38 protein-coding genes are annotated in these 42,925 nt (G+C 67.7%); 19 read left to right on the top strand and 19 right to left on the bottom strand.

Features of this window, described 5'->3' with window-relative positions; genetic code table 11:
• Positions 1-550 precede the first annotated feature (550 nt).
• Positions 551-1,000, top strand: coding sequence for a hypothetical protein (locus Q1X76_RS04415; RefSeq protein WP_300718317.1), 450 nt, complete (start codon positions 551-553; stop codon positions 998-1,000).
• Between the two features lie 181 nt (positions 1,001-1,181).
• Here the strand turns inward: Q1X76_RS04415 and Q1X76_RS04410 are convergent, their stop codons facing one another.
• The 6 genes from Q1X76_RS04410 to Q1X76_RS04385 form a co-directional block, all read right to left on the bottom strand.
• Entirely contained in the window at positions 1,182-2,495 is a 1,314-nt protein-coding gene (locus tag Q1X76_RS04410) for a tRNA methyl transferase PRC-barrel domain-containing protein (protein WP_300718316.1), read from the bottom strand.
• 95 nt (positions 2,496-2,590) lie between these two features.
• Positions 2,591-3,340 (bottom strand): amino acid ABC transporter ATP-binding protein, encoded by a 750-nt coding sequence (locus tag Q1X76_RS04405; protein WP_300718315.1) that lies wholly within the window; start codon positions 3,338-3,340, stop codon positions 2,591-2,593.
• Positions 3,324-4,124, bottom strand: coding sequence for an amino acid ABC transporter permease (locus Q1X76_RS04400; protein ID WP_300718314.1), 801 nt, complete (start codon positions 4,122-4,124; stop codon positions 3,324-3,326). Before Q1X76_RS04400 ends, Q1X76_RS04405 begins: the two co-directional genes overlap by 17 nt.
• 103 nt (positions 4,125-4,227) lie before the next feature.
• Entirely contained in the window at positions 4,228-4,968 is a 741-nt protein-coding gene (locus tag Q1X76_RS04395; protein ID WP_300718313.1) for a basic amino acid ABC transporter substrate-binding protein, read from the bottom strand.
• Between the two features lie 239 nt (positions 4,969-5,207).
• On the bottom strand, positions 5,208-5,948 hold the full coding sequence (locus Q1X76_RS04390; protein WP_300718312.1) for a basic amino acid ABC transporter substrate-binding protein: 741 nt from the start codon (positions 5,946-5,948) through the stop codon (positions 5,208-5,210).
• A gap of 110 nt (positions 5,949-6,058) precedes the next feature.
• Positions 6,059-6,748 (bottom strand): NYN domain-containing protein, encoded by a 690-nt coding sequence (locus Q1X76_RS04385; RefSeq protein ID WP_300718311.1) that lies wholly within the window; start codon positions 6,746-6,748, stop codon positions 6,059-6,061.
• 135 nt (positions 6,749-6,883) lie between these two features.
• Between Q1X76_RS04385 and Q1X76_RS04380 the strand changes: the two genes are divergently transcribed.
• Entirely contained in the window at positions 6,884-8,212 is a 1,329-nt protein-coding gene (locus tag Q1X76_RS04380; RefSeq protein WP_300718310.1) for an O-antigen ligase family protein, read from the top strand.
• Positions 8,209-8,796, top strand: coding sequence for a GNAT family N-acetyltransferase (locus Q1X76_RS04375; RefSeq protein ID WP_300718309.1), 588 nt, complete (start codon positions 8,209-8,211; stop codon positions 8,794-8,796). The genes Q1X76_RS04380 and Q1X76_RS04375 overlap by 4 nt, the downstream gene beginning before the upstream one ends.
• 92 nt (positions 8,797-8,888) lie before the next feature.
• On the opposite strand, the gene Q1X76_RS04370 is transcribed toward Q1X76_RS04375, so the two are convergent.
• Positions 8,889-11,021, bottom strand: a complete 2,133-nt coding sequence (locus Q1X76_RS04370) for an autotransporter outer membrane beta-barrel domain-containing protein (RefSeq protein WP_300718308.1) — start codon at positions 11,019-11,021, stop codon at positions 8,889-8,891.
• Between the two features lie 506 nt (positions 11,022-11,527).
• Positions 11,528-14,461 (bottom strand): excinuclease ABC subunit UvrA, encoded by a 2,934-nt coding sequence (gene uvrA / locus Q1X76_RS04365; RefSeq protein ID WP_300718307.1) that lies wholly within the window; start codon positions 14,459-14,461, stop codon positions 11,528-11,530.
• 146 nt (positions 14,462-14,607) lie between these two features.
• On the opposite strand from uvrA, the gene Q1X76_RS04360 reads away from it, so the two are divergent.
• Positions 14,608-15,258: a hypothetical protein gene (locus Q1X76_RS04360; protein WP_300718306.1), complete on the top strand. Its 651-nt coding sequence runs from the start codon at positions 14,608-14,610 to the stop codon at positions 15,256-15,258.
• A gap of 44 nt (positions 15,259-15,302) precedes the next feature.
• Here the strand turns inward: Q1X76_RS04360 and Q1X76_RS04355 are convergent, their stop codons facing one another.
• On the bottom strand, positions 15,303-15,893 hold the full coding sequence (locus Q1X76_RS04355; RefSeq protein ID WP_300718305.1) for an RNA methyltransferase: 591 nt from the start codon (positions 15,891-15,893) through the stop codon (positions 15,303-15,305).
• Positions 15,894-15,990: 97 nt separating this feature from the next.
• On the opposite strand from Q1X76_RS04355, the gene speG reads away from it, so the two are divergent.
• The 5 genes from speG (at position 15,991) to proC (ending at position 22,712) form a co-directional block, all read left to right on the top strand.
• Positions 15,991-16,581, top strand: coding sequence for a spermidine N1-acetyltransferase (gene speG / locus Q1X76_RS04350; protein ID WP_300718304.1), 591 nt, complete (start codon positions 15,991-15,993; stop codon positions 16,579-16,581).
• Between the two features lie 566 nt (positions 16,582-17,147).
• On the top strand, positions 17,148-18,575 hold the full coding sequence (locus tag Q1X76_RS04345; RefSeq protein ID WP_300718303.1) for a sodium:proton antiporter: 1,428 nt from the start codon (positions 17,148-17,150) through the stop codon (positions 18,573-18,575).
• A gap of 668 nt (positions 18,576-19,243) precedes the next feature.
• On the top strand, positions 19,244-20,563 hold the full coding sequence (locus Q1X76_RS04340) for a S41 family peptidase (RefSeq protein WP_300718302.1): 1,320 nt from the start codon (positions 19,244-19,246) through the stop codon (positions 20,561-20,563).
• A gap of 26 nt (positions 20,564-20,589) precedes the next feature.
• Positions 20,590-21,846 carry a divergent polysaccharide deacetylase family protein gene (locus tag Q1X76_RS04335; RefSeq protein WP_300718301.1) on the top strand — a complete coding sequence of 419 codons (1,257 nt, stop codon included), beginning with the start codon at positions 20,590-20,592 and terminating at the stop codon, positions 21,844-21,846.
• Positions 21,847-21,911: 65 nt separating this feature from the next.
• Entirely contained in the window at positions 21,912-22,712 is an 801-nt protein-coding gene (proC, locus tag Q1X76_RS04330; RefSeq protein ID WP_300718300.1) for a pyrroline-5-carboxylate reductase, read from the top strand.
• A gap of 99 nt (positions 22,713-22,811) precedes the next feature.
• Here proC and Q1X76_RS04325 read toward each other — a convergent pair whose 3' ends face one another.
• Positions 22,812-23,564: an AMIN domain-containing protein gene (locus Q1X76_RS04325; protein ID WP_300718299.1), complete on the bottom strand. Its 753-nt coding sequence runs from the start codon at positions 23,562-23,564 to the stop codon at positions 22,812-22,814.
• A 239-nt stretch (positions 23,565-23,803) separates the two neighbouring features.
• Here Q1X76_RS04325 and Q1X76_RS04320 point away from each other — a divergent pair, with 239 nt between their 5' ends.
• Both Q1X76_RS04320 and hypB read left to right on the top strand, forming a co-directional pair.
• On the top strand, positions 23,804-24,169 hold the full coding sequence (locus Q1X76_RS04320) for a hydrogenase maturation nickel metallochaperone HypA (RefSeq protein ID WP_300718298.1): 366 nt from the start codon (positions 23,804-23,806) through the stop codon (positions 24,167-24,169).
• Positions 24,170-24,247: 78 nt separating this feature from the next.
• Positions 24,248-24,901, top strand: a complete 654-nt coding sequence (hypB, locus tag Q1X76_RS04315) for a hydrogenase nickel incorporation protein HypB (protein ID WP_300718297.1) — start codon at positions 24,248-24,250, stop codon at positions 24,899-24,901.
• A gap of 338 nt (positions 24,902-25,239) precedes the next feature.
• Here hypB and Q1X76_RS04310 read toward each other — a convergent pair whose 3' ends face one another.
• A complete protein-coding gene (locus tag Q1X76_RS04310; RefSeq protein ID WP_300718296.1) occupies positions 25,240-26,226 on the bottom strand; it encodes a peptidoglycan glycosyltransferase in 987 nt (328 codons plus the stop codon).
• A gap of 258 nt (positions 26,227-26,484) precedes the next feature.
• Here Q1X76_RS04310 and Q1X76_RS04305 point away from each other — a divergent pair, with 258 nt between their 5' ends.
• A complete protein-coding gene (locus Q1X76_RS04305) occupies positions 26,485-27,222 on the top strand; it encodes an SPOR domain-containing protein (protein WP_300718295.1) in 738 nt (245 codons plus the stop codon).
• Positions 27,223-27,552: 330 nt separating this feature from the next.
• Here Q1X76_RS04305 and Q1X76_RS04300 read toward each other — a convergent pair whose 3' ends face one another.
• The 7 genes from Q1X76_RS04300 to Q1X76_RS04270 form a co-directional block, all read right to left on the bottom strand.
• Positions 27,553-29,028 carry an ATP-binding cassette domain-containing protein gene (locus tag Q1X76_RS04300; protein WP_300718294.1) on the bottom strand — a complete coding sequence of 492 codons (1,476 nt, stop codon included), beginning with the start codon at positions 29,026-29,028 and terminating at the stop codon, positions 27,553-27,555.
• A gap of 467 nt (positions 29,029-29,495) precedes the next feature.
• Positions 29,496-30,323, bottom strand: a complete 828-nt coding sequence (locus Q1X76_RS04295) for a histidinol-phosphatase (RefSeq protein WP_300718293.1) — start codon at positions 30,321-30,323, stop codon at positions 29,496-29,498.
• 150 nt (positions 30,324-30,473) lie between these two features.
• A complete protein-coding gene (gltA, locus tag Q1X76_RS04290) occupies positions 30,474-31,889 on the bottom strand; it encodes an NADPH-dependent glutamate synthase (RefSeq protein WP_300718292.1) in 1,416 nt (471 codons plus the stop codon).
• On the bottom strand, positions 31,879-32,718 hold the full coding sequence (locus Q1X76_RS04285) for a sulfide/dihydroorotate dehydrogenase-like FAD/NAD-binding protein (RefSeq protein ID WP_300718291.1): 840 nt from the start codon (positions 32,716-32,718) through the stop codon (positions 31,879-31,881). The genes gltA and Q1X76_RS04285 overlap by 11 nt, the downstream gene beginning before the upstream one ends.
• 624 nt (positions 32,719-33,342) lie before the next feature.
• The gene (locus tag Q1X76_RS04280; protein ID WP_300718290.1) at positions 33,343-34,095 is read right to left on the bottom strand and encodes a cobalt-precorrin-4/precorrin-4 C(11)-methyltransferase; all 753 of its coding nucleotides are present in this window, start codon (positions 34,093-34,095) and stop codon (positions 33,343-33,345) included.
• 62 nt (positions 34,096-34,157) lie between these two features.
• Positions 34,158-35,576 carry a precorrin-6y C5,15-methyltransferase (decarboxylating) subunit CbiE gene (gene cbiE, locus Q1X76_RS04275; RefSeq protein ID WP_300718289.1) on the bottom strand — a complete coding sequence of 473 codons (1,419 nt, stop codon included), beginning with the start codon at positions 35,574-35,576 and terminating at the stop codon, positions 34,158-34,160.
• A gap of 108 nt (positions 35,577-35,684) precedes the next feature.
• On the bottom strand, positions 35,685-36,536 hold the full coding sequence (locus Q1X76_RS04270) for a hypothetical protein (protein WP_300718288.1): 852 nt from the start codon (positions 36,534-36,536) through the stop codon (positions 35,685-35,687).
• 402 nt (positions 36,537-36,938) lie between these two features.
• On the opposite strand from Q1X76_RS04270, the gene Q1X76_RS04265 reads away from it, so the two are divergent.
• Both Q1X76_RS04265 and Q1X76_RS04260 read left to right on the top strand, forming a co-directional pair.
• Positions 36,939-37,934, top strand: coding sequence for an OmpA family protein (locus Q1X76_RS04265; protein ID WP_300718287.1), 996 nt, complete (start codon positions 36,939-36,941; stop codon positions 37,932-37,934).
• Positions 37,935-38,007: 73 nt separating this feature from the next.
• Positions 38,008-38,529, top strand: a complete 522-nt coding sequence (locus Q1X76_RS04260) for a translation initiation factor 2 (RefSeq protein ID WP_300718286.1) — start codon at positions 38,008-38,010, stop codon at positions 38,527-38,529.
• Between the two features lie 494 nt (positions 38,530-39,023).
• On the opposite strand, the gene thrB is transcribed toward Q1X76_RS04260, so the two are convergent.
• A complete protein-coding gene (thrB, locus tag Q1X76_RS04255) occupies positions 39,024-39,581 on the bottom strand; it encodes a homoserine kinase (protein ID WP_300718285.1) in 558 nt (185 codons plus the stop codon).
• A gap of 321 nt (positions 39,582-39,902) precedes the next feature.
• Here thrB and rpmH point away from each other — a divergent pair, with 321 nt between their 5' ends.
• From rpmH to Q1X76_RS04230, 5 genes are all read left to right on the top strand, one after another.
• Entirely contained in the window at positions 39,903-40,037 is a 135-nt protein-coding gene (gene rpmH / locus Q1X76_RS04250; RefSeq protein WP_300718284.1) for a 50S ribosomal protein L34, read from the top strand.
• A gap of 42 nt (positions 40,038-40,079) precedes the next feature.
• Positions 40,080-40,475, top strand: coding sequence for a ribonuclease P protein component (rnpA, locus tag Q1X76_RS04245; protein WP_300718283.1), 396 nt, complete (start codon positions 40,080-40,082; stop codon positions 40,473-40,475).
• Between the two features lie 2 nt (positions 40,476-40,477).
• Positions 40,478-40,708 (top strand): membrane protein insertion efficiency factor YidD, encoded by a 231-nt coding sequence (yidD, locus tag Q1X76_RS04240; protein ID WP_006007998.1) that lies wholly within the window; start codon positions 40,478-40,480, stop codon positions 40,706-40,708.
• 27 nt (positions 40,709-40,735) lie between these two features.
• Positions 40,736-42,385: a membrane protein insertase YidC gene (gene yidC / locus Q1X76_RS04235; protein ID WP_300718282.1), complete on the top strand. Its 1,650-nt coding sequence runs from the start codon at positions 40,736-40,738 to the stop codon at positions 42,383-42,385.
• 90 nt (positions 42,386-42,475) lie between these two features.
• A partial coding sequence (locus Q1X76_RS04230) for a Jag N-terminal domain-containing protein (RefSeq protein ID WP_300718281.1) occupies positions 42,476-42,925 on the top strand: 450 nt, incomplete at its 3' end.

The following is a 42,925-nucleotide window of genomic DNA, read 5'->3' as shown; positions in this document are numbered from 1 at the left end:
GTTCGGTCGCGCGTTGCTGTCGATGCCCGCAGCTTCCTGCGTCGCAACGGGCACGGCCCTGCGGGCCGCCGTTCGGTCGCGCGTTGCTGTCGATGCCCGTAGCTTCCTTCGTCGTAACGGGCACGGCCCTGCCGGGCCGCCATCCGGTCGCGCGTTGCTGTCGATGCCCGCAGCTTCCTGCGTCGCAACGGGCACGGCCCTGCGGGCCGCCTTTTGGGGCGCTGCTTGCGGCAAAAAGGGGGCATTCCCCCCAAACTCCCCTCTTCCCCAAAGTCCGCCAAATTTTTATGGACCAACAGGGACGGGGTTTTTATTTCTGAACATGATTTTTATTTCAGCAGGGTATGGGGGATATGCCACAGGAACACAGCCTCGGTAATGAGGCCTGACCTTGGGGAAGACGACCCAACGGCCCGGCATGGGCCCCTGAGATTTTTCACGGCGATCCGCAGCCTGCAGGGAGGCGTGTCCCGGGCGGGCGCTGTCCGCCATGTCCGGGGGGCCCTGCGGATGGCGGCATGGTTTTCCCATCACCTTTGAGGAGGCGAAGATGAAAAAAATACTGCTGGCATGGTTGCTGCTCCTGTTGCTCTCCGTCCCGTCCCTGGCCGCGGAAAAGGAACTGGACGGCATCTTTTTCCCCCTGCCGGAAGGCTGGCAGGTCGCGGAAGAATACAAGGCCGGGGGCGGCGAGCACATGATCCTGGACAACGGGGACAGCTCGGTGCTGCTGTCGGTCAGCGTAGCGCCTGACGGAGGCACCAGCGCCAGGGACTTCGTCGGCGTGCTGGCGCCCGTGCTGGGGGCCACGGACGAGCCCGTGGAACATGAAGGACAGTACGGTTTTGCCATCCGGCAGGAAGATCAGGAAGGCTTCTGCTTCCTGACGCAGGGGGGCGGGCGCTTCCTGGTGCTCTGTGTCATGGGCGATATGGAACAGGCCCTGCCCATAGTGGAAGGCATGCGTTGCCCGGCCGCGCCCGCGCTGGTCATCAAATAAGGGCCTTTCCCCGCACCGACGTAGGCTGCCGCAGGAAGCCCTGAGCCCGGTCACGCGCGCGGCCCTTGCCGCTGCCCCTGCCCGCAGGGCCGACGGAGGTCGGCGGCAGCGGTGAGGCGCATGCGCGGCAGTACGCGGCAGCCGTTGTCCGTGGCTTTTGGCGTCGCCGGCGGGCACGGCCTCAGAACAGCTCGCGCACCAGCGCACCGGCCAGCACCCGGCCTTGCGTATCGTACAGGGCGGCCACCTGACCGGGCGCGCTGGGGAACTGCGGGCTCTCCATGCTGATGCGCAGGCCGTCGCCGGCCTGTTCCACCCGGGCCGGTGCGGGGCGCTGGCGGTGGCGCAGCCGGGCCAGCACTTCGCGGGGCCAGCACTCGGGCGGGCAGTGGAAGGTGGCCGGGCCGGTCAGGCAGCCCCGCATGCCCAGGCGCGCCCGGCCGCCCACCACCAGACTGTTGTCCGCCTCCTGCTTGCGCAGCACATAGAGCGGTTCGCTGTGGGCGATGCCCAGCCCCCGGCGCTGGCCTTCGGTATAGCGCCACAGGCCGTGATGACGGGCCAGCGGGCGCAGCAGGGGGCGCCCTGTGGCGTCGCTTTCCTCCAGCAGCACGGGGCCGCCCTCCGGTACGGCGAGGCCCTCGTCCTGCCAGCGGCGTTCCAGAAAGGCCCGGTAGGCGTCCTCACCCGCAGGGATGAAGCAGATCTCCTGGCTTTCCGCCGGGACGGGCACCTCCAGCCCGGCGGCGCGCACCTGGGCGATGCTTTGCGCCTTGTCCTGCCGGGCCAGAGGGAAGAGGGCCCGGCGCAGGCGCTGCGGCGGGACGAGGGACAGGAAATAGCTCTGATCCTTGGTCAGGTCCGCGGCGGCGGCCAGCTGGGGCCCGCAGGGGCCGTCCTGCAGGCAGGCGTAATGGCCGGTGGCGATCTTTTCCGCCCCCAGGGCCAGGGCCGCGTCCAGCAGGGCCCCGAACTTGATGCGCCGGTTGCAGAGCGCGCAGGGGTTGGGCGTCCGGCCCCGGGCGTAGGCCTGCACGAAGGGCGTCACCACCTCCCGGTCGAAGCAGGCGCGCAGGTCGGCCACATGCAGGGGGATGTCCAGCCGCGCGCAGGCCCGGCTCAGGCCGTGCAGGGCCTGGAGAGCGGTGTCAGGCAGGGGCAGGTCCAGGGCCTCGGCGGCGCTGAGCAGGCGTGGGGCGGTGGACGCCGGGTGGTCAGGTGTTCGGGGAGCGGACACATGCCCGGGAGCAGGCTCCAGGGGCGCAGGCGCCGGTCGGCCGTGCATCCGGGCGGGAGGGGCCAGGGAGCCGTGGGGCTGCCGGGCATGCGTCTGGTGAACGGGCGTCCGGGAGACAGGCTCCTGGGGGGCGGGCAGGGCCTTTCCCGGCAGGAACAGCCCGTGCAGGGCCAGCAGGTCATGGCCCTGTTCCCGCAGGCGCAGGAGGGCGCACAGGCTGTCCACGCCGCCGCTGACGGCTACGGCCAATGATGTCATCAGGAAGTCTCCTTGCGTCGGCCGGGCCGGGGCAAATGCGCGAGCAGCCCGCCAGAAAAGCTGACGGGCTGCGAAAGACCTCGGGCCGGGACGGGCTACAGGATCTGGGTCAGGAACTGGCGCAGGCGCGGGTGGCGCGGCGAGTTGAACAGGGTGTCGGGTTTGCCCATTTCCAGGATCTGGCCGTGATCCATGAAGATCAGGCGGTCGGCCACGGTGCGGGCAAAGCCCATTTCGTGGGTCACGCAGACCATGGTCATGCCGTCTTCGGCCAGGCTCACCATGACGTCCAGCACTTCGCCCACCATTTCGGGGTCCAGGGCCGAGGTGGGTTCGTCAAAGAGCATGATGTCCGGCTGCATGGCCAGGGCGCGGGCGATGGCCACACGCTGCTGCTGGCCGCCGGAGAGCATGGCGGGGTAGACGTTGGCCTTGTCGCTGATGCCCACTTTCTTGAGCAGTTTCAGGGCCATGGTCTCGGCTTCGGCCTTGGGGATGCCCAGCAGTTTGCGCGGCGCCAGGGTCAGGTTCTGCAGCACGGTCTTGTGCGGGAAGAGGTTGAACTGCTGGAAGACCATGCCGAGGTTGCGGCGCATCTCGTTGATGTTGTGGGACCTGTCGTTGACGTCCTGGCCGTTGACGATGATGCTGCCGCCGTCGATCTCCTCCAGACGGTTGATGGAGCGCAGCAGGGTGGACTTGCCGGAGCCGGAAGGCCCGATGATGACCACCCGCTCGCCCTGCGCGATATCGAGGCTCACATCCTGCAGGGCCGGGAGCTGTCCAAAGTACTTCCAGACGTGGCGGATGCTGATGATGGGCTCGGTGCTATTTTTTTCTGTCATAGTGATTGAGCCTCGCTTCGATGATGCTGACGATCTTGGAGAGGATGAGGGTGATGATGAGGTACACCAGGGCCACTACGGTGTAGGACTCGAAATAGCAGTAGCTCTTGGAGGCGAAACTGCGGGCGCGCTGCATCAGGTCGGGCATGCCGATGACGGAGACCAGGGCCGTATCCTTGAGCATGGCGATGCATTCGTTGCCCACGGGCGGGATGATGGTGCGCCAGGCCTGGGGCAGCACCACATAGAACATGGTCTGCACGCGGTTGAAGCCCAGGGAGCGGGCGGCTTCGGTCTGTCCGTGGGGGATGGCCAGGATGCCCGCGCGGAAGACTTCGCCCATGTAGGCGCCGTAGCAGAAGCTCAGGGCGATGACGGCGGAGGTCACGCCCTCCATCTTCACCAGCATGGAGATGGCGAAGTAGATGTAGAAGATCTGGACCAGCAGGGGGATGCCGCGGATGACTTCCACATAGGTGGAGGCCAGCAGGTTGAAGAAGCGGTTGCGCGAGATGCGCCCGAGGCCGGTCAGCAGGCCCAGCGGCACGGCGCCGCAGATGGAGTAGGCCGTCACCTTGAAGGTGAGCAGCAGGCCGTCCGGCAGGAAGATGATGGCCTCGCGATAGACATCCGGTCCGGTGGTGCAGAGCAGCACCAGGGTGATGATGGCACCGAACAGGGCGATGGACCATGCGTTGACGAGCCGCCATTCCCGGGGGTTGGGGATGGCCGGGCCGTCCGTCACCATGATGATGTTGCCTTTGCTTTGCCCTTCGTCTTTCATTGTACAGGTTGCCCCTTGTATGCGGGAACGCCGGAAGGGCCCGGAGGCCCTTCCGAACGGTTGTCACAAAATGGGGACCGGCAGTGCCGGTCACTGCGGCAGGTTACTCGGCAGTACCCATCCACTTGACCTTGAGCTTGGCTTCGGTGCCGTCGGCCTTGATCTCGGCGATGGCCTTGTTGAGGCGCTCCAGCATGTCGGTGCGGCCCTTGCGCAGGCAGAAGCCGAAGAATTCGGGATTGCTGTGCTGGTAGGCCACGGAGAACTTGCCGGCAAAGTCGGTGCGCTTGTTGGCGTAGTATTTGGCGACCGGGTCGTCACAGATGACGGCGTCCACGCGACCGGCGGCCAGGTCTTCGAAGGCCAGGCCGATATCGTCGTATTCGCGGATCTTGGCGCCCACGTTGGCTTCCTGCAGCACGATCACGCCGGTGATGCCGATCTGGCTGCCCACGGTCAGGCCCTTGAGCTCGGCCAGGCCGGAGAGCTTCTTGCCCTTGGGCATGACCACGGCCTGCACCACGCCATAGTAGGGTTCGGTGAAGTCGAAGGCCTTCAGGCGTTCGGGGGTGATGGTGGTGGAGGCGGCCAGCAGGTCATAGTTGCCGGCGGCCAGGCCGGCGAAGATGCCGTCCCAGGCCACGTCGCGCAGTTCCATGTCATAACCGGCGCGTTTGACCACTTCCGTGGCATAGTCGATGGAATAGCCGCTGGGCACCTTCTGGTCGCTCAGGAATTCCATGGGGGGATAGGTGCAGTTGGTGGCGACCACCAGGGTCTCGGCGGCCACGGGAGTGCACATCAGCACCAGGGCGCACAAAGTGAGCGTGAGTTTGCGGAACATATTGCTGCCTCCGGTAAAGTTGATGGGATGTCCTGGCCTGGACGCATGCCGGTACGCCAACAGCGGCCAAACTGCGTTTTATTAGCCGCGCAGGCCGGTGGCGTCAATACCCGGCGGCCGCCGGAGCGGCAGATCCCCGCTCCGGGCCGCATGGCGGGCCCTGCTGCGGGAAGGGCGGGAGGGCCCAAGGGCCCTCCCGCGGGATGTCATGATGAAGATGGCCGGGGCCGGGCCTGACGCTAGTCGGCGGAGCCCATCCACTTGATCTTCAGCTTGGTCTCGGTGCCGTCGGCCTGCATGCTGGCGATGGCCTTGTTGAGGCGCTCCAGCAGCTTGGTCTCGCCCTTGCGCAGGCAGAAACCGTAATATTCGGGATCCTTGTGCAGGTAGACGACGGTGAACTTGCCGGCGAAGTCGGCGCGCTTGTTGGCGTAGTACTTGGCCACGGGGTCGTCACAGATGACGGCGTCCGTGCGGCCGGCGGCCAGGTCTTCGAAGGCCAGGCCGATGTCGTCGTATTCCTTGATCTTGGCGCCCACGTCGGCCTTGCGCAGCACGAAGACGCCGGTGATGCCGATCTGGCTGCCCACGGTCAGGCCCTTGAGCCCGGCCAGGCTGTCCAGCTTCTTGCCCTTGGCCATGACCACGGCCTGCACGGCGCCGTAGTAGGGGATGGTGAAGTCGAAGGCCTGCTGGCGCTCGGGGGTGATGGTGGTGGAGGAGGCCAGGATGTCATAGTTGCCGGCGGCCAGACCGGCGAAGATGCCGTCCCAGGCCACATCGCGGAACTCGATCTTCAGGTCGGCGCGTTTGGCGATCTCATGGATGTAGTCGATGGAATAGCCGGTGGGCACCTTCTTGTCGGTCAGGAATTCCATGGGCGGGAAGGCACAGTTGCCGGCCACCACCAGGGTCTTGGCGGCCACAGGGGTGCACATCAGGATGAGGGCACACAGGGAAAGCGTGAGTTTGCGGAACATATTGCTGCCTCCGTAAGGTTGGGGAAGGGTGTTCTGGCCTGAAGCTCGCGCCCGCATGCCAAAACCGGCCACAGTTGCGTGTTATGGGACGCGCCGGAAGGCTGGCGGGACTACCAGCTGTTGCCGGGCGCGGGACCCTCGTCTTCGTCGTCCTCGTCGGGGCCGCCCGGGGCCATGCGCGAAAGGGTGTCGCGCAGGGGGCGGGCCTGGGGCAGGTTCTGTCCGGCCGCCGGGCTTTCGCCTTCCTCTTCGAAGCGTTCGTCCTTGAGGGCCTGCTGCAGGAACCAGTCCTCGCGGATGCGCCAGGAGGCCGCCGCCGTGTAAGCGGGCGAGGAATAGCCCACGGAGAGGATCAGGGTGCGGCGGGCATGCTCCTGCAGGCGGATGAGCAGGGGCGTGAAGTCCGCATCGCCCGAAAGGATGATGAACTCGTCGAAATGGGTGGGGTGGGACAGGTCGTCCATGCAGTCCATGACCAGATGGATGTCCGTGCTGGTCTTGCCGCGCGTGGTCAGGGGCGGACAGTCCACCACCTGGAAGGCGCTGCGGATGAAGTGGTAACGGAATTCCTGATAGCGTTGCGGGTTGAGATAGCACATGCGCTTCAGGATGCGGCGGCGGACGCCGTCGCCGTAGAGGATGCGCAGGGCATGGTTCTCGATCCAGCGCACCCAGCGATAGGGGGCGGTGCCGAAGGCGCGGGCGGCTTCGGGGTCGGCTTCAAGAAAACGGGTGTAAATGTTGTCAAAGTCCACGTACAGGGCGCTGTAAACTTCATCAAAACCGGTAAAACGTGCCATAATCTCCTCAATAGCTTATCAATAGACAAAGTAACATTTACTTATCCCAGCACGGCCCGTGTGGCAAGAGGTGGCTTGAAAAAGGCGGAGGGCACGGCTATGTCTGGAGGTGTCCCGTTCAACAGGAGGTCCCCCATGCCGCTGCCACACTGCCTTGAAGACCTGATGGCCCGCCTGCGGGCACGGCATGACGCCGATCCCGGCCGCTTCTGGCATGCATGCCTGTTCTGGACCTTCTGGACCTCGCTGGCCCTGTTCCCCATCGGTTACGGCTGGCGCGAGGTGACGCCGCCGCTCTGCTTCATCTTTCTCGTGCTCTATTACCGGCATTGCTGGCAGGTCTCCGTGCTGCGCCGCCTCACGGTCTGGCCCCTGTTCGTCTGCGCCGGGGCCATGACCCTCATCGGCGTGCTGTTCTCCACCGATGTCTGGCAGTCCTTCCTCCATGCGGGCATGGGCGTCAACAAGGCCTATATCCTGCCCTTCATCGCCATGGAGTGCGTGCGCTCCACCCGCGATCTGCGCCGTCTGGTCTGGGCCTGTGTGCTGGCCTGCCTCTGGCAGGGCCTGGACGGCATGTGGCAGGCCTGGACGGGCTTCGACTTCATCATGGGCTATGCGCCCCATGCCGGACGCCTGACGGGCAGCCTGGGAGACTACAGCGTGGGCAATTATATGGCCCTGGCCATGATCCCGGCCTTCGCCTGCTGGTTCCTGCTGCGCCGCCGTCTTGCTGTCGGGCCTTCGGCGGCGGTCTGGCTGCTGCTCTTCGCGCCGGCCTTCTTCCTGCTGCACGGCGCATCCAGCCGCAGCGGCATCCTGGCCGTGGCCGCGGCCTTCGTCTTCTGGGCGCTGCTCACTGGCGGCCGGGCGGGGCGCGCGGCCCTCTGGGGCACGGTGCTGGTCCTGGGCGGTTTCACCCTGCTGTCCTTCCAGCGCATGGATCCGTCCACCGTGGCGGGCGACGGCCGCTGGAGCCTCTGGTCCCTGGGCTGGCAGGTCTTCATGGAGCATCCCTGGTTCGGGGCCGGGCTCGACCGCTACAACGCCTGCTTCCGTGCCCTGGGCCTGGCTCCGGCCCGCGACGCCATCACCATCAGCCATCCGCACAACATGTACCTGGACATGCTCTATGCCCACGGCATCGTCGGCTTCCTGCTGGGCATGATCTTCCTGCTGGGCTTCGTCTGGTGGGCGGGCAGGCATGTCCGCCGCGCCCTGCATGACGACGGCGTGGCCCGGCGCGCGGCGGAGGCCACGGGCAGCCTGCTCTACTGGCGGCTGACGGCCTGGTTCTACCTGGGCTGGCTGGGCTGGCTGGTCAACGGCATCTTCGGCCACGACTTTTATCGCATCTGGTGGCTCGCCCTGGCCATGTGCAGCCTGGGCATCTGCATCGGCGGCGTGGTCAACGGCCTGGCGGCGGACAGGGGAGCGCCTCCGGGAACGGAGGACGGGGCATGAGCTTTCGCCTGCGTCCGGCCGGGGAAGCGGACATCTTCCCCATGCTGGCCATCTACGCTCCCTATGTGCGGGACACGGCCATCACCTTCGAATACACGGTGCCCACGGCCGCGGAGTTCGGCGCGCGCCTGCGGCGGGTGCTGCCGGACCATCCCTGGCTGGTCTGCCACGGGCCGGGGCGGATGCTGGGCTATGCCTATGCCCACCGGCACATGGAACGCGCGGCCTATGCCTGGAACGTGGAATGTTCCGTCTATGTGCTGGATTCCGCCCGGGGGCGGGGCGTCGGCACGGCCCTGTACGGGGCCCTGCTGGAGCTGCTGGCCCTGCAGGGGGTCGTCAATGCCTACGGCTGCATCGCCGTGCCCAACGCGGCCAGCGAGGCCCTGCACCGGGCCGCGGGCTTCCGTCTGCTGGGGCACTTCCCCGCTTCGGGCTGGAAACAGGGCCGCTGGCACGACATCGTCTGGTACGGCAAGCGCCTGCAAGAGGACGGGGCCGGAGCGCCCGCGCCCCTGCGGCCCTTCGGCAGCCTGGACGGGCGTGTGGTGGCGGCTGTGCTCGGGCGGCATTCCCGCACCTGAACCACGGCAAAAGGGGGAGCGGACGGTAGGCTGTCCGCTCCCCGTGTCATTTCGTGCATCATCGACGCGCCGTCCCGGCGCTGTCGTCCCGGCTAGAATTCCCAGACCAGGCGGGCATGCCCGCCGAAGCCCTGCCGGACGCCCGAGACGGCCTCGATGCCCAGATCGGCACGCAGGGGGTGGGAGCCGGGCGTCAGCTGCAGGCCCGCGCTGATGACGGCGCTGTCGCCGCGCATGGAGACGGACGGGGCATCGGCACCGTGGTGCAGCAGCTGCGTGCGGGCCGTGCCGTCGAACTGGTGTTCCCAGGCCGCGCCCACATAGGGGCTGACCCCCGGGAGCATCTCGTACGCCACGCGCGTGCCGAGGCGGAGCAGGCAGGAATCCATGGCTTCCAGGCGGAAGCCCTCGCCCATGATGCTGATGTCCTGGCCGTCCTGATGGGTCCAGAAGAAGGAGGCGCGGCTGTCGATGGTCAGCCTGTCGACGGGGCGCACGGCATAGCCGAGGCTGGCAAACAGGCCGTAGTAGGCCGTGGCCGTGCCGAAATCGGCATCCTGCTGCAGGGTGCTGGCGATATCGGCGGTGTTCCAGCCGCCGCTGACCTGGCCCAGGCGCAGGCCGCCCTGGGCGTACAGCCCGGCCAGGGGGCCGGTCCCCAGATCGAAGCGGCCGAAGGCGCCGCCGCCCGCATAGCTCACATCGCCGTCGCCGTAGACGTCGCCCACGGAGAACTCGTTGCTGGTGGCGATGCGCGCCTGTCCGTATTCGAAGAACACGCCCAGCAGCAGGCCGCCGGCGTCAAGGGACATATGGCGGGCCAGACCGGCCGTCAGTGCCAGGCCCGTGCTGTCCGCATACTCCTCCGTCCCGTTGCGTTCCGTCCCGCCGTAGACGGCGGCGAAGGGCATCCAGCCCTCGCGGCCGGCGGCGGCTTCACGGGCGTGGTCCAGGGCGACTCCTTCCACCAGACGGGCGCCGCGATCCAGGGTCGTCATGGCGGCCACCCGGTACTCGTTGAAAGCCTTGAGCTGCGGGTTGGAGCGCACGCCGGTGACGGTCAGGCGCACGGCATCGTTTTCCTGCGTCATGATGCCGTCAAAGAGCAGGGCGAAGCCCTTGGGCGCGTTGCGCACGACGCCGTTGTCGTACAGGGCCGCGTTGGCGGCCCCCGTCCCGCGGAGCAGGATGTACTGGTCGCCGCTGCGCAGGCCGTTGCTGCCCAGGGCGCCCAGCATGCGCACCGTGGCGCCGTTCAGGTCGTTTGACTGCTGCCCGCCGCCCAGCGTGAGCAGGGTCGCGCCGGAAGGCATGGCGTCGGGCAGGGCCAGGTTGAGATGCTGGAAGGCGGCCACGCGCTGGAGCGTGCCCTGCCAGCCCAGCAGGTTGAGGCTGTTGCCGCTGCCGGAGCCGTTCAGGGGCCTCGTCTGACTGTGGCTGTCCGTCACGGCGCTGCCGTAGACCTCGCCGTCGATGGTCCCGTTGACCAGGGTGATGGCGTTGTAGCGGGCCGTGACGCTTTGCCCGGTGGACTGCATGTGGACGAGCCCGCCGATGACGTTGCCCTTGACGCTGCCGCCGTTGATCAGCACGGCATTGAAACTGGCGTCGGCCGTGCCGCGGGTCGTGGCGGCATCACCGCCGACCACGCTGGCGATGTCGCCGCCGGTGATGCTGATCAGGTTGTAACGGGCCGTGGCCCCCGTGAGTCCGGCTGCGTAGCCGCCAAGGAGGGCGCCGGTGCTGCCGCCCCGGATCAGGACGAGGTTGCTGTCGGCCTGGGCCGTGCTGCGGCCGCTGTCCGCGTTGCCGCCCACGATATGGGAGGTGACGCCGCCGTTCTGGACCACGGTATTGCTGTTGCTGCGGGCCGACAGGTAGCCGCTGGCGGCGCCGCCGTAGACGTTGTCGCTGACGCGGCCGCCGTTGACGACCACGCTGTTGTAGGTGGTGGCGGCCTTGTTGCCGTAGGCCTGGCCGCCCATGATCTGGATGCTCTGGCCGCCGTCGTTGACGACCCTGCCGTAACGGGCCTGGGCATCGTTGCCGTAGGTGGTGATGCCGTAGACGCTGTCATAGCGGTCGCCGCTGTGGATCACGGCGCGGCCGTTGCTGGCGGTGCCGTCCAGATCCGCGCCCGGGGCCGGCAGGGCGGGCGGCAGGATCAGGCAGCTCATGGTCAGGAGGGAAAGGAGGATGTGCCGGGAATGGTGCGATGCAGCCATATTGATGCTCTTGGTAAAGGGGATCCGTCACAGGAACGAAACGCCATCACCTTAGCACATGGCCGTGGCGCTGCCTATGCCCCCCCTTGCCGGCGACCGGGTACCAGCCACAGGTGGCCGGGACGGCATCAGGGGAAAAGCGCTGCGGAAGACTACGGATGAAGGATAATCATATCTATTTTGCGATATGGCGCAGGGAAAAGGACGTGTACCGACACTGAAAAAAATTATTCCGTATGCTATGACAGCAAAAAAACCTTCCGGCAGACCATGCAAGAGTGCCGCGGGGATGTTGCAGCCGCTGATGCGCTCCTGTTCACCATCTGCCGTCACTGTTGAAAAGGGGGGAGGCAGGGACGGCGTTCCCGGAGGGGACATGGCGATCGCGGGCCCTCGTGGGGCGGGCGTCTGCGCGCGGCACCCCGTCGGCGGACGCAAGCTCGGGCCCCGCATGCGAAAAGGGCCGCTCCGGGGAGCGGCCCTTGCGTCGTGACGGGGCAAGCGGCTCAGGCGTCGCGCCGCTTGAGGCGGTCGCGGCGTTCCTGCATCAGGAAGCGTCCGGTGACGGAATGGGGATCGGCCACGATGGCCTCGGGCGTGCCCTGCGAGACGATGAGACCGCCGTTCTCGCCGCCGCCGGGGCCCATGTCCAGCACATGGTCGGCGGCCAGGATCATGTCCGTATTGTGTTCGATGACCACCACGCTGGCGCCCTTGTCCACCAGGGCGTGCAGCACCTTGATGAGCTTGCCCACCTCGTGCATGTGCAGGCCGGTGGTGGGTTCGTCCAGGATGTAGAGCGTGCCGGGCAGGGAACGCTTGCCCAGCTCGCGCGAGATCTTGATGCGCTGGGCCTCGCCGCCGGAAAGGGTGGTGGCGGGCTGGCCCAGGCGCAGATATTCCAGGCCCACTTCCTCCAGCACGGCCAGACGGCGTTCCAGCACGGGATAGTTCTCGAAGAAGGCCCGGGCTTGCTGCACGGGCAGGTCCAGCACCTCGGCGATGTTCAGGCCCTTGTAGCGCACTTCCAGGGTCTCGTGGTTGTAGCGGCGGCCCTTGCAGACATCGCAGGTCACATAGACGTCGGGCAGGAAGTGCATCTCCACCCGGATCTGGCCGTCGCCGCCGCAGGCCTCGCAGCGGCCGCCGCGCACGTTGAAGCTGAAACGCCCGGGCTTGTAGCCGCGCTTGCGGGCGTCCGGGGTCATGGCGAAGATGTTGCGGATCTCGTCGAAGACCTTGGTATAGGTGGCCGGGTTGGAACGCGGCGTGCGGCCGATGGGCGTCTGGTCGATGGCCACGATGCGTTCCACGGGGCGGGCCCCATCGCTGTAGCTCAGGCCGGCGATGCTGCCGGGCTGGTCCACGCGCTGGCCCAGGCCGATGGCCAGGTGCTTGTACAGGGTGTCCACCACCAGCGAGCTCTTGCCCGAGCCGGACACGCCCGTGACGCAGGTCAGCACGCCCAGGGGGAAGCGGCAGTCGATGCCGCGCAGGTTGTTGGTGGCCACATCATGCAGGGTCAGCCAGCCCTGGGGCTCGCGCCGCTCGTCGGGCAGGCTGATGCTGGCGTCGCCGCGCAGATAGCGGGCCGTGAGGGTCTCGGCGCGCAGCAGCTCGGGCACGCTGCCCTGGAACATGACCTGACCGCCCTGCGCCCCGGAGCCGGGCCCCAGCTCGATGACCGTGTCGGCCGCGCAGATGGTAGCCTCGTCGTGTTCCACCACCAGCACGGTGTTGCCGCGCCGCTGCAGGGAACGCAGGGTGCCCAGCAGGCGTTCGTTGTCGCGCGGGTGCAGGCCGATGGAAGGTTCGTCCAGCACATAGGTCACGCCCACCAGACCGGAGCCCAGCTGCGAGGCCAGACGGATGCGCTGGGCCTCGCCGCCGGAAAGGGTGGCCATGGCCCGGCCCAGGGAGAGATATTCCAGCCCCACGTTGCGCATGAAGGACAGGCGATGGGTCAGCTCCTTCATCAGCGGTTCGGCCACCAGGGCGTGGCGGCCGTCGAAATGCCGTCCCTCCAGCCACTGCAGGGCCCGTTCCACGGACAGGGAGCAGAACTGGGCGATGTTCAGGTCGTCCACGCGCACGGCCAGGGCCTCGGGCTTGAGGCGCGCGCCGCGGCAGTCAGGACAGTCCGTGGACTGGCGGAAGCGGGCCAGGATCTCGCGCCAGGCCTCGCCGTACTGCATGCCCTTTTCCAGCAGCGGGATGACCCCGGGCCAGCGCTCCTCGCTGACCTTCACCTCGGCGGCGCGCCCGGCGAAGAGCTCGCTCTGGTGGTCGCCCACGGCGTCCAGGGCCACGTTGCCGCCCATCCAGTTGCGGCGCAGGCCGCTGCTGTGGCCGGCGGGCCTGCCTTTGTCGTCCTCGCCGTAGAACAGGCAGGCCAGGGCCGTGTCGGAAAAGTCCTCCAGCGGCGTGGAGAGGGTGAAGCCGTGGCGTTTCCCCAGGGCGCGCAGGGCGGGCTCGTAACGCTGGAAGTGCCTGCTCTCGGCCCAGGGCAGCAGTGCCCCGGTATTGAGGGAAAGGCCTCGGTTGGGCGCGATGAGGCGGGGCTCGAAATAGTCCACGGTGCCCAGGCCCACGCAGCGGGGACAGGCCCCCTGCGGGCTGTTGAAGGAAAAGAGCTGCGGGCTGGGCGCGGGCAGGGAGATGTGGCAGTGCGGGCAGACCGAGGTGGTGGAATGGATGACGTCCCGCTCCGCTTCGGGCCTGTCGGGCAGGTGGACCACCAGGCGGCCCTCGCCGTAGCGCAGGGCCAGCTCCACGGAATCGGCCAGGCGGCCGCGGATGCCCTCCTTGTTGACCAGGCGGTCCACCACCAGGTCGATGCTGTGCTTTTTGTTCTTGTCCAGGGCGGGCACGTCGTCCAGGGTATGGAAGGCGCCGTCCACGCGCACGCGGGCGAAGCCTTCGGCGCGCAGCTTCCTGAACTTGTCCTGGTGGGTGCCTTTCTGCAGTTCCACCAGCGGGGCCAGGACCATGAACTTGCCGCCCTGGGGCAGGGCCATGATGTCGCCGATGATCTCGTCGGCGGAGCGGGCCTCGATGGGACGGCCGCAGGAGGGGCAGTACATGCGGCCCAGACGGGCGAAGAAGACGCGCAAAAAGTCGTGGATCTCCGTCACCGTGCCCACGGTGGAGCGGGGATTGCGCGAGGTGCTCTGCTGTTCCAGCGAGATGGCCGGGGAAAGGCCCTCGATCTTTTCCACGTCGGGCTTGTCCATCTGGGGCAGGAACTGGCGGGCGTAGGCCGAAAGGGACTCCACATAGCGGCGCTGGCCTTCGGCATAGACGATGTCGAAGGCCAGGGTGGACTTGCCGGAACCGGAGGGGCCGCAGACCACCACCAGCTGGTCGCGCGGGATGTCCAGGCTGATGTCCTTGAGGTTGTGCTGCCGGGCCTTTTCGATATGGATGCAGGGTCTGTTCATGGCTTTGTATGTAAGCGTGCCCGCAGTGTTTGGCAAGATGCGTTCCTGATAAGCCGGGGAAACGCCGCACAGCGATGGACAAAGGCAGGGGAAGACCGTATAAATTTTTTTACGAGCCGGGACGCTGCCCCGGCAAAGGGGAACGTATGCGTACTTTCTACTGCCTGTTGCTGTTCGTGCTGCTGTCCTGCCCGTCCCCGGCGTCGGCGCAGGAAAGCGCGCTCACGGCCCGCGAGGCCTTCAGCGCCCTGCCCACGAGCATTTTCGAGAATACGGCCGAAGGTCTGGAGGACGAGGACAAACAGCGGCTGCTGGAAGACGGCCAGACCGATTTCTGGGAACTGGCCGGGGAGAGCCGGGACGTGATCGTCTTCCGGGCGCTGCCCTTCCGCGACAGCGGCGTGGCCCTGCGCCTGTTCCGCGACAGTGCGGACGGCTCGGCCGTGGCGGCCATCGGCACCCTGGGCACGGAGCTGTGCACCGTGGAGCTGTGGCGTGTGGACGCTTCGGGACGCACGGTGCCGGTGGACGTGCCGCAGGAGCCGGAGATCCGGGAATTTTTCGCCGAGGGCCAGCCCGTGCCCGACGACGTGAACCCTTCGGTGCTCATCTGTCTGGGCATGGGCGGCCTGCGCGCGCAGCCCGTGTTCTGGAATGCCACCGGCATGCTCTACCTGCCGCTGGCCCACGATATCGGCTACCACTGGGACGGGCACCGTTTCCAGAAGGTGGTCAGGCCGCATGCGGAGGGCACGGACGCAGGCGGGAGCGCCATCTACGGCCAGGAGGCACAGTAAGCAGGAGGGCACCCGGGAGGGTGCCCTTTTCCATGCGGGATGCCCTATTTTTCCAGCCACAGGGCCAGACGGCGTTCCAGTTCCTCGGGGGGCAGGCGGGGGCTGTCGTAAAAACCGGCGGCCTCGCGCTGGCGGCAGGCTTCGGACAGGATGATGGCCGAGGCCACGGAGACGTTGAAGCTCTGGATCATGCCGTACATGGGGATGTAGAGCTCGCCGTCGGCCAGGCTGATGAGTTCCTCGTTGACGCCGCTGTGCTCGTTGCCCATGATGATGGCCGTGGGCCGGGTGAAGTCCCAGCTGCGCAGCGGTCTGGCCGTGGGCGTGAAGGTGGTGGCCAGGATCTGCATCTTCTGGGCGCGCAGGCTGGCTTCCAGTTCCTGGCGGTCGCGGTGGCGCACGCTTTCCACCCATTTGCGCGCCGAGGCCGAGGTCTTGCGGCCCAGTACGGGGAAGGGTGTGTCCGTGTAATACAGGTGCACCCTGTCCACGCCGAAGGCGTCACAGGAGCGGTAGATGGCCGAGACATTGTGCGGGTCGTGGATATTGGCGAGCACAAGGGTCAGGTCGGGCTGGCGGTGGGCAAGCACCGAGCCCAGGCGCGCCTTGCGCCGGGGAGTGGGGTCCTTGGACATGGATAGCCTCATGGTTGATGGGATTCGCCGGAAATCTGGCAGAAAAACGCCGTTCCCGCAAGCCTTGTCCCGGCGGCGGACGGCAGGGAGTCGCAACATGGAAGCCGACAGGAAAGACGCGGCCCGCATCCGCATCCGGCCGCTGGAGCGCGAGGATCTCAAGTTCGTGCACGGCCTGGACAACAATGCCAACGTCATGCGCTACTGGTTCGAGGAGCCCTATGAGGCCTTCGTGGAACTGCAGGACCTGTACAACAAGCACATCCACGACCAGAGCGAGCGCCGCTTCATCGTGGACCACGAAGGCCAGAACGTGGGCCTGGTGGAGCTGGTGGAGATCGACTACATCCACCGCCGGGCCGAGTTCCAGATCATCATCGACCCCGCCTGGCAAAACCAGGGCTTCGCCACCGCGGCGGCCCGTCTGGCCATGGCCTATGCCTTCGACGCGCTCAACCTCTACAAGCTCTATCTGGTGGTGGACAACGAGAACGCCCGCGCCATCCATGTCTATTCCAAACTGGGCTTCCAGGCCGAGGGCGTGCTGCTGCACGAATTTTTCGCCAACGGGGCCTACCACGACGCTACGCGCATGTGCATCTTCCAGCACGAATACCGCAGCCTCTACGGCAATGCGTCGGGGCAGGTCGCCGGGCCCGGCACGGGGGGCGCCGAGGGCGCGTACTGAGCCTGTCCGTCCGGCAGCCCCCGTTAGGCCCCCGGTCCTGCTGATGCCGTGCGGCAGGCCTGCGCTCCGGCGGACGGCCCGTCCCGGCCCCGGGAGCCCGCGGGTGTCGTCCCGCCTGCCCGGGCCGCAGGCCTGCGGGCGTCATGGCCAGCGCAGCACCGCCGGGCAGGGCGGCCACCGTTCCCCGCAGGCCCCCGGCATGCTCATCCCGGAAGGGAGGGAGCGCTTTGGCAGCCGGTCCGCCCGTGGCCCCGGGCGTCATGATGGCATGCCGCCCAAAGCAGCCGGAGCGGGACCGGCCCCGCATGGCCCCGGGCGTCACGGGTGACGCGACGGGAGGGCGTTAGCTGTCGTGCCGGGCTCCATGCCCGCCGGCGGCATGGGCCCCGCGTCATGGATCACCTCAGGGCCGTGTTCCCGGGGCCGACCTTGTGAAAGGAACCACGTTCCGCCCGGAGGGCGCATTTTCATTGCCAAAAGCGTGGAAATGGCTTAGGGTAAAGAAGTTTTCATAGTGTATCACAATGTATTCCTTTGTGATGTTTTACTGATTTGAGGAGAATCGCATGTTGAAACGCTGGTCCCTGCCTCTTGTCCTGCTGACCGTGCTGGCGCTGCCCGCGCTGGCCCTGGCCTCCGAAGGACATCCGAGCATCCCCGGTGCGGCGCTGTCCGCGGTCTGGGTCATCCCCTTTGTCTGCATGCTGCTGTCCATCGCCATCATGCCCCTTGCCCTGCCGCAGATCTGGCACCACCATTTCGGCAAGATATCCGTTTTCTGGGGCCTGGCCTTCCTGGTCCCCTGTCTGCTGGTCTACGGTTTCAACGTGGCCCTGTATGAATTCCTGCACGCCATCCTGCTGGAATACATCCCCTTCATCGTCCTGCTCTTCGCCCTGTTCACCGTGGCCGGCGGCGTGCGCCTCAAAGGCTCGCTGGTGGGCACTCCGGTGGTCAATACCGGCATCCTGGCCGTGGGCACCGTGCTGGCCAGCTGGATGGGCACCACCGGCGCCGCCATGCTGCTGATCCGCCCCCTGCTGCGCGCCAATGCCCACCGCAAATACCGCGTGCATTCCGTGGTCTTCTTCATCTTCCTGGTGGCCAACATCGGCGGCTCCCTGACCCCCCTGGGCGATCCGCCGCTGTTCCTGGGCTACCTGAAGGGCGTGAGCTTCTTCTGGACCACCACCAATCTCTTCGTGAAGACCCTCTTCATGTCCCTGGCCCTGCTGGCCATCTACTTCGTGCTGGATACCGTGCTCTTCGGTCGTGAAGGCCGCCCGCAGCCCCCGCATGATCCCGACAAGGTGGAAGAAAAGCTGGGCCTCGACGGCTCCATCAATCTGCTCTTCCTGCTGGGCATCGTGCTCTGCGTGCTCTGCTCCGGCATGGTCGATTTCGGTGAAGTCATCAATATCCACGGCGTGGGTATCGACGGCCAGAACCTGCTGCGCGACATCCTGCTGCTCTGCCTGGCCGGCCTGTCCTGGAAGTTCACCTCCCGCCAGTGCCGTGAACTCAACGGCTTCTCCTGGGCGCCCATCGAAGAAGTGGCCAAGCTCTTCCTGGGCATCTTCCTGAGCATGATCCCCGCCCTGGCCATCCTGCGTGCCGGTACCGACGGCGCTCTGGCCGGCGTCATCAACATGGTCTTCCATGACGGCCAGCCCGTGAACTACATGTTCTTCTGGCTGACCGGCGCCCTGTCCAGTTTCCTGGACAACGCGCCCACCTACCTGGTGTTCTTCAACACCGCCGGCGGCGACCCCGTGCATCTGATGACCGACATGGCGCCCACCCTGGCCGCCATCTCCGCCGGTGCGGTGTTCATGGGCGCCAACAGCTACATCGGCAACGCGCCCAACTTCATGGTGCGTTCCATCGCCGAAGAACAGGGCGTGCCCATGCCCAGCTTCTTCGGTTACATGGCCTGGTCCGTGGGCATCCTGATCCCGCTGTTCCTGATCCTGACCTGGCTGTTCTTCATCTAGGCCGCGCATCCCGCATCCGCGCATCCCGCATCCGCGCATCCCGCATCCGCGCATACCGGGCCGCTCCGCGAGGGGCGGCCCTTTTGCGTGGGAAACATTTGGGCAGGGCCGATGCCGCAGGCTCGGGATGTGCTGTTCCCGGCGCCCTCCATGCGACGGGCGGGAGCCGACGCCAGCAGACGCGGCCCGTGCCGCCGGAGGAGCCGGGAAGGCGTCCCGTCCAGCCGGTGCCCACGGCCACGGAGAGGGCTGACGCGGGGCATGCCCGCCGTGCGCAAACGACGGTCCCGGACGCGGAGACGCCGGTCCGTACAAGACGCCCCGGACAGGGCCGTGGCGGGCGCAGCACGGCCCTGCCGCGACGGGCGGGACCGTCGTACGTCCTGCGTCATGGCCCTCCGCGCTCCCGTGCGTGCCGCATCATGCCGGCCCGTGCGGGAGCGGGCCTGTCGCCGTGCAGGTCGCGGCCAGGCGGGCCACCGGGCCGCGCTCCCCAGCCTCCCGGGGCCGTCCCGCGCCGTCCCCGGGGCAGGCCCGGAATTGCTTTTTGGCCTGAAAAAGGTAACTATGGCCGCCTCGCGGGCGCTCAGCCCCGGGCCCTGCGCCTGTGCCCGCCATTTTCGGCGGGAGACGTCCGCGCTTTCCAGGATTTTTTTCGGAGGCAATCCATGCGTGCTCTGTTCCGTTTGACCGTTTTCCTCTGCGTGCTGGCCCTGAGCTGCCCCCTGGGCGCCCTTGCGGCCGGCAAGGACGCTGCCGCCAAAGACAAGGTCGAGGAAGATTTCGAGGCCCTGCGCCGCTTCAGCCAGGTGCTGGATCTGGTGAACCGCTATTATGTGAAGGACGTGGACCAGAGCGAGCTGCTGGACGGCGCGCTCAAGGGCATGCTGCAGGGGCTCGACCCCCATTCCACCTTCATGACCCCCGAAGAACACAAGGAGATGCAGGAGACCACCTCCGGCGAGTTCTCGGGCATCGGCATCGAGATCACGGTGGAGAACGGCCAGGTGACGGTGGTGACCCCCATCGAGGACACGCCCGCCGACCGCGCCGGGCTGCAGTCCGGCGACATCATCCTGACCATCAACGGCCAGCCCACCCAGGAGCTGAGCCTGCAGGACGTGGTCTCGCGCATCCGCGGGCCCAAGGGCACGGAAGTGGAGCTGGGCATACTGCACAGCACGTCCAAGTCGCCCAAGACCGTGCGCCTCAAGCGCGAGGCCATCCCGGTCGTGAGCGTCAAGTCCAAGCCCCTGGAGGACGGCTACTACTGGATCCGCCTGACCCGCTTCTCCGGCCGCACCGACGAGGAACTGCGCGACGCCCTCAAGAAGGCCACCCGTGAATGCGCCAAGACCGGCGGCCTCAAGGGCATCGTGCTGGATCTGCGCAATAATCCCGGCGGCCTGCTGGATCAGGCCGTGAGCGTTTCCGACATGTTCCTGGGCAAGGGGACCATCGTGTCCATCCAGGGCCGCGGCCCCGTGCCCGAGCGCGTCTACGAGGCCAAGGAGCAGGCCGGGGACATCGCGGTGCCCGTGGTGGTCATCATCAATGCCGGTTCGGCCTCGGCCTCCGAGATCGTGGCCGGTGCCCTGCGCGACCAGAAGCGCGCCCTGATCATCGGCGAGCGCTCCTTCGGCAAGGGCTCGGTGCAGAACATCATCCCGCTTTCCGACGGTTCCGCCCTCAAGCTGACCGTGGCCCTGTACTACACGCCCAACGGCAGTTCCATCCAGGCCGAAGGCATCGTGCCCGATCTGGAGATCCCCTTCGAGCGTCCGCATGAGGACGATGCCGACGAGCCCCGCATCCTGCTGCGCGAGCAGAACCTGAGCGGCCATCTGGAAAATGCCGGCAGCGGCAAGAAGGACGCGGGTAGCAAGAAGCGGGACGATGCCGTGGAACAGCTGGCCCGTGACAACCAGCTGCGCATGGCCCTGCAGCTGGTCAAGGGCCTGCCGCGCATCCAGGAGATCCGGCGCTAGACCGGCGCCCCGCGCGGAGTCGTCCCGTGGTCTTCCCCTGTTCCCATGCCGGCCCCCCGGGCGCTGACGAAAGCCCCTCCGGGGGGCCGCGTGCGTCCACCCGCCTGCTGCTGGGCGGCATCCTCTGGTTCTGCCTGAGCCTGGGCCTGGCCTGGCAGCTGGGCGGCCGGGACGAGCCCGTCGTTCCGGAGGCATGGGAGGAGCCGCCCGCGCTCCCGTCCGGGGACTGGCTCCGGCAGCGGGACAGCCTGGACGTGCTGCTGCAGCGGACCCTGCCCCGGGTCATGCCCGGCTGCCGTCTGCTGACCATGCCCGGTTTTTCCGAGCAGGAGGCCCGCCATTACCGCATCGAAGGCGAAGGCGCGCCCTTGCGTCTGGCCCTGGCCCTGCAGGAACGCCTGTGCCAGGAGGCCCTGCGCACCGGCCATGACGGCAAGCGCCTGCACGCGCGCATGGCCCTGCCGCAGCTGCGCTGGACCGACGACGGGGTGCTGGAAGCCGTCGTGGACGGCCGCGTCTGCATGGTCCTGCATTTCCCCGGCTGGGAGACCATGCTGGCCGCGCTTTCCCGGCCCATGCCCGAGCCCGCCCTGATCCTGGTGCTGGACGACATGGGCCGGAAGCTGGAGCCCGCGGAACAGCTGGTCAGCCTGCCTTTCCCCGTGGCCCTGGCCGTCTGGCCCCATGCGCCCTTCCGGCACCCGGTGGAGGCCCTGGCCCGCGATACGGGGCGGGACGTGCTGCTGCACATGCCCATGGAGCCCCTGCCGCGCAAGAACGGCAGCCTGCCCGATCCCGGCCCCGGCGCCCTGGAAGCGGATATGGCCGCCTTTGCCATGGAACAGGCCCTGGACAGGGCCCTGGCCCAGGTGCCCACGGCGCTGGGCCTCAACAACCATATGGGCTCTGCCTTCACCAGCCGCCGCCAGGCCTGCGGCATCCTGGCCGGTCTGGCCTACGGGCGCGGCCTGTTCGTGCTGGACAGCGTCACCAGCGCCAAGAGCCGGCTGGAAGACAGCATGGTGCGACAGGGCATCGTCACGGCCAGCCGCCACATCTTCCTGGATGATCCGCAGGGCACGGACAAGGTGCTGCAGGCCCTGGACAAGGCCGCGCGTCTGGCGCGCAGGCAGGGCGTGGCCATCGCCATCGGCCATCCGCACGCCGCCACCCTGCGGGCCCTGGAACGCTGGGAGAACCGCGAGGGCGTGGCCGTGGTGCCCCTGCGGCGCTATGTCTGGCACCTGGCCCGGCTGCGGGCCGGACAGGCCGCCACGGAATGATTTTTCGGGAAGGCGCGTTCCGCATCTTCCCGCTGACAGCCGCCACGGCGGCGATGGAGAAGACCATGAGCATGAGCATCGGTTGTGTGGGCTGCGGCAATATGGGCGGGGCCATCCTGGCCGGTCTGGCCGCTTCCTCCCTGGATTGCGCCCTGTACGGCCATACGCGCACGGCGGCGCGCATGGCGCCTCTGGAGGCCGCGGGCGTCACCCGCCTGGATTCGGCCCGCGAGCTGGCCCGGCAGGCCCGCTATGTGGTGCTGGCCGTCAAACCCTATCAGGCCGAGGCCGTACTGGCCGGTATGGCCCCGGAACTGGGCCCGGACAAGGTGCTGATCTCGGTGGCTGCGGGCATCAGCATCGCCCGTTTGCAGGCCGCCGTGCAGGGGCGCTGCCCCGTGGTGCGCTGCATGCCCAATACGCCCGCCCTGGTGGGCAAGGGCGTGTTCGCCCTTTGCTTCGGCGAAGGCGTCACGGAGCAGGGCAGGGCCGACATCCTGCGCTTCTTCGCCGAGCTGGGCGTATGCCTGGAGCTGCCGGAAGCCCGTTTCACCGCTTTTTCCGCCCTCATCGGCGCCGGGCCCGCCTATGTCTTCGGCATGATGCAGGGCCTGGTGCAGGCCGGCGTCACCCTCGGGCTGGGCCGCAGGGAATGCCGCGATATGGTGGCGGCCCTTTTTGAAGGTTCGGCCGTCATGGCGGCCCGCAGCGAGACGCCGCTCATGGAGCTGCGCGACCAGGTCTGCTCGCCCGGCGGCCTGACCATCGCCGGGGTCAATGTGCTCGACCGGGCCGGGCTGGCCGGACTGCTGGTGGACGCGGTGCTGGCCGCTGACCGACGCGGCAGGGAAATGGAGGACGAATAGCGGGAAGGGGGGCGCGAGCCCCCCTTTTTCGTATGAAAAAAACGGCGGGTCCTCCGCAGAGGGCCTGCCGCCGGTTTGCCGTGTGCCGGAAAAGGGGAGTTATTTGACCTTGTCCACGCGGATGTCCAGGCGCTTCTTGCCCCTGGTCAGGATATAGCGCGTTTTGGCCTTGGCGTGCAGGTCGATGACGATGCGGGTGTCGCTGCCCTTCTTGCCCAGGCGCACGTCCTTGACCATCTCGCCCTTGGGCACGCCGGGTTCCTTGACCTTCCATGTCCCCTGCAGGTCCACCACCACGCGCGAGGGGCTGGTCAGCTCCAGATGCTTGAAGCGGATGGGCGAGGAGGCTTCCAGACGGATGGTGGCGCCGCCGTCGCGCACGAAGACCACGAAATTGGTGACGGTCTGCGCCTGGGCGGAAGAGGTCTTTTTGGGGGCCGGCTGGGCCTTGGGCGCGGGGGCGGCCGCCTTTTCCTGCGCCGGGGCGGCGGGCTGCCGGGTTTCGGCGGGGGAGGTCGCCGTGGCCGGGGGCGCGGCCTCGGGGCTTTCCGCGGTGACGGGCGGCATGCCGCTTTCCTCGCCGGTATCGAAGGCGAAGCCGCGTTCCACGGCGGCGGGCGACGGCTTGACCCCGGCCGCGGCCAGCTTTTCGCCATCGGCGGGCGTGCCGGGCGTCACGGGCACGGGCAGGGGCGGCTGGGCGGCGGGCGGCGTGCCGGCCACCGGGGCGGAGACGCCGTTGTCGGCAGGCGCGGGTGTATCGCCGGACTGGCCCATGCGTGTGTTGAGCAGGATGAGCAGCAGGCCGAGGATGATGACCGCCAGGACTATCCAGAGAAAGACTTTGTTCATGCCAGTGGGCTCCTGTGCCTTGGGGCGGGTATCCGCCGGAAGGGGCGGCGGATGGGCGGTATCGCGGATCACGGTGCGCGTCGGGCGGGGGCGGAGCCGTCCGCCGGGACGCGGGCACGCATGGAGGCCCCATTCGCGGGCACGGCTAAACTCTACATGATTTGTGCCGAATGGCAAGATTTGCCAAATCCCTTTACGCGCCGGGGGCTTTGCGCTAGCATGGGCGCACTATGCATGAAATGTCCATTGCCCAAAGCATCCTGGACATAGCTCTGGAAGAGATCGCCAAACAGGGCTGTGACCGGCTCGACCTCATCCGTGTGCAATGCGGCGCCCTGGCCGGCGTGGTGCCGGAATCGCTGCAGTTCTGCTTCGAGGCCCTGATCCGGGGCGGGCCGCACGCTTCGGCCCGGCTCGAACTGGAGACCATCCCCCTGTTGCTGCGCTGTTCTTCCTGCGGCCGGACCTTCGGCGGCGAGGGGCAGGAGGCGCTCTGGCTGCCGTGCCCCGTGTGCGGGGCCCTGACGGGCCATAGCGTGGAGCAGGGCAAGGAGTTGCAGATCAGTCATCTGGAAGCCTCCGTCAGCGGGGGCCAGGATTCATAAACCAGGGCCCTGACGCCGTGGACAGTCGGGGCCGGGCCCTGTCCGGCAGCGGACGGGCCGGAGTTCCGGGAGGAAAGCATGCAAATTCCTGTGGTGCGCAACGTTCTGGAAGCCAATGAAAAGATAGCGGCCGGCGTGCGCGAGAAACTGCGCGAGCGCAAGATCCTGGCCCTGAACCTGATCTCGTCGCCGGGCGCGGGCAAGACGACCCTTCTGGAGCGCACCCTGCATGATCTGGCCGGCGAGTTCCGCATGGCCGTCATCGAAGGTGACCTGCAGACCGACAACGACGCCCGCCGCGTGGCGGCCACGGGCGCGCAGGCCGTGCAGATCAATACCGACGGCGGCTGCCATCTGGACAGCAACATGATCATGACCGCCATGGAGAGCCTGGACTTGGACGGCGTGGACATCCTGTTCATCGAGAATGTGGGCAATCTGGTCTGCCCCGTGGAATTCGACTGCGGCGAGGACGCCAAGGTGGCGCTCCTGAGCGTGACCGAAGGCGACGACAAGCCCGAGAAATACCCCCTGCTGTTCAATCTGGCCAAGGCCATGGTGCTGAACAAGGTGGACCTGCTGCCCTATGTGGACTTCGACCGCGAACGGGCGCGGGCCTTCGCCACCCGGCTCAACAAGGAGCTGGACGTGTTCGAGGTCTCCTGCCGTGACGGTTCCGGCCTGGAAGGCTGGTACCAGTGGCTGCGCGACATGCGCGCCAGCAAGCTCTAGGCGTACGGTCCTTTCCCCATACGGCAAAAGCCCCCTGAGAAGGGGGCTTTTTTGTGCCTTCGTACCAGCCGCAGGAGCCGGAGGGGACGGCAGCCCGGGGCCCGATCAAGCGTGCCGGTCCTGGCGCCTCTCTGGCTCTGCCGCCCGCCGCCGGATGTCGCGTCCGGTCGTCAGGCGGGTGCCGTGGCCTGCTCGCATCACACGTCCCAAAGCCGTCGGCGTTGCGTGCGCCGGCCGGGCCGGAGCTTCCGTGATGCGCCGGGGCGGGCGCTCCGTGATGCACCGGGGGCGGCGGGGACTGCCAGGGCGCGGGGCCGTGCGCCCGGGCATCGTGCCGTCTACTGGATGGTGGCGCTGTAGGCGGTCATGTCCACGATGAGGGTGGCCGTGGGACGGCGCACGGTGATGGTGAAGAGCTGCACGTCATGCCGGGGCGTGTCGCTGATGAGGTCGGGCAGCATGTCGCCGGGGGCCATCATGATGCAGGCATCGCCGCGGGGGGCGTTCATGAGCATGCCCAGGGCCATGTGCAGGATCTCCATCTGGCGCTTCTGGTCAGCCACGGGCATCTCGGTGAAGTTCATGTCCAGGCCGGGCAGCTCGGCCTGCCAGGGCCGGTAGCCCATGGCGTAGAGGCTGGAAAGCAGGGTGTTCAGGCGCTGGTCGTTGAGCTTCTGGCGCAGTTCCACATGTTCCAGGACTTCGTCGCCGGGCTGCACGGGAAAGACCTCCACGTCGTCATCGCCGGGCGTGTAAGGGGTCAGGCGGGCGGCCCAGACCATGTCGGCGAAGCCCAGGCTGGTGAGGACGGCGCCGCCGTCGTCACGGGGCGGATCCTTTTCCAGCAGGGCGCAGGCGTCCTGCATCTTCATGCCGGGCCGGAATTTGCTCAGGGCGCACACGGGCCGGGCATCATCCGCGGGCAGCAGGGAGGTCTCCCTGCCGGTGACATGGCTGGTCTTGCCGTCAAGGCCGCGGAGCAGCAGGCAGGGGCGATGCTCGCCGCAGAGGGTCAGGCTCTGGAGATCGGCCAGACGGATGGCGCTGAAATCCCAGAGGGAGAGGCCCATGTCCATGCGCAGGTCGGCGCTGCCGCCGGGGTTGAGCAGCTGGTCCTCGCCGCCGGGCAGGAGGTCGAGGCGGGCATAATTGGCCTGGTGGCCCACGGTGAAGCGGATGCTCAGCAGCTCTTCGGCGCTTTGGTTGCGGATGGTCAGGCTTTTTTCATCTTCCGGGGTGTCCCGGGCGAGGCAGGGCCCGGAACAGAGCAGCAGGGAGGCGAAGACAAGGGACAGCAGGACGGACAAACGACAGGAATGGAGCATGGCGGACCTCATCAGACGGCAGTCCCGAAGGGCTGGGACGGCACGGCGGCCGTAGTTGGCAAACAGGGGCCGCGCGGCGAAGCGCGGCATGCTGTAGGTGTAGCAAAGGCCCGGCGGAGCCGCAAGCGTTGCGAGCGGACAGGCCGCAGGCTTTTGCGGGAAGGGCGGGCCTTTACGCTGTGCTTCCCGGCTGGTATAGGAAGGACTTGGGCGGCCCGTGCCGCCGTTCCCGTCCATGCCCTTTGCCAAGGAGTCGCCATGTCTTCGTCCCGCCATGCGCCGGATGGCCCGCAGCAGAGCGCTGTCGGGCTGCAACTGACCTTGCCGGTACTCGTGACGGCCTGCGTGCTGTTCGTGGCGGCGCTGGTCCTGGCCTATCTGGGGGGCGTGATGACAGGGCGCGCCCAGTGGGCCAGCAGCCTTGAGGAATCCCGGGCTGCTCTGGCCCAGGCCGCCGCCACGGACAGCGCCGGGGAGGAGGCCCCTTCCCCGGAGGCCCAGGCCGCCGCCGGTACGGAAAGCCCTGAGGACGTCCTGGCCGAAGCCTCGGTGCTGGCGGCATCCGAACTGCGTTTTTCCCGGGCCCTGCGGGCCGAACCGGGCGCGCGTCTGGAGCCTGTCTCGCCGCCGCTGCCTGCCGCCCGGGCCGCCAAACCGGCCGCGGAAGGCGCACCGGCCTATCCGCCCATGCCGCCGGGCATGCAGCCCGCCGTGCCCGCCGGCGAAAAAGCACCGCCGCCGACACCCACCGACATCTATGATTTCGTGTTCCAGCTGGGGGCCTTCCGCGATCCCGGCATCGTGGACGATCTGCGCCAGCGCCTGGAAGGGCGCGGCCTGCGCACGCGCATGGAACGCAGCGGCAAGCTCTATCTGGTCATGGTGGTGCTGCGCGGCACCGACGAACGGGCCCGCGAGGTGGAATACATCGCGCAGGACCTGCGCCTGGGCAAGCCCCTGATGCGCAGCCGCAAGCCCGTGCCCGGACGCCGTTAGGCCCAGGACCGCGTTCTGTTTTGCGGGGAAGGCCCCCCCATCCTTTCCCCGGCGCGCTGTTGCCGACGGGCGCGGGGAGCAGGCGGCAGGCATCCTCCACCGGGCATGCGCGGCTGGTATCCTCTTTTTACCGGAAATGGAGCGCAAGATCTGGGTCGATGCGCCCTAGGGGACAGGCCCGGGCGGGCGCATCGCGTCGCGCCGCCGTCGACGCGCCTTTTTCCACAGCAATCCAGACTGGCGGCAGGCTGCCGTCGGCTCCCTGTCCTCGTCCCGTCGCCCGGATGGCGGCGGGCTTTTTTCGTGCCTGGTCCGCGCTGGCTGGGCGCGTCAGTCCAGGATCTCCAGACGGCCCTGGTGCATGCGCGCCCGGCGATTGATGCAGGCGGGGGCGTCGCCCTCGAAGTGGGAGACGAAGACCAGGGCGATGCCGCGGGCGGCCAGCTGGTCCAGCAGGGCCAGATACTGGCGGCGGGATTCCTCGTCCAGGGCGGAGCAGGGCTCGTCCAGGAGCAGGATGTCCGGCTGGCCCATGAGGGCCCGGGCCAGGAACAGGCGGCGCAGCTGGCCTGTGGAGAGCAGGCGGATGGAGCGCTCCGCCAGATGGCCCACGCCCAGCTCGTGCATCACGCGGCGGGCCTGTTCCTGTTCGGCCCGGCTGTAGTCACGGTAGACGCCCACGGTGTTCTCCAGACCGGTGCAGACCAGCTCCAGGGCCGTGATGCTGTAGCCGTAGAGGGCCTGCGAAAGATCGGAGACCAGGCGCACGCCCTTGCGGATCTCCTCCAGCAGCACGGTCTCGCCGCCGTGATGGGGCAGATGCCGCACCAGGGTCCCGCCCACGGCCACGAATTCGTCCCCGGCCAGCAGGCGCAGGAAGGTGGACTTGCCGGAGCCGTTCTCGCCCTCGATGCGCCAGTTCTCGCCCTTGCGCAGGGTCCAGTCCACATCGTGCAGTATCTCCTGCCCGTCGATGAAGACCGTGGCATGGCGCACGTCCAGCAGGGGCGCGGCGGGCTCCGGTGCGGGCGTCACGGCGCCGGCAAGGCAGATGTCCTCGTATTCCCCTTCCTGCGGCGGCAGGGTGCAGTCCGGGGCCAGCAGACGGCCCTGATGGATGATGCGCGTCTCGCGGCACCAGTCCGGCACCTGTTCCCGGCGGTGGCTGCTCATGATGACCGTGCAGTGTTCGCGCACGCTGTCCAGTACGTCGTAGAAACGGCGGCTGTGATCGGCATCCAGACCGTCGCTGCATTCGTCCAGCAGGAGCAGGTCGGGCTGCCGGACCAGGGCCCGGCCCAGCAGGAGCAGGCGCAGCTGCCCCTGCGAGACTTCCGGCACCATCCTGTCCAGCAGGTCCAGGGCGCGCAGACGCCGGGCCATGTCCTCCACCTGGGCGTGGCGCTGTTCGGAGCTGTTGCTGTAGAGCAGGGGCGTGTCCTCGAAGGCCGTGAGCAGCAGTTCCCGGCCGGTGATGTACCAGCGCTGGCGCTGATAGGTCTCCTGCTGGTCCGGCGAGACCAGGGCGCTGACGGCCCGGCCCGCGATGGGCGAGGTCTCCGCGCCTTCGGCCGTGTGCCAGACGATGCGGCCCTGCGCTGGCCAGAGCAGGCCGTGCATGAGGCGCATGAGCGTGGTCTTGCCCGCGCCGTTGTGGCCCAGCAGCAGATGATGCTCGCCGCGGCGCAGCCGCCAGTCGATATGATGCAGGATGATCTTCTGCCGGGCATCGCCGGGCAGGAACAGGCTCAGATCCTCGATGTCCACCAGGGGACTGCCGGGAAGGAGATGGGACGGGGTATCCATAAAAAAACTCGTGTGAAGTTGTCCCGGACGGATCGCAGCCGTCGCGCGGGACGTCGAACAACAAAGACAAGCGGACCGGGCCCTGGGAAAGCGCCGGCACCGGCCGGAAGCCCGATGGGGGGCCTTGCCGGAAGCGACCGGGGACCCACGCTGAAGGGAAGGCCCGTGCCCTCCCGCCACCGCCATGGTTCCAGATAAAGCGCGCTGGGGAAGAGATGGGGGCAAGGGGATCCCCTCCCGTGCGGACAGCGACCGGATGGCGGCCCGCAGGGCCGTGCCCGTTGCGACGAAGGAAGCTACGGGCAGCGACAGCAAAGCGCGATCAGCGACGAAGGAAACTGCGGGCGTCGACGGCAGGGACGAGGGGCCCCCCTTCCCCCCGGAGAGCGGCCTTGCCTCCCTCCGCTGATGTTTGCCTCTCCTGTTCCCTCTCCCCCGGAGGGCGGCCGCAGGCCGTGGCTGCCGGCCTACAGGGGCAGCTCGTACTGGCGGCCCTGCCTGTACCAGACGCTGCGGGTGAAGCCGAAGGCCCGGGCGTAGCTTTCCAGCCGGGGGAAGGCGAAGGCCACGTCCGTGGTGATGTGGGCGTCCGAGGCGAAGGTCACGGGCACCCGGAGTTCGGCGGCCAGCCGCATGATGGGCGCGCAGGGGTAGATCTCGCGGCAGGGCTTGCGCAGACCGGCGGAGGAGATCTCCATGGCCATGCCCGCGTCGCGCAGTTCGGCAAGGGCGGTGCGGATGAGCTCGAGGCTGCCGGGCTTGTTGAGCCAGATGTGGAAGCGGTCCACGGAAAAGATCTTGACCAGATCGGGATGGGCCGCGATCTGGAACATGCCGGAGGCGATCATCTGCCGCCAGCTCTGGAAGTAGCGCACATAGTTCCGTTCGCATTCTTCCTGCGAGAGCGCGTCCCAGTCCGAGGCCCTGTCGTCGAAGCCCCAGCGGCCGATGAAATGCACGCTGCCCAGCAAGTAGTCGAAATCATAGGCGCTGCAGGCCTTGCGGGCAAAGTCCTCCTGCCCTTCCAGCCAGTCCATCTCCATGCCGAACAGCACCCGGCAGGCGCCGGGCGCGGCCGTATCGCGCAGTTCGCAGACTTCGCGGGCATAGGTGGGCATGCAGCGGCTCAGCTGTTCGCGGTATTCGTTGGTATAGTCGAAGCCCAGCGGGCGCGGCGAATGCTCGGTGAAGCCCAGCAGGGAGAGCCCGGCCGCGCAGGCGGCGGCGTACATCTCCTGCGGCGTGCTGGCGCCGTGGGAGTAGCGGGTATGGCTGTGGAGGTCGGCAGTGATCATCTTCATCTCCGGGAGCGTCCCCGGCCTGCCGCGGGAAGGTCGGGCGACCGGGCAGGAGGCCGGGTCGCGGGGCATGCGGGCTCAGGCGGGGCCTGAAAGGAAAAAACGGGGAGGGCGGACCCTCCCCGTGACAGACGTTACGGACAGCCGCTAGCCCAGCAGGCGGCGGCAGATCTCCTGACCGGCACGACGACCGGCGCCCATGGCCAGGATGACCGTGGCCGCGCCGGTGACGATGTCGCCGCCGGCGAAGACATTGGGCAGCGAGGTCTCGCCCGTGGCTTCATCCACCTTGATGTAGCCGCGTTCGGTCTTTTCCAGGCCCTCGGTGGCTTCCAGCAGGATGGGATTGGAGCGGGTGCCCAGGGCCACGACGGCCAGGTCGGTGGGCAGTTCGTAGGTGGCGCCCTCCACAGGCACGGGGCGACGGCGGCCGGAGGCGTCGGGCTCGCCCAGTTCCATCTTCTGCAGGGTCACGGAGGTGAGCTTCAACTCGCTGTCCCCGTTGAACTGCAGGGGGGCGGCCAGCATCTCGAACTTCACGCCCTCTTCCTCGGCATGTTCCACTTCCTCGCGGCGGGCGGGCATCTCGGCCTTGGTGCGGCGATAGACGATATGCACGCTTTCCGCGCCCATGCGCAGGGCGGTGCGGGCGGCGTCCATGGCCACGTTGCCGGCGCCGAAGACGGTCACGTTCTTGCCCAGGTAGGCGGGGGTGTCATACTCGGGGAAGGCGTAGGCACGGCCCAGGTTGACGCGGGTCAGGTATTCGTTGGCCGAGAACACGCCCACCAGGTTCTCGCCGGGCACGCCCAGGAAGACCGGCAGACCGGCGCCCACGCCGATGAAGACCGCGTCGTATTCCTTGCGCAGCTCGTCCACGGTGAAGGTGCGGCCGCCCACGCTGTTGAGGTGGAAGTCCACGCCGGCGCGGCGCAGGCCGTCCACTTCGGTGGCCACCACGTTCTTGGGCAGACGGAAGGAGGGGATGCCGTAGATGAGCACGCCGCCGGGCTCGTGCAGGGCTTCGAACACGTCCACCTTGAGGCCGCTGGCGGCACAGACGCCCGCGCAGGTCAGGGAGGAGGGGCCGGAGCCGATACAGGCCACCTGCTTGTCCTTGACCGGCATGCCGCAGGCATTGGTGCCGGTCACCTGTTCACAGGCGCTGGTGGCGATGTAGGTATCGGCCACGAAGCGTTCCAGACGGCCGATGGCCACGGGCTGGCCCTTGGCGTTGAGGATGCATTTGCCTTCGCACTGGTGTTCCTGCGGACAGACGCGGCCGCAGACGGCGGGCAGGCTGTTGGTGGTCTTGATGATGCGGTAGGCGGCATCGAAATTGCCGCGCGCCACTTCGCCGATGAAGTCGCGGATGGGCACTTCCACGGGGCAGCCCTTCATGCAGAGGGGCTTTTTGCACTGCAGGCAGCGGGAGGCTTCCTGCATGGCCATTTCCCTGGTGTAACCGGTGGCCACTTCGTCGAAATTGTGGGCGCGCACGTCCGCGGGCTGGCAGGGCATGTCCACGCGCGGAGCAATGGTCTTTTTGGGCTTAGTTTCCATGGGTGCTCCTGTACTGGTCGATGGAGACCTTTTCCTGATCGCGGTACGCGCCCAGACGGCGGCGCAGTTCGTCGAAGTCCACCTTGTGGCCGTCGAATTCGGGGCCGTCCACACAGGCGAATTTGGTCTTGCCGTCCACGGTCACCCGGCAGGCGCCGCACATGCCGATGCCGTCCACCATGATGGGGTTGAGGCTGACGGTGGTGTGCACGCCGAAGGGACGAGTGGTATTGGCCACGGCGGCCATCATGGGCACGGGGCCCACGGCCACCACTTCGAAGACGTCCTTGTCGGATTCCAGACGGGCGCGGAGCAGGTCGGTCACCAGGCCCTTGTGGCCGTAGCTGCCGTCGTCGGTGGAGATGAGCAGCTCGTCCACGAAGCTGGCCAGTTCCTTCTCGAACAGGAGCAGGTCCTTGTTGCGGGCGCCGATGACGCCCACGACCTTGTTGCCGACGCGCGAATGGCCCTTGGCGATATGGTGCATGGCGGCAATGCCGGTGCCGCCGCCCACACAGATGACAGTGCCCTGTTTTTCGATGTGGGTGGGTTTGCCCAGGGGGCCGCAAAGATCCAGGATCTCGTCGCCGGCCTTGAGGTCCTCAAGGATGGCCGTGCTCTTGCCCATGACCAGATAGACGATGGTGATGGTGCCTTTCTCGGCATCCGTGTCCGCGATGGTCAGGGGGATGCGCTCGCCCGTGGGGCTCATGCGCAGCATGACGAAATGACCGGGCCGGGCATGGCTGGCGATGGCCGGCGCGTGCAGCACCAGCTTGCTGGTCTTGCCCGGGATGAGGCTTTCTTTTTCCAGAATGGGGGTTGGCATGATATTCCTGCACTCCTGCTGCGGATAATGGAAAGTGCCAGCTTACCCAAGGTTTTTTCCGCTTGCAAGTATCGCGAGGGGAAATAGGGGCTTGTGAAAAGATGTTCGTCCGCCTGCATGGAAGGGCGACGTCAGTGCCGCAGTACGGATGATCACGGACTGTGCAGCATATCTTGAGGAGGACAGATGATGTTCCCTGTATCGTTGCAAGATGCTTTCAGGGGGGACGGTTGCAAAGGCTGAAGGCTGTTCTGGTGCCTCTTTGGTGTTTATGAGCACGCAATTTAAAGTAGGATGTCGTTACAAGCAGCCCCCTGCGTATGGGAAAAAGTCGAAAGGCCATTCCCCCGCGTTGTTTGCCTTCGCGCGCGCTGCGGCCCGGCCGTGCGGCAAAAGCCCCCGGCGTCGTGTTCTCCCGGCCGGAGCGGGCTTGCGGGACGCGGGCCGGAGATGAGCAAAAACGGCGGGATAGCCGCGTGCGGGCCGCGTCGGTCCTGTCCGTCGGGCGGGGGCCGGGGCGCTGCCGCCCGGAGCAGGGGGCACGTGAAAATGTCCGCAGGGTGGGCAAAAAACGCCCTGTGACAGGCCGGAAGCGTCGCGCGCAGCAAAAAAGACGCGCGGCGCTCAGTCGTGATCGGTATGCGGGCCGCGGGTGCGCGGGGCCGGGGCGCCTTCGCCCTCGCCGGGCAGGACCAGGACCACGGTCTGGCGCACGAGGCCGTTGTCCCCCATGGTCACGGCCAGCCGGTCGAGGCGGGTGCGGATGAGCTGCTGGTCGGGCCAGCCCAGGCGGAAGGCGCAGATGACGGGCGTGGAGCCGGGCAGGGACAGTTCCAGCTCCTCCTGCATGGCGCGGGCCTGCCGGGCGGAAAGATAGACGGCCAGGCTGGTGCCGTGGGCGGCCAGACGGCGCAGGGCCTCCTGCCCGGGCATGGGCGTGCGGCCGGGCATGCGGGTCAGGATCAGGCTCTGGGTGGCGCCGGGCACGGTGAAGCTGCATCCGGCCGCGGCCGCGGCCGCACTGGCGGCGGTGATGCCGGGCACCACCTGCCAGGGGATGCCGTCTCGGTCCAGCAGGGCCAGCTGTTCGCGCAGGGCGCTGTAGATGGCGGGATCGCCGGTGTGCAGATGGACCACGGGACGGCCGGCGCGGGAGAACTGGAGCATGAGGGAATGGCATTCCCCCAGATCCAGCGGGGCCGCGTCGATGACGCTGGCCCGGGGCGGGGCCAGGTCCAGCAGGGCGGGCGGGATCATGGAACCGGCGTAGAGCAGCAGGGCCGCCTCGCCGATGAGGCGCTTGCCCTTGAGGGTGAGCAGCTCGGGGTCCCCGGGCCCCGCGCCCACGAAACTGACCATGCCGGGCCGCGTGTCCATATGATCCTTCCCCCTGTCCCCGGGCACGGGGCGCGCCGGCGCCACGCCCGGGGCGTTTTTCGTCATGCCTTCGGCTGCCCGGACGGCTTGTCCGCGGCCAGCAGGAAGACGGCATTGTCCGCCGCCAGGAAGACATCCTGCCCCAGCGGACGCGCGCGGGAGGCCTGCACCTGCATGATCTCGGTGCTCCAGCCCAGGCGGGCAAAGAAGCGGCGGCAGCGGGCCAGGGTGTCCAGCAGGATGCAGCTCACCACCAGACGGCCGCCGGGCAGCAGACGGCGGCAGACCTGCTCCAGCAGTCCGTCGGCCCCGTCGCCGGAAAGGCCGCCGCCGATGAAGACCCGGTGCGGATCGGGCAGGCGCGGCAGGCAGCGGGGCACGCTGCCCAGACAGACCTCCACCACGGCGGCGCCGAAGCGGCGGCGGTTCTCCTGGATGTCCAGGGCGCGGGCGGGCACCCGCTCCACGGCCACCACCCGGCCTTCGTGGACTAGGCAGGCGGCCTCCAGCGCCACGGAACCGGAAGCGGCGCCCAGATCCCAGAGCGTATGCCGGGGCTCGGGGCGCAGCAGGGAAAGGGCGGCGGCGCGCACGGCGGGCTTGGTCTGCAGGCCGGCCTCGTGGCGCAGCTCGTCGGGCGCGAGCCCGGGGCGGGGGCGGCGCACCTGGCCGCAGGGCGTCAGGAGGACGGTGCAGACCGGGCCGAAAAAGGCCGCGGCCGCTTCCTCCAGGCTGAGGTGCCGGGTCTTTTCATCCTCGCCGCCCATTTCTTCGAAAACATGCATGCCGAACCAGTCCACGCCCCTGTCCAGCAGATGGCGGGCCAGCAGGTCGGGCGTCATGCGCGCGTCGGTGAGCAGGCTCAGGGGGCGGCCGCGCTGCACGGCGGCATTGAGGGGGGCCAGGTCCTGGCGGCCGTGCAGGGAAAGGCAAATCACGTCATGCCAAGGCAGGCCCAGGCGGGCGCAGGCCTGCTGCAGCGAGCTGACCCCGGGCAGGATGCGCACGGCCCCGGGACCCATCTGGTGCAGCAGGGTCGCACCGATGCCGTAGAACAGGGGATCGCCGTCGGCCAGCACGACCACGCGCTTGCCGGCGGCGCGCAGATGGCTGATGCGGGCCAGCACGGGTTCCAGCGGCGCGCCCAGGCGCAGGCGCTCGGCGGGCAGGTCGCGGAAGGCTTCCAGCAGCCGGCGGCCGCCGCACAGGACCTCGGCCTGCTCCACAAGGCGCAGCCGGGCCGGGGAGAGCGCCTCGCGCGGGGGCAGGGCGCAGTCCAGGCCCAGCACCAGGACGGGTTCGGCGGCTTCGGCGGCAGGTTCGAAGACGAAGGCGGAATGCAGCGGGCTCCCCTGCCGGGACCAGGCCTCCGTATCGGGCACGGCCGGCGGGACCGGCGCCGGTGGCGGCGGGCTGTCCGCCGGGCGGGACGGACGGGGAGCGGGCAGGCTGATGCCGGGGAGGAGGTTCTGCTGTTTCATGGGCTGCGGTCGGGATGGGGCGTAGGCCCCGCCCTGCCTTGCGGCAGGCGCTGGGGCGGGAAGGTCGGACACGTCCCGGAGCGCACGGGCCGGCGGGCCCGGTGCGGCTCAGGCCTGGACGTCGGGCAGCCAGACGCGGCCGCGGGCCACCAGATCCACGGGGCCGTCGATGAAGGCCCTGTCCTGCTGTTCGCCATCGGGGATGTGGACGTGCAGGGCGCTGCCGCCGGGCTGCATGATCTCCAGGGGCGTGCGGTTGCCCTTGGCGGCCAGCAGCAGGGCCAGGGCCAGGGCCCCGGAGCCGCAGGCATTCTCGATGCAGGTGGTGTGGGCGTCGCGCACATGGACCACGGGCAGCATGTCCAGCATGCCGGAGCGGCGTCCCCACCAGACCACGCCGCAGGCCAGCTCGCCGGTCATGCCGTACTGGCGGCGCAACATGCGCGAGGCCGCGATGCAGTCCTCGGGCTGCATGTGGACTTCACCGTCCAGCAGCAGGTGGCAGATGCCGGGCAGGCGCACCAGATGGATGCCCTGTTCCGGGTGGCTGATGGGGCAGGGGGGCAGCTGCAGCTCGGCGCGCACCTGCCAGTGGGGGGGCGTGCCGCGCACCAGCAGGCGGACGGGCGTCTGCCAGCCGGAGACGTGGATCTCGTAGCGGTGTTCGTTGGTCAGCTTCTGGCGGGCGATGCCCTGGAGCGTGGCTTCGGGCGAGGCGCTCTCGCGGAAGGCCAGCAGCGCGCCGAAGGCGCGCGCGGCATTGACGCAGAACTCGCCGCCCGCCATGCGCAGACGGCGTTCGGCCACAGAGATGAAGCCCGCCTGTTCCGCGTCCAGGCTTTCGGGACGCATGGCCTGCCGGGCCAGCTCCGCCTGCCGGGCGCTGTCCAGCCCGTCGGCGGGGAAGAAGATCGTGGTATTGCCGCCGGGGCTCCATTTGGAAAAATCGAGTGCTGGCATAACCCATCCTTTTGTATCTATTCAGTATGCTACAGGCCGGGCCGGCTGTCCAGCCGCCAGTGGCGGATCCCGGCGATCACGCGCGGCACTGTAGCGCCACATGTGGCCCGGATTTTGATGCAGGCGGATCCCGGCGATCACGCGCGGCACGGCGGCCGCCTGACGCGGGGAAGGCCGCTCCGGTACGGCCTTGCGGAAGGCGGCGGGAAGGGGCGCGCACGGCCGCGGCCGCAGCCGCCGGCCCCGCCCCGGACGCCCCTCCAGGGGAAAGAAGGCTTGCCCTTTGCCGCGAAAAGGGCTAGGTTGTAAACGTGTCCATACCATTTTCGGTGAAGAGAAATGGCGACCTGGCACCATTGCCTGACATGTTGCAGGCAAAACAATAACTTTTTGGGAGGCATCATGAAATCTTTTCGCCTGCTGGCCCTTACCACCGCGGTCCTGCTGAGCTTCGCCGTGGCTGCCGTGGCCGCTCCTGTCTGCAGCAAGAAGGTCAACAGCTTCGACTTCGTTGTGGACTACTCCGGCTCCATGATGATGAAGAACGACAAGATGAAACAGGACAAGATCGAAGTGGCCAAGCTCGCCCTGAAGCGCGTCAACGCCGCTATCCCCGCCCTGGATTTCAAGGGCGGCCTGCACACCATCGCCCCTAACGGCACCATCATCGAACAGGGCCCCTGGAACCGCGCCGCCATGGATAGCGGTATCAACACTCTGCGCAGCGGTTTCTCCACCTTCGGCCGCATGACCAACATGGGCGACGGCCTGCAGACCTACGAACCCTTCCTGAGCTCCATGGAGCGCAGCGCCGCCCTGATCGTGGTCACCGACGGTGACAACAACCGCGGCATGGATCTGGTGGAAGTGGCCCGTCAGGTGTACGCCACCCAGCGTGACCTGGTCATCCATGTGATCTCTCTGGCCGACACCCCGCAGGGCGAAGCCACCGTCAAGGCCATCGCCGGCATGAACCCCGCCTCCGTGCTGGTCCGTGCTGAAGACCTGGCCACCAGCGACGCCGAAGTGGAACGCTTCGTGCTGGCCGTGTTCTGCCAGGAAGAGACCGTGATCGTGCTGCGCGGCGTCAACTTCGCGTTTGATTCCTATGCCCTGGACAGCAAGGCCATGGGCATCCTGGACGAAGCCGCCGGCCTCATCAAGTCCAAGCCCAACACCCAGATCGTGCTGACCGGCTGGACCGACTCCCGCGGCACCGACGCCTACAACGCCAAGCTGTCCCAGAACCGCGCCAACGCCGTGAAGGGCTACCTGGCCAAGCAGGGCGTGCCCGCCAGCCGCATGACGGCCATCGGCAAGGGCAAGTCCTTCAAGTACAGCAACGCCACTGAAGAAGGCCGCTACATGAACCGTCGTACGGAGATCTCCTTCGACTAAACGGCGCCTCCTTCCCCCTTTGAATGAAACCCGGCGGCAACGCCGGGTTTTTCCATTAAGGAGTAAACGAACGATGAAGAAAGTCCTGGCAGTCACCCTGCTGGCAAGCCTGCTGTGCGGTGGCTGCGCCCTGTTCGGCGGCGATGAAGCCTCCGACCCGGCTCCGGCCGCCCCGGCCGACGGCTCGGCGGAAGCCGCCAAAGCCCCTGAGAAAGCCCCGGCCAAGGCCCCCGAAAAGGCTGCGGTCAAGGCCGCGCCCGCGTCCCAGTCCAGGCTGGAAGCCGATCTGTACAAGACCGGGCAGAGCCTGGTGGGCCGTGCCTCCCGCACGGTGGTGCCCTCCAAGGCCCAGAAGGAAGTGCGCAAGGTGGGCAAGGAATATGTGGCCACCTATGTGGATGTGGATACCAACAGCCTGAACACCGAAGTGCGCAAGGGCGCCCGCGGTTATGTGGGCTTCATCCGCTATTCCGAACATGTCTATGAGTGCCGCGGCGCCAGCAAGAGCGCGGCCCTTTCCGCCCCCTGCGAAAAGGTCAAGACGCGCAACCTCAATGAGATGATCCGTTACGACGGCAAGAAGTGGCAGTACTAGCCCGGCCGCAGGTACGGCATCCCCGTTGATGCAGGCCCCTTTCCTTCGGGAAGGGGGCTTTTTTCATGCCCGCCGCGGGCAGCCGCGCGGCGGCAAAGAGAGGCGGCCAAGAAAGCGCCCAGGAGAGGCGGCCGGGGGACGGCAGACGGCAAACGGCGGCAGGTTGCCGGGAGCCGACGGCGGAGGGCTGTCCTCCTGTCGCCGCCAGCCTGCCGGGCGCGGGGAGGGCGCAGTGGAGCGCGGGGCCGGGGCGGGGCGCGGACGTATCACATGCGGGCGGATTGTCCGCTCACGCGGGCGGTACCGGCATGGAGGACCGGCGGGCAGCGTGAGGGCTGCTCCGCCTGCGGGCGCGTCGACAGCGCCGGAGCCGGTTTCGGCGTCAGGGCGTGTCCCGGGAAGGGACGGGGGCCGGCGGCGTGGGAGGCCCGGCCCCCCGGACACGCCGGCAGGGGCCTACGCCGGGAAGGGGCGTGACGGGCGGTTCCCCGGGCTCAGCCCCGGGGCGTGCCGGGCAGGGGCGGCAGGTGCTCGGCGATCCAGCGGGCGCACTGCTGGGGCGTCTTCTGGCGGGCGTCGCAGCGCAGGGTGGCGTAGTGCTTGTAGAGCGCCTCGCGCTCGTAAAAGATGTCGGCCAGGGTCTGTCCCGGCGCGATGGCCAGCCCGCGGTCGGGGTTGCGGGCCACGCGCTCCTCGATGGTCTCCAGGGGCACGTCCAGAAAGACGATGGGGCCCAGCGAGGCCAGATGCTCCATGGTCCGCGGCCGGTAGACGGCGCTGCCGCCCGTGGCGATGACCGTGCGCTGCACGCGGATGGAGCCCAGCACCACGGCTTCCAGGTCCAGGAAGGCCTCCTTGCTCAGTGCGTCGGTGACGGCCTGCAGGCGGTCGGCGTACAGGGCCTCCATCAGGTGGTCGCTGTCCATGAAGGCCCAGCCCAGGGTCTGGGCCAGGGCCATCCCCACGGTGGATTTGCCCGCTCCGGCCATGCCGATGAGTACCACACAGGGACAGGAGGGCGGCGGGGGCAGCAGTTGTTCTGACGTGGACATGCGGTCTCCTTGATGCTAATGAGGAAAAAATTGTGCCGTCGCAGGCATATCCTGTCAAGGCGCAAAAGCCGCCGCCGACAGGCAGGGAGCGGTCCCGCCGGAGTTTTTTGTCCATCGTCCCGCCCGGGGATGGTGAACAAGCCTTGACGGCGGGCCTCATGCCGTGTATGTAACCCTTTCAAATTTACAGGCTGCAAGGCGTATCCCGCGCAGCGACAGTGCTGCGGGCACGGGCAAGCCTTCCCGCATGTCGCGCATACCTCGCGCCGGGCCATCCGGCCCGCTGCCCGTCGCCGCAGCCACACGCAAGGAGCTAGAGCAATGAAGAGAACATACCAGCCCAGCAAGATCAGAAGAGCCCGCACCCACGGTTTCCGCGCCCGCATGGCCACCCCCAGCGGCCGCGCCATCCTGCGCCGCCGTCGCGCCAAGGGCCGCAAGCAGCTGAGCGCCTAGTCGGTTGGGGGCTGCGCCCCGCGATCCCCGAAGCGAGCCAAGATGGCCGAACGCCTTTTTCTGCCCCGCCAGAGCCGCATCCGCACCCAAGCGGAGTATGCCGCGTGCTATGAGCGGGGCAGGCGTTACCATACGGAGCATTTCCTCGTTTTTGTACGGCCCCGCGAAAACGGGGCCTGTACGCGTATGGGCATGGCTGTGTCCCGCAAGGTGGGCAAAGCGGTCACGCGCAACCGGATCAAGCGCCTGCTGCGGGAGTTTTTCCGCCTGCACCGGGCGCTGCTGTCCGAACATCTGGATATCGTGGCCGTGGCCAAGAAGCACGCCGGCGCGGCGGAGCTGAGCCAGGAGCGCGTCAACGCCCAGCTGCTGCCGCTGCTGCGGCGCCTGCCGGGCCTGCATCCTGCCGGGAGCCACGGCAGCCGCGACAAGGACTAGCCATGCTGCGCCGTCTTTTTGTCCTGCCCATCCGTTTCTACCAGTTGTTCATTTCTCCCGTCCTGCCCCCTGCCTGTCGTTTTTACCCCACATGTTCCGCCTACGCCCTGGAAGCCATCATGACCCACGGCGTATTGCGCGGCGGCTGGCTGGCCTTGCGTCGTCTGGCCCGCTGCCATCCCTGGGGCGGCTCGGGATATGATCCCGTGCCCCCTGCGCGGCGTCACCCGTAGTCTCTGCTTCATGGAGTACCTCCCCGCATGCAAGACGGCAAAAATCTTATCATGGCAATTGTCCTGTGTCTGCTCGTGGTCGTCGGCTGGAGCTATCTGGCCGACTATATGGGTTGGGTGGTCAAGCCCGACCCGGCCGAGATAGCCAAGATGGAAGCTGTCCAGGCCGAGCAGGCCCAGAAGGCCAAGGCCGAAGCCGAAGCCAAGAAGGCCGCCCAGGCCGAGCCCCTGCCCGCCTTCACGCCCGCCCCCGGCGTGGACGTGACGGTGGACGCCCCCCTGTACAAGGCCGTGCTGCATTCCGGCGGCGGCGTGCTGCGCTCCTTCGAGCTCAAGAAGTACACCACCGGTCTGGAGGAGGATTCCCCCCGCATCAATATGGTCGATCCCCAGACGGCCGCCGTGGCGCCCCTGGGCCTGGTCATCAACGGCCAGCCCTCCTGGAGCACCGGCAAGTGGGCCCTGGAGTCCGACAGCGGCGTGAAGGTGGCCGAGGGCGGCAAGGGCGTGGTCCGTCTGGTGGGCGAGGTGGACAACCTGCGCGTGGTCCGCGAGCTGAGCTTCAACGCCGACAATTACCTGATCTCCGAAAGGGTGACCCTGGCCGCCCTGGGCGCCGACACCCGCAGCGTGCGCGTGCGCTACACCGTGGCCGCCGACACCAGCAACGCCGCCAACACCAACTACGACGCCATGCGCGTGGCCTGGGACAACAACGGTTCGCTGGGCGAGGAGACCTCCACCGACAAACTGACCAAGGAAGGCGTGGAAGCCAGCGGCAAGCTCTACTGGGCCGGTCCCATGAGCACCTATTTCCTGTCCGCCGTGATGCCCGGCGATGCCGACGAGGCCCGCATGGTGGGCCGCATGCAGGGCAGCGTCTACCGCGTGGCCCTGGAGCCCAAGGAAGTGGTGGTGGCCCCCGGCCAGGAGACCACTTTGGAAGTCTCCTACTGGATGGGGCCCAAGGAGCGCAAGCTGCTGGCCGCCGTGTCCGACCAGCTGGCCCTCAGCGTGGACCTGGGCATGTTCAGCATCATCGCCAAGGGCCTGCTCTGGCTGCTGGAGTTCTTCCAGCAGTACACCCACAACTGGGGCCTTTCCATCATCATGCTGACCATCGTCATCAAGGCCGTGTTCTGGCCCCTGACGGCCAAGAGCTATTCTTCCATGGAAAAGATGAAGAAGCTCCAGCCCATGATGGCCAACATCCGCGAAAAGTATAAGGACAACAAGGAAGCCATGAACAAGGAAGTCATGGCCCTGTACAAGACCTACGGCGTCAACCCCGCCAGCGGCTGTGTGCCCATCCTGGTGCAGCTGCCCGTGTTCTTCGGTCTGTATCAGGCGCTGCTGACCTCCATCGAGCTGCGTCATGCGCCCTTCATCACCTATCTGCCCGGCACGGACATGATCTGGCTGGCCGACCTGTCCGCCAAGGACCCCTACTTCATCACTCCCATCATCATGGGCGTCACCATGTTCCTGCAGCAGAAGATGAGCCCGCCGGCCACCGACCCCACGCAGCAGAAGATCATGATGTTCCTGCCCATCATCTTCACCGCCCTGTTCCTGAACTTCCCCTCCGGTCTGGTGGTGTACTGGCTGGTCAACAACATCCTGTCCATCGCCCAGCAGTGGCGGATGGGCCGCAAGAGCAAGCTGCTGGCCCAGTAAACGGACCGCCCCGGCGGTCCTGCGTAACGGAAACGTGTCCATATGTGGTGGCAGCGGGTCTTCCCGCTGCCGCCCCTTTTGGGAGAGTTTATGGACGGATTCAAAGAATTTCAGGGTAAGAATCTGGATGCCGCCATTCAGGAGGCCTGCAGCTATTACAATACGGCCCGCGAAAAGCTGGAGATCGAGATAGTGCAGGACGCCAAAAGCGGCATCTTTGGTATCGTTGGGGCCCGCAAGGCCAAGATCCGCGCCCGCCGCGCCGCCTTGCGCGAGGCCGTGGAAAGCGTCCTGGGCAGGAAGCGCTGCGACGTCCGCCTGGAACGGCCGTCCCCGGGCCGGGAGGGCGCCCCCCAGCGTCCCGCGGAGCAGCCCGCCCCCGCCGCGCGCGAGGAGGCCGCGCCCGCGCCCCTGGCTGCCCCTGCGCCGGAAGGGCCCGCTCGTGAGGCAGCCGCGGAAGAAGCCGCGGCCCGGCCTGCGGAAAAGGCGGAAGCGCCCGCACAGGGCGAACGGCCCGAGAATTGCGCCAAAGCTGACAAG

The organism is uncultured Desulfovibrio sp. (assembly GCF_949282365.1).
Classification (GTDB): domain Bacteria; phylum Desulfobacterota; class Desulfovibrionia; order Desulfovibrionales; family Desulfovibrionaceae; genus Desulfovibrio.
This window is presented reverse-complemented; position numbering and strand designations above follow the sequence as displayed.

Coding starts and splice junctions, on each gene's coding strand:
- Q1X76_RS04415 (WP_300718317.1), top strand. CDS start 551: ATGAAAAAAATACTGCTGGCATGGTTGCTGCTCCTGTTGCTCTCCGTC.
- Q1X76_RS04410 (WP_300718316.1), bottom strand. CDS start 2,495: ATGACATCATTGGCCGTAGCCGTCAGCGGCGGCGTGGACAGCCTGTGC.
- Q1X76_RS04405 (WP_300718315.1), bottom strand. CDS start 3,340: ATGACAGAAAAAAATAGCACCGAGCCCATCATCAGCATCCGCCACGTC.
- Q1X76_RS04400 (WP_300718314.1), bottom strand. CDS start 4,124: ATGAAAGACGAAGGGCAAAGCAAAGGCAACATCATCATGGTGACGGAC.
- Q1X76_RS04395 (WP_300718313.1), bottom strand. CDS start 4,968: ATGTTCCGCAAACTCACGCTCACTTTGTGCGCCCTGGTGCTGATGTGC.
- Q1X76_RS04390 (WP_300718312.1), bottom strand. CDS start 5,948: ATGTTCCGCAAACTCACGCTTTCCCTGTGTGCCCTCATCCTGATGTGC.
- Q1X76_RS04385 (WP_300718311.1), bottom strand. CDS start 6,748: ATGGCACGTTTTACCGGTTTTGATGAAGTTTACAGCGCCCTGTACGTG.
- Q1X76_RS04380 (WP_300718310.1), top strand. CDS start 6,884: ATGCCGCTGCCACACTGCCTTGAAGACCTGATGGCCCGCCTGCGGGCA.
- Q1X76_RS04375 (WP_300718309.1), top strand. CDS start 8,209: ATGAGCTTTCGCCTGCGTCCGGCCGGGGAAGCGGACATCTTCCCCATG.
- Q1X76_RS04370 (WP_300718308.1), bottom strand. CDS start 11,021: ATGGCTGCATCGCACCATTCCCGGCACATCCTCCTTTCCCTCCTGACC.
- uvrA (WP_300718307.1), bottom strand. CDS start 14,461: ATGAACAGACCCTGCATCCATATCGAAAAGGCCCGGCAGCACAACCTC.
- Q1X76_RS04360 (WP_300718306.1), top strand. CDS start 14,608: ATGCGTACTTTCTACTGCCTGTTGCTGTTCGTGCTGCTGTCCTGCCCG.
- Q1X76_RS04355 (WP_300718305.1), bottom strand. CDS start 15,893: ATGTCCAAGGACCCCACTCCCCGGCGCAAGGCGCGCCTGGGCTCGGTG.
- speG (WP_300718304.1), top strand. CDS start 15,991: ATGGAAGCCGACAGGAAAGACGCGGCCCGCATCCGCATCCGGCCGCTG.
- Q1X76_RS04345 (WP_300718303.1), top strand. CDS start 17,148: ATGTTGAAACGCTGGTCCCTGCCTCTTGTCCTGCTGACCGTGCTGGCG.
- Q1X76_RS04340 (WP_300718302.1), top strand. CDS start 19,244: ATGCGTGCTCTGTTCCGTTTGACCGTTTTCCTCTGCGTGCTGGCCCTG.
- proC (WP_300718300.1), top strand. CDS start 21,912: ATGAGCATGAGCATCGGTTGTGTGGGCTGCGGCAATATGGGCGGGGCC.
- Q1X76_RS04325 (WP_300718299.1), bottom strand. CDS start 23,564: ATGAACAAAGTCTTTCTCTGGATAGTCCTGGCGGTCATCATCCTCGGC.
- Q1X76_RS04320 (WP_300718298.1), top strand. CDS start 23,804: ATGTCCATTGCCCAAAGCATCCTGGACATAGCTCTGGAAGAGATCGCC.
- hypB (WP_300718297.1), top strand. CDS start 24,248: ATGCAAATTCCTGTGGTGCGCAACGTTCTGGAAGCCAATGAAAAGATA.
- Q1X76_RS04310 (WP_300718296.1), bottom strand. CDS start 26,226: ATGCTCCATTCCTGTCGTTTGTCCGTCCTGCTGTCCCTTGTCTTCGCC.
- Q1X76_RS04305 (WP_300718295.1), top strand. CDS start 26,485: ATGTCTTCGTCCCGCCATGCGCCGGATGGCCCGCAGCAGAGCGCTGTC.
- Q1X76_RS04300 (WP_300718294.1), bottom strand. CDS start 29,028: ATGGATACCCCGTCCCATCTCCTTCCCGGCAGTCCCCTGGTGGACATC.
- Q1X76_RS04295 (WP_300718293.1), bottom strand. CDS start 30,323: ATGATCACTGCCGACCTCCACAGCCATACCCGCTACTCCCACGGCGCC.
- gltA (WP_300718292.1), bottom strand. CDS start 31,889: ATGGAAACTAAGCCCAAAAAGACCATTGCTCCGCGCGTGGACATGCCC.
- Q1X76_RS04285 (WP_300718291.1), bottom strand. CDS start 32,718: ATGCCAACCCCCATTCTGGAAAAAGAAAGCCTCATCCCGGGCAAGACC.
- Q1X76_RS04280 (WP_300718290.1), bottom strand. CDS start 34,095: ATGGACACGCGGCCCGGCATGGTCAGTTTCGTGGGCGCGGGGCCCGGG.
- cbiE (WP_300718289.1), bottom strand. CDS start 35,576: ATGAAACAGCAGAACCTCCTCCCCGGCATCAGCCTGCCCGCTCCCCGT.
- Q1X76_RS04270 (WP_300718288.1), bottom strand. CDS start 36,536: ATGCCAGCACTCGATTTTTCCAAATGGAGCCCCGGCGGCAATACCACG.
- Q1X76_RS04265 (WP_300718287.1), top strand. CDS start 36,939: ATGAAATCTTTTCGCCTGCTGGCCCTTACCACCGCGGTCCTGCTGAGC.
- Q1X76_RS04260 (WP_300718286.1), top strand. CDS start 38,008: ATGAAGAAAGTCCTGGCAGTCACCCTGCTGGCAAGCCTGCTGTGCGGT.
- thrB (WP_300718285.1), bottom strand. CDS start 39,581: ATGTCCACGTCAGAACAACTGCTGCCCCCGCCGCCCTCCTGTCCCTGT.
- rpmH (WP_300718284.1), top strand. CDS start 39,903: ATGAAGAGAACATACCAGCCCAGCAAGATCAGAAGAGCCCGCACCCAC.
- rnpA (WP_300718283.1), top strand. CDS start 40,080: ATGGCCGAACGCCTTTTTCTGCCCCGCCAGAGCCGCATCCGCACCCAA.
- yidD (WP_006007998.1), top strand. CDS start 40,478: ATGCTGCGCCGTCTTTTTGTCCTGCCCATCCGTTTCTACCAGTTGTTC.
- yidC (WP_300718282.1), top strand. CDS start 40,736: ATGCAAGACGGCAAAAATCTTATCATGGCAATTGTCCTGTGTCTGCTC.